This window comes from Vibrio sp. V01_P9A10T6 (genome assembly GCF_963877065.1).
Classification (GTDB): Bacteria; Pseudomonadota; Gammaproteobacteria; order Enterobacterales; family Vibrionaceae; genus Vibrio; species Vibrio anguillarum.
Genome location: NZ_CAWNTB010000055.1, coordinates 1 through 43,801, shown reverse-complemented (window position 1 = coordinate 43,801; position 43,801 = coordinate 1). Strand labels below are relative to the sequence as shown.

23 protein-coding genes are annotated in these 43,801 nt (G+C 46.3%); 16 read left to right on the top strand and 7 right to left on the bottom strand.

The window, feature by feature from the left end; genetic code table 11:
* Positions 1–113: 113 nt before the first annotated feature.
* The 5 genes from AACQ21_RS03360 to AACQ21_RS03340 are packed head-to-tail and all read left to right on the top strand — an operon-like array spanning position 114 to position 8,571.
* Positions 114–2,126 (top strand): prolyl oligopeptidase family serine peptidase, encoded by a 2,013-nt coding sequence (locus tag AACQ21_RS03360; protein ID WP_105976938.1) that lies wholly within the window; start codon positions 114–116, stop codon positions 2,124–2,126.
* Complete coding sequence (locus AACQ21_RS03355; protein WP_105976937.1) at positions 2,127–4,268, top strand: TonB-dependent hemoglobin/transferrin/lactoferrin family receptor; 2,142 nt, start codon at positions 2,127–2,129, stop codon at positions 4,266–4,268. It begins immediately after the preceding gene.
* A gap of 9 nt (positions 4,269–4,277) precedes the next feature.
* Entirely contained in the window at positions 4,278–6,554 is a 2,277-nt protein-coding gene (locus AACQ21_RS03350) for a proprotein convertase P-domain-containing protein (RefSeq protein ID WP_105976936.1), read from the top strand.
* A 2-nt stretch (positions 6,555–6,556) separates the two neighbouring features.
* Complete coding sequence (locus tag AACQ21_RS03345; protein ID WP_105976935.1) at positions 6,557–8,017, top strand: Lcl domain-containing protein; 1,461 nt, start codon at positions 6,557–6,559, stop codon at positions 8,015–8,017.
* Positions 8,014–8,571, top strand: coding sequence for an Lcl C-terminal domain-containing protein (locus AACQ21_RS03340; RefSeq protein WP_105976934.1), 558 nt, complete (start codon positions 8,014–8,016; stop codon positions 8,569–8,571). Before AACQ21_RS03345 ends, AACQ21_RS03340 begins: the two co-directional genes overlap by 4 nt.
* 190 nt (positions 8,572–8,761) lie before the next feature.
* On the opposite strand, the gene AACQ21_RS03335 is transcribed toward AACQ21_RS03340, so the two are convergent.
* The 3 genes from AACQ21_RS03335 to AACQ21_RS03325 form a co-directional block, all read right to left on the bottom strand.
* Positions 8,762–11,098, bottom strand: coding sequence for a VolA/Pla-1 family phospholipase (locus AACQ21_RS03335; RefSeq protein ID WP_105976933.1), 2,337 nt, complete (start codon positions 11,096–11,098; stop codon positions 8,762–8,764).
* 15 nt (positions 11,099–11,113) lie between these two features.
* Complete coding sequence (locus AACQ21_RS03330; RefSeq protein ID WP_105976932.1) at positions 11,114–12,349, bottom strand: outer membrane protein transport protein; 1,236 nt, start codon at positions 12,347–12,349, stop codon at positions 11,114–11,116.
* A gap of 345 nt (positions 12,350–12,694) precedes the next feature.
* The gene (locus AACQ21_RS03325; protein WP_105976931.1) at positions 12,695–14,743 is read right to left on the bottom strand and encodes an alpha-amylase; all 2,049 of its coding nucleotides are present in this window, start codon (positions 14,741–14,743) and stop codon (positions 12,695–12,697) included.
* Between the two features lie 321 nt (positions 14,744–15,064).
* Here AACQ21_RS03325 and AACQ21_RS03320 point away from each other — a divergent pair, with 321 nt between their 5' ends.
* The 8 genes from AACQ21_RS03320 to AACQ21_RS03285 all read left to right on the top strand — a co-directional run bounded on the left by AACQ21_RS03320 (position 15,065) and on the right by AACQ21_RS03285 (position 22,851).
* Positions 15,065–15,973 carry an aldo/keto reductase gene (locus AACQ21_RS03320; RefSeq protein ID WP_047688732.1) on the top strand — a complete coding sequence of 303 codons (909 nt, stop codon included), beginning with the start codon at positions 15,065–15,067 and terminating at the stop codon, positions 15,971–15,973.
* Between the two features lie 220 nt (positions 15,974–16,193).
* Positions 16,194–17,012 carry a hypothetical protein gene (locus tag AACQ21_RS03315; protein ID WP_105976930.1) on the top strand — a complete coding sequence of 273 codons (819 nt, stop codon included), beginning with the start codon at positions 16,194–16,196 and terminating at the stop codon, positions 17,010–17,012.
* Between the two features lie 14 nt (positions 17,013–17,026).
* Positions 17,027–17,710 carry an ABC transporter ATP-binding protein gene (locus AACQ21_RS03310; protein WP_020477135.1) on the top strand — a complete coding sequence of 228 codons (684 nt, stop codon included), beginning with the start codon at positions 17,027–17,029 and terminating at the stop codon, positions 17,708–17,710.
* A complete protein-coding gene (locus AACQ21_RS03305; protein ID WP_017045060.1) occupies positions 17,698–18,957 on the top strand; it encodes an ABC transporter permease in 1,260 nt (419 codons plus the stop codon). The genes AACQ21_RS03310 and AACQ21_RS03305 overlap by 13 nt, the downstream gene beginning before the upstream one ends.
* Positions 18,950–19,711, top strand: a complete 762-nt coding sequence (locus AACQ21_RS03300) for an outer membrane lipoprotein-sorting protein (RefSeq protein ID WP_017042180.1) — start codon at positions 18,950–18,952, stop codon at positions 19,709–19,711. Before AACQ21_RS03305 ends, AACQ21_RS03300 begins: the two co-directional genes overlap by 8 nt.
* Before the next feature lies 1 nt (position 19,712).
* Positions 19,713–21,014, top strand: a complete 1,302-nt coding sequence (locus tag AACQ21_RS03295) for a hypothetical protein (protein ID WP_105976929.1) — start codon at positions 19,713–19,715, stop codon at positions 21,012–21,014.
* Positions 21,014–22,066: a sensor histidine kinase gene (locus AACQ21_RS03290; protein ID WP_017042182.1), complete on the top strand. Its 1,053-nt coding sequence runs from the start codon at positions 21,014–21,016 to the stop codon at positions 22,064–22,066. Before AACQ21_RS03295 ends, AACQ21_RS03290 begins: the two co-directional genes overlap by 1 nt.
* A complete protein-coding gene (locus tag AACQ21_RS03285) occupies positions 22,063–22,851 on the top strand; it encodes a LytR/AlgR family response regulator transcription factor (protein WP_017048167.1) in 789 nt (262 codons plus the stop codon). Before AACQ21_RS03290 ends, AACQ21_RS03285 begins: the two co-directional genes overlap by 4 nt.
* 34 nt (positions 22,852–22,885) lie before the next feature.
* On the opposite strand, the gene AACQ21_RS03280 is transcribed toward AACQ21_RS03285, so the two are convergent.
* Complete coding sequence (locus AACQ21_RS03280) at positions 22,886–24,367, bottom strand: EAL domain-containing protein (RefSeq protein WP_258174212.1); 1,482 nt, start codon at positions 24,365–24,367, stop codon at positions 22,886–22,888.
* A gap of 477 nt (positions 24,368–24,844) precedes the next feature.
* Here AACQ21_RS03280 and AACQ21_RS03275 point away from each other — a divergent pair, with 477 nt between their 5' ends.
* Complete coding sequence (locus AACQ21_RS03275; RefSeq protein WP_105976927.1) at positions 24,845–34,282, top strand: retention module-containing protein; 9,438 nt, start codon at positions 24,845–24,847, stop codon at positions 34,280–34,282.
* Between the two features lie 126 nt (positions 34,283–34,408).
* On the opposite strand, the gene AACQ21_RS03270 is transcribed toward AACQ21_RS03275, so the two are convergent.
* The 3 genes from AACQ21_RS03270 to AACQ21_RS03260 all read right to left on the bottom strand — a co-directional run bounded on the left by AACQ21_RS03270 (position 34,409) and on the right by AACQ21_RS03260 (position 37,604).
* Positions 34,409–35,737: an anaerobic C4-dicarboxylate transporter gene (locus AACQ21_RS03270; protein WP_013868401.1), complete on the bottom strand. Its 1,329-nt coding sequence runs from the start codon at positions 35,735–35,737 to the stop codon at positions 34,409–34,411.
* Between the two features lie 280 nt (positions 35,738–36,017).
* Entirely contained in the window at positions 36,018–36,467 is a 450-nt protein-coding gene (locus tag AACQ21_RS03265; protein WP_047688721.1) for a GNAT family N-acetyltransferase, read from the bottom strand.
* A gap of 42 nt (positions 36,468–36,509) precedes the next feature.
* Positions 36,510–37,604 (bottom strand): response regulator, encoded by a 1,095-nt coding sequence (locus AACQ21_RS03260; RefSeq protein ID WP_013868403.1) that lies wholly within the window; start codon positions 37,602–37,604, stop codon positions 36,510–36,512.
* Between the two features lie 123 nt (positions 37,605–37,727).
* Here AACQ21_RS03260 and AACQ21_RS03255 point away from each other — a divergent pair, with 123 nt between their 5' ends.
* Both AACQ21_RS03255 and AACQ21_RS03250 read left to right on the top strand, forming a co-directional pair.
* Complete coding sequence (locus AACQ21_RS03255) at positions 37,728–41,690, top strand: hybrid sensor histidine kinase/response regulator (protein ID WP_105976926.1); 3,963 nt, start codon at positions 37,728–37,730, stop codon at positions 41,688–41,690.
* Between the two features lie 144 nt (positions 41,691–41,834).
* Complete coding sequence (locus tag AACQ21_RS03250; protein ID WP_105976925.1) at positions 41,835–43,571, top strand: methyl-accepting chemotaxis protein; 1,737 nt, start codon at positions 41,835–41,837, stop codon at positions 43,569–43,571.
* Positions 43,572–43,801 lie beyond the last annotated feature (230 nt).

Genomic DNA, 43,801 nt, shown 5'->3' with positions numbered 1-43,801 from the left:
CTTATAAATTTCATAATTTCTCTATTTTATATAAAAATGATAATTGATCTCATTATCGTTTGGTGGCAAGCTGCGCCTCATTATAATAATTGGCTATGTTTTCACTGATCATAATGAAATTACTTAATATCATTGCTTTTATTGTTGGTTTGTCTTGTTTTCATTCATCTTATGGTGAGTCACTGCAGTGGCTGGAAGATGGCTCGCGTAGCCAGCCTAAGGTTCGAGCACACCTTGAAGATCACAATAAAAAAACACAACAGTGGTTTAGTCAAGCCACACCACTTTCTAATGCACTAGTCAAAACATGGTCAGAGAGTAAGAGCGTAAAAGCACCGACACCTTGGCTCATCCAGTACCAAAATTACTATCATGATCAAGTAATTAAGGGTGAACGTTTTGTTGTTAAAAAGACCGCAGAAAACAGCCCAATTGAGCGCTTGGTCAATATCAGTGTAAGACAGCAGCAATCAGATTATTACCAGTTAGCCAATTGGGCGGTGGCAAAAGGGGACCGCTTTATTGCATTAAGCGAAGATTTGACTGGCGAAGAGCACTACACGCTGACGCTGGTGGATCGTGTATCGAAGCAGGAAATCGTGCTTAGCCAATCTGCAACGACTCAAGCTATTTGGTCTGAAAATGGCCAATACCTCTATTTTTTGGCGGCAGAAGAAAGCCGTTCTTCTCGCTTATTACAGCGCTATGATGTGCTGAGCAAGCAGACAAAAAACCTATGGGAGTGGGCTGATCCGCAGTGGATCGTGTCTCTCTATGTGGCAGCGGATCCGCATTTTGCCCTCGTGCAAGTCAACAACGAAAACAGCAGTGAACAACGTATTTTAGAGACCAACAGCTCTCACTTAAGCCTTCCGCTTCGTGCCGCACAACCGGGTATTGAATACTACGCAGACGTTGCTAATGGTTGGCTTTACATCAATAGTAACCTCAACGGCAAGTTTGCACTCTACCGTCGATTACTGAGCATGAATGAAAACCCTTGGCAGCTTTTTTATGCGCCAGATGATCATTCCACGCTGGATAATTTTTATTTATATCAAGCTGGCGTTGTGGTTAAAACCAACCAAGCACAGCATTCTCAACTGGCCATTATAGATCAGCATGGAAAGTTGAGAGCATCACAGCCTTTGGCAACAGAAAGTGAGGTCGCTTGGGTCTCTCGTAACGGTGATTGGCAAAGCAATAAACTGCGCGTGCGTTCAATGTCGATGGTTTCTGCAGGAGTTTGGCGCGAGCTTGACGTGGCAAGCTTGCAATGGAAGCGACTGGGTCAAGACAGCTATCCCACTTATTTACCGGAACAGTATGAGTCACAACAGATTGTGGTGGATGTTGATGGCGTGGCTATTCCTGTCACTTTGGCGTACCGAAAAGACACCTTGAGCGCACAGTCCAGCGTCTTTCTTTATGGCTACGGCGCGTATGGCGTCACGATGCGTCCGTACTTTATGCCACAAGTGATCAGTTTATTGGATCAAGGCGTAATTTATGCGATTGCTCATGTGCGCGGTGGTGGTTATCACGGTGAATCATGGCACCGCGCTGGGTCTGGCATTCTGAAAAAAATAGGCATCTCGGATTTCCTGAACGTCGCCTCTTCATTGCAGCATTTTAATAACGGCCAACGCGCTATTTATGCGATTGGCGGCAGCGCTGGTGGAACCTTAGTTGCGGCCGCGGTTAATCAAAACCCAGCACTTTTTTCTGGAGTGGTGCTGCAAGTGCCTTTTGTGGATGTGCTTAGAAGCATGTCCACAGAAGACTCCTCTTCACTCTCGGTGCAGCAGCGAGAAGAGTGGGGAGATCCTAGCCAGCCATTGCAACGCTCAGCAATTGAAGCTTATGACCCACTACTCAATATTCAAGCCAAACCTTATCCGCCAACCCTCGTCCGTGTCGGGTGGTTTGATAACCGTGTCCCTTATTGGGAAGGCGCGAAATACATAGAAAAAATGTCGCTGATGAGCACGGGTAGCGGGCCTTACTTGTTATGGACGGACTTCAATAGCGGGCACAGTAGCGATTCACGTAAGGCACTACAGCAACAGGCCGTGGAATACGCCTTTCTTCTTACCATAGATAAAAACAAAAAAGCGGAGCAGTAAATGAAGCTTTCTCCAATCACCGCAGCGGTGCTTAGCGTGCTTGCGGTAGGGTCAGTGCATGCCGAATTCAGCCTAACCAAGCTTGAAGAAGTGGTGGTGAGTGCCAATAAAGTAGAACAGCCGCTGTCAAAAGTCGCCGGCTCAATATCAGCGATTGACGGTGAAACCATTGAAAAACAAGGCGCGACAGAACTGTATGATGTATTGAGTCATGAACCCGGAATCAGTGTTACGGGTGGCGCTGGTCGGCCACAAAACATCACGATTCGAGGGATGACGGGCAACCGCATTGCGATCATTCAAGATGGCGTCGCCGCATCGGACGGCTATGGTGCCAATGACATTAACGATAAGGTAGGCCGCAATACTTTCGCCTTAGACAACATAAAAAGCATTGAGGTTGTGAAAGGGGCAGGGTCTACCATTCATGGTTCGGGCGCGATCGGCGGCGTTGTGGTTGTCACCACAAAATCGCCGGCGGATTATTTGCAAGGACGTGATTTCTATATTGATGCTTCTGGCTCCTACACAGGGATCAGCAATCAATATAAGAGCAGTAGCACGCTAGCGGTGCGCAATGGAAATGGTGAAAGCTTGGTGACCATTTCATATTGGCAAGGCGAAGAGACTCGCAACTTTAACCAAGATCTCTATAACCGAGATATTGAAGGATTCAGTGCATCGTTAGCTCACGATCACATGGTCAATGATTCGTTATTACTCAGTGCAAAATTTAACGCCTATAAAGATGAAAACATCCGCAAAGAAGGCATTGCTTCCATTCAGCGCGATGACAAATGGGAAAGCAAAGAATTTTTTGAACAGGAACAGCACCAAACCTTATCGGCATCATTGGGGGTGCAATTAGATACCCTTTCTTTCTGGGCAGACCATGTGGACGCCAAGCTTTACTGGCGTGATAGTCAAAGTGATACTCAAACCAATCGCTTATTGACCAAAGAACATGCCTTTTTCGACACCCTTGAATTTCGTCGTGAGCGACGCGATGAAAGTTTTTCTGATCAGTTGATAGGGCTATCGGTTGATTTAGAAAAAGCAGCACGAGTCCACAATATCGAACACCAATTTATTTACGGTGCAGTGCTTAATACCAATCGTTATGAACGCCCTCGTCACGTGGATACCAAGGATTCCAATGGGGTAACCTACGAAAATATTATTCCGTTTGCACCGGCGAAGGCCTATGGTTTTGGCGTCTATTTGCAAGATAGATTCAGCCTTAACCAGTGGACATTTAGCGCTGGCTTACGTTTTGATTTGAATAACCTTACTCCTCAGTCAGAGCAACCTATTGCTGGTTTTGCTGTTAGTGAAATTCAAACCAGTGAATGGTCACCGAGCGCATCCGTGGCTTACCAGTGGACGCCATCATTCAACAGTTACCTCAGTTACAACCACGGCTACCGCGCTCCGACCTATGACAAAGCCTACGGTGCGGCAGACCACAGCTTTGTCCCACTGACGCCGTTTTTTATCGCGCCGAACATGAATTTACAGGCTGAAACCAGTGATAGTTTTGAGTTGGGTTCAAAATACGATAATGGCCAATCTCAAGCTTATGTCGCGGTTTTTTACTCTCTCTTTGACAATTTCATGGACACCAAAGACGTGGGATTTGATAGCGATAGAGGCGCTTGGATCAAGCAGTACCAAAATATTAATGGCGTTGAAACGTATGGCGTGGAGTTCACCTTCGCCCATCAACTGAATCAACAATGGTCAACCACGTTCAAAGCGGGTTATGTGGATGGCAAAGATGATCAAGATGAATACGTTCGTACCATCACGCCGTGGGAAGGAAATGGACAACTAAATTACCAGCAGCAAGATTGGGATGCCTACGCACGTTGGAACTGGGCGAGCTCAATGGATCGAGCACCAGCATGCTCTGATGATATCGGCCGTAAAGCGCAATGCGCGCAAACGTCGGCATGGTCTACGGTCGATCTTGGCGTGAGTTATCAAGTGATGCGTGACCTTGATGTGAGTCTCAACATCATGAACCTATTCGACCGTGAATACGTTCGTTATCAAGACGTCGCAGGTGTAAGTCAAAGTCAAACGCTCTATTCCACTGAGCCCGGGCGTTACTTTACCGCTACGGCTAAATACGTGTTTTAGGAGCTAGAGATGAAAAAAATTATCGTTCTGAGCACCTTGCTATGCTTGAGCCATTCCGCCTTTGCGGGGGAGTGGGACTATCCACTGGCGAAAACGACCATTGCAACGAAAGAGTCGGCTGAGCTGTATTTGAGCTCGCTTTATCCTGATGTTGGGACGCTGAAGTTTCGTTATCAAACCGAGAGTTTACTGGGGAATCATTACAACTTTGATGTATGGCAGAACGGCCAATACCAACCGCAAAAAGTGTTAGTGCTCTCGACCGATCAGTCCGGCGTAGTGACGCGTGTGTTCAAAAGTTTGCACAATACGGTCGAGCGAGATGGCGTTGCATTAGTAGCGGCAGAGCTCGAATCGCCCCGCCGATTGGTGGCGAATGGACCGCCTTCGCTCTCATCGGGAGATGTGCAGAGCATCAATGTGCAACTTTTTGACCCCGATTTAAGAACCATGGATCAATTGCCTGCGCCAGATTCGGCGTGGAATGACCTTGCTGATTACCCAAACCAGCCGCACTACCAAAGTGTGAATGTCGAGATGTTGCAAAGTGCAGGTAAATATTACTTAGCCAATGAACGAGTACGACAAGTTGATGCCACCGCCATACAGCAACAAGATGATGCTAAGCAGTGGGTTGATAGCGGTGTTGGCTTACTTAGCGCTGAAGACGTGGCGCAATGGAACTCAGATGCTGAAATTCTCTCCATGGAGATGCTTGATGATCGCTTTGTACAGCTGATGGCTTTTTACCATCTTGATCAATCGATTGATTATACCAAACAGCTCGGTTTTTCCCTGTTTAGTGAGCCCGTGAGGTTTGATGCGAGAGGTTTATCTAGCAACAACTCTTCTTATTATGTTGGCCCGAAAGCGGTGTTGTTTGGTGTTGGGGGCTCGCCCGATGCATTAGATGCCGACGTGGTTACCCATGAGCTTGGTCATGGAATTCATTATCAAATCGTTCCCGATTGGGCTTATGGACATTCGGGCGCGATTGGTGAAGGCTTTGGTGACTATTGGGCGGGTTCGCACAGTTTTCGCCGCCAGTATACACAAGGAAAAGCATTCGAAATTGACACCGTGTTTAATTGGGATGGCTATTTTGGTACTCGTATTTCAACGCGCAGTTTGTGGAATCAGCGGGCAAAATATTTTGCATCCGCAGAGTATCGAGCGCATGAAAGTGTAGCAGGTGAGTTGGGTGATGAATTGTGGTCTACCCCTTTATTTCAAGCGCTGAAACAGGCCGTGAATGAGTACGGTCAAGAAGCGTTTGCTGAATTTGACCGTATTGTTCTTGAATCAATGTACGGCTTAGGTCGTGGTCTAAAAATGCATGATTTGAGTGAAAGCATGCTGTATACCGCCAAACAGCTGTACCCGCATCGCGCTTATGATGCGATGCTATTACAGCAATTTAAGCAACATAACTTAGTCCAAGAACCCTTCAAATTCCTGTTGGAACGTCGATTTGTGGTGCCAACGGATCCGCTGAACGTGCACATTCAGGCCACGGATCGCCAAGCAAGTTTACAAACGGTAGCCACTTTGCAAGGTGAAACCGTTACTTTCGCTAGCGAAAAATTCCAGCAGCAGCAATGGAGCATCACGCTGCCAACCACCTACACCTGCGGAGTCAAACAGACTCTACAGCTTGAATCGAGTTATCAATATCAACCGTACCTTGCGATGCAATCTGACAAGCAAACTTTGTCGTTTATCGTGGGTAAGCCACAGCTCGCAACGCCGCCAGTAGCGATAAATTCAGTATTGAAAGACGCCAGTATCGACAGTGCAGATACGGTTACCTCCGGATTTAAGAGCTATGGCTTGACGCTCGATGTTGGCAACGCATTGATTGATGAAGATTTTGTGGTTCGCTTGCAGTTATCGCACCCAGAGCTACAAGAGCTGCGCGTTACCTTGATTTCGCCCGCAGGAACGCGCGTTGAATTACTTAACCAAGCACCATCGGCCATCAATGGTTTTGATGACTATTGGGTGCTGGCTCACGATGCCATATTGGGCTCTTTACAAGGCGAAGCCCTAAGCGGCTACTGGCGTTTGGAAGTGGTTGACTACAACCCGGGAAATTCCGGCACCTTGATTGAATGGGGGGTAAGCCGCCTAGCGGGGTATCAATGCCCTCAACCTACGACCAACGCGCTTTCACCTGAAACGGGCGGCGGTTCGACTTCACTGCCCTTATTACTTCCGCTTGCGGTATTCGCCATGAGACGACGTAATTTGTTGGCTATTTTTTCACTTAAACTGAAGAACACATAACTATGTACTTAAGACTTTCAACACTTTCGCTGGCACTTTTACTGGCTGGTTGTGGTGGCGGTGAAAGTGGAGATGTAGCCAATACATCTTTACCCAGCCATAAAATTAGCGGGCAAATTCAAGCGCAAAACGTCGCACTTGATGCCACTGTCTGCATTGATTCTAACCAAAACTTTGCCTGCGATGTGGGCGAAATCAGCACGCAAGCCGATAGCCAAGGGCGCTACACCCTCACGAGTGACAGCACTCAAATCTATCGTTTTCCTATTGTGGCTGACGTTTCTACTGGCATTAGTGTCATGACGAGAAGTCGCCAAACCAGCCAATCATCGGTCTTGGTTGCGCCCGCATTGGGCAAAAGCAGTGGCAACATCCTCAACGGTGTGAGTTCTATTTTTGCCGGCATTATGCTGGATGGAAATACGGAGAAAGAAGCGAATCGCTTGCTGGCCGAGCAGCTTTTGCAATTAGGCGTTGAAGTGAATGGTGATATTTCACAAAACTTTAGCCACACAGCATTGGCAATATTGGATGCCAATGCTGTCGTGTTGCTCCAAAAAGCGAAAGCAAGTGAACGAATTGATTTGCTGGCAACGCTTGGGCAAACCATGGCAAAAAATACACCACTGATTGCCTCTGAGATCGTTTCTGGCGAAAAGATGACCGAATATGCTAATACATTGATGGCGCAAGTATCGGAAGAGCGACCTTTGCAAGACACGGGCATTATTCAGTTCTATTCCGATCAAGGCGCACAAGCGCAGGCTGATGCTGATTATCCCGGTCAAGATGCTGAATATGGCCTAGATATTACCGCCAAAAATGGCGTGACGGGTAAGAGCTTTGCGTTCATCAAATTAGATGCGGCTGGCAATGAACTTGAGGCAGAAGCGAGCGATTGGTCATGCGTTAAAGATGTTTACAGTGGACTTATTTGGGAAGTGAAGTCAGAAGATGCGGCGTCTTTGAACTATAAAGAACGGTTGTTTGCATTAGAAATTGCCGACAAGTTTATCCCTTTTGCAAAAGATGTGACGGCTGCTTCCTGTCAGGCGGCAGGTGATGCTATTTGCACTACGCAAGATTACGTCAATCGTATCAATCAAGATAAATTGTGTGGGTTACAAACGTGGCGTTTACCGACCAGCAGCGAGCAATACATGATGCTCGATTTAGGCGAAGTGGGTGACGATGCGGTTGGTTTCAACCGGGACTATTTCCCGCATCAGCCGCAGAACACCGAATTTTTTGATGGGTATACGTGGACTTCTGGCATTGCTTATCTCAATACCTCTCAATTTCAAAGCGATGGTTCGATGCAATATCTTTACACGGCGCTGTCTGGTGCAACCAAAGGGGAACGTAGCCCAATTGAACTCTACTCCAGCAGCACGGCGGCGGACAATGACCCGTCTTATGTCTTGCCGATTCGAGTTGTTGCAACCAAGGAGAACAACCAATGAAATCTCATTTAATCGCGGCTTCTTGCTTGATCTTTTCTGCTGTCGGCGTCGCCCAAGAGTGTTCTCCTGATATGACGAAAAGCGCAGCCAACACGCGCTATGTCTACAGCGAGCAGGGAACGATCAAAGATAAGCTCACTGGCTTAACGTGGATGCGTTGCCAAGTTGGTAAAACATGGAACGCCGCTACGGAGCAGTGTGATGGCGAAGCGACCGGGTTTCGTTGGCAAAGTGCTTTGCAAGAAGTGGCGGCAATCAACCATCCTCAAAGCCGACATGCATTGCACCAATTTGCCAGCCAAGCCGAATGGCGATTGCCGAATATTAAAGAGTTAGTGTCATTGACTGAAATGGCGTGTTTTGGCCCAGCGATGAATAGTAGAGCATTTGCCCAAGGCTTTAAGTATGAGACAGGCAATATCTTGTCGTATTTATGGAGCCAATCACCCCATTTAGCGAGTGGTCATGTATGGTCTTTTGATTCCGTCAATGGCGAAATTTACCACTACGCACCGAATTTTGAATTTGGTGTTTTGCTGGTGGCTGAAGAATAAGTGTTATGAAATGACGCCACTTACGCTGTAAGGGAAACGATCAGTCATATCATGTCGGCATGACGATCTCGGTTTCACTTCAGTAGCACCTAAGATTTGATCCATAGTTGTTGAGATAGGGCAGATAGAGAATTCAAACAGCTTCCAAATAAGGAAGCTGTTTGAATAAGTAAACAGCCTGTTTACTCGGTTAGTTCAAGAAAATAGCCAGTTGTGATAGCGCTCCAGCGCGAAGCACGCCATCGGCCATGTCTTGTGGTGCGAGAAAGGTTGTGTGTGTACCACTGTCCATTTTTACGAAGACTTTAGACGTATTAGTGATTACATCAGAGGGTACTGCGTTGGCTAATTCCAATAGTGTTGCTAGGGGTTCGGTGCCTGCACGTGTATTTGTGACATTGTTAGGCACACTCTCGTCTCCCGCCACTTGCAGCAAATAAGTAGGGATTGTCGCGGTTCCACCACTGATTAGGTAACTTGCGTTTGTGTATGGATCCATAGTATCGAGCAAGGTTTGAGTCGCGTAGGTAAATTGATCCAACTGACTTTGCAGTGCCGCTTTGTCTGAGGCAGAGGCTGTGTTTTCAAACGTGGTGTAGCAAACTTTCTCTGTTAACCCTGGACAGTATTGGTCGGCGAATGCTTTGTATTTGGGGCTCGCACTTAAGGCGAGATTATGTTTAATGAGTGGGCCATAGTTTGCTGAACCCATTAACAAGTTACCGATTTGACCACCTGAGTTTGCAATGGCCATTCCAGAGAATTTATACAGCGCATCACCACTAGCATCACCGATAGTGCGGTTCGCGTTCGCGACAGCGCTTAAGCCGACGATTCCTCCCAATGAGTGGCCAAGGAATTTTGGTGGTGTCGTCGCGGTATTGTCTGCGTTTGCTAATTGGGAACCAACAAACAACCCTGCACTTTGTGAGTAAGTAATGGCCGCACGCAGCCCCATGATATCTAAGATACTCTGACGCGTGTTGTCACGAGCGACGGCCAAGTTGTTCAAATTGAGGTACGCTAGAATATCGGCATTAGCTGAGCGCTGTGCATCTAAACTGCGAGCACCATGCAGCGGTTGATCAATGGCAATCACGGCGATACCGGCATTGGCTAAATGTGCTGCTGTGAAGTACGCATCTTCTTTAACAGAAGTTATACCGTGTTGGTAAATCACGATCGGCCCGTTTGCTCCCGCGTTAGGAGTAAACAGTAAGAAATCAACGTCTTCTAACGATTTCACCTTAGGTACAGGGCTATAGCGTGTAATGATGCGCTGAGGATCGAGTAGGCTGCCATCAGACTTTGTGAGGGTCAATCCCACTAGCTTAAGCTGTTCACTTGGGCTGGTTGCTAGTTGAGTCACGTCGATATTGTTAGCAATGAGCTGATTGGCGATGGTGGCTTTTTCATTGTCATCTGCCAAAGCATTTTTAATCAAGGCTAAACTTGGCATTGCTGATTCAAACGGCTGTGAGTTCCAGTTGCTTCCTTTCTCTAAATAATAAGGGAGCTTAACCGTTCCAGTCGTGACATTAACGTGATAACTGCTGGTTGTGTATTCATTTTCAATAAACGCTTTAGCGGTTGTTTTTTCTGCGCCAATGTAAGTTTGGAAATTTGCATCGTTATTAAGTGCGGTTACAAAATCGGTTGTAGCACCAAAGCTCATGGTGTAAGCGGCGCTCAAATTAAGGTTGTTTGGGTTCGCACCTTGCTTCCAAATGTTGCCAATATCTGTCGTTGCAAGGCCTGCGGCGGTGGCGCCTTTCACACTGTAAAGTGTTTGACCAACAGATTGAGTACTAAACCACGTTGAATAAATAATCTTGGTTTGATCCACCCCTGCCAAAGCGAAAATGCTTTCCACGCCTTGGGTCACTTTTTGTAATGCCCCTAGCTTATCATCGGTATAGATTTTCACTTTGGACTTCAACGCGGCGTAGCTGCTGGATGTGCCTGCAATATTGCCATTTACATCGGTAATCTCATCTGTCACGGCTAAAATATATTCACTGGCAGGGTTGAGCGCTTTGTTTGGCACGATCGCAATTTTATCGCTGCTGGCACTGGCGATGGCAGCAAAGTCGGTGTTCAATGTCAGCACATTTTTAACCGCTGGGCTGCCAATCATACTGTCGGTCAGCTCAATTAAATAAATACCGTTAGAGATAAGACCGTCAGCCAATCCTACGCCTTCAAAGTCTAGAAACAGTGGCATTGATGTTGACCAACCATCCATGGTGCCCATAGCGGCGACTGGATTGGTTAAGGTGTCATCACCCTTGGTTGGAATTTCTAACGTGCCGTCTTTGGCATTCATGAGTGCAAAAGAGGGCAGTGGTACGTTTGCGTTTGCGCCACTGAGTGTGAATTTTATGCTGGTGTCGCGTTTTAACGCGTCTTGAATGTAGGCTTCGTAAGTGGGTGTTGTGTTTGCTCCCGAACTGCTCGTTTCATCACCACAACCGACTAACCATAACGCAGAGCAGAGCAGCGATATTTTGAATGTTGTTTTAAGCATGACTTATCCCTGAGTTTAGTTGAATGTGTAGTTAAGTTGAATAGCGCTAAGGTAAGCAGTCCCTTGTGATTCAAACGTCAATGTTTCATTGAGTTTGTTGGTTTCGGTAAACGTGCCGCTTTTACTTTTCACCAGTGCAAAACCCGCATCAATGGATAGCGAGTCGCTGATCACGTAGCTCACGCCCGCTGAATACCAATAACGGTCGCTATCTGGAATACTCAATGTGGCTTCGCCAGCTTGTTCATCAAAAGCAAAACCGGCGCGTAATGTCCAAGTCGAGTTTAATTGATAAGTTGAACCCAATGACCAACGGCCACTGTCTTCATACTTTTCAGACTTATAAAAACACTCTCCGTTGGTACATTGTGATGATGTTGCCTTTAACTCTTTGAATGAACTCCAGTCGGTACGTTGGTACCCGTAATGCAACGCCACGCTATCAGTGAGTTGGTGAAATGCGGAAACTTCCCACATCGCAGGTAGCGTGATTTTTAAACGTCCTTCAACAACAGCGTTTGTTGCAACACCTGAGCTATAGCTTGAAAACTCACCATCATCAAAATCCAGATCAACAGCAGAGCGGTAAGCAAAACCGACACGGTGGTTTTGGTTGAACTCATATAAGCTACCTATGTTCCAGCCCAAAGCTATGGTTTCGCCAGTCATTCCGACTAGGTTGTCAGAGGCAGAGCCGCCAGTAAATACGGCTAAAGCACCTTTATGCCGTGTCAGTTTTGCTTCGGCATAGACGAGGTTAACACCCGCAGCGAGACTAAGCTGTTCGTTAACACGGTAGGCAATGTTCGGGTTTAAATTGACAGAAAGAAGAGAAGTATCACCTGCAAGATCGCCTGCATAAATATCATTAGGGTAGTCTGTAGCTACGCCGTAAGTGGTGAATATTCCCATCCCCCAAGCCCATTTTTCATTGATTGGACTGACGTAGTAAGCCGCGGGAACGACTTGCAGTGGCGCAACATCGTTCATTTTCTGTTGGTTTTTCACATCATATACATCAACCTCTGGGTCAACGATGGACAGTGCACCAGAAAACTGCGTCGTATCAAACCGTGTCATGGCTGCGGGGTTGTGTGCAACCACACTCGCGTTATCGGCCACCGCTCCTTCACCAGAGAAAGCACGTCCTAGCCCTGAGGCTGAATGCTCTGCCACTTGGAAGCCTGCAGAGTGAACATTAAACGCTGTCAATATTGATAGCGCGAGTAGCGTGCGGGGTTTGATGATCATTCTCGACCTCCTAAGGCCTTGTTATGGTAGTGGCATTGCAATGCGAGATGTTAATTTTGTGTTGCTGATATGTCAAAGGAAATGATGTCTTTATTTCAATTGGCGGCGAATGATAGTGTGTAAGTATTTGTAAATCAAATGAAAAGTTGACAGTTTTGGTATGACCAGTAGAGTTGTGCTTATTTGGCAGGGTAATTGGTTTAGCTTGTGCTAAAGTTAATTTTTATGCTTCAACACGTTCATAATATTGATGTTTTGGTGGGTGAGTTTAAATTATTTGACCAAAAAAATGGTGAAGAAACAGAGGCAGTCACTATGGTGTTGGTAACTACCTCTGTGGTGGGTTTAACGGCCAACAAAAGCAATAACGACACGGTCATTATTTAACGTTCTAGAGAACAGATAGGCATTTTGCTGTTCAATCTCATGATGAATACCTGCGCCAATGGCAGGGTGCGATTGACGAAATTGGCCTAGCGTTTGCCAATGCTTCAGCAGCGCTTGTCGCTCTTCATCCAGTGACCACACCATGTCAGAACGCGTGCCTTGGTGAAAATCATCGGCGTAAGGGCCAACTTGACGTGCGACTTCATCACCGTAGTAAATTTGCACCGCACCCGGTGCGAGAAGCAATGCATTGGCGGCATTACGCTGCATTTCAAAGGAGTTAAAACGGCTAAAAAACAGCTCGGTATCGTGAGAAGAGAGGTAGCTCACGGGGGTAAAATCTGGGTATTTCGCTAGCGTTTGCGCGTAGTCGCGGTACACCATCGCCATTTGGCTTAAGCAGGCTGCGCCTTTATCGACTCTTTTTTGCATATCAAAGTTGATCAGTGCATCAAAGCCATCATCAAAATAGGGGCTGCGGTAAGCTGAATGGCCCCATACTTCGCCCATCATCCAAAAGGGTTGCCCTTGCTGCCCGTTTTGCTCGCGCCAAGCTTCTAAACTGCGTGATGCCTCGCTTTTTAAGCGTCGCCATACCTCGCCTTCCACATGTTTTACGGTGTCGACGCGGTAACCATCAATACCAAAGCGTTTAACCCAATCGGTTTGCCACTCAATTAAGTAATCGGCAACGCTATACTGTTCGCGCGCTACCACGCTAGTGCCGGGGTTATTAAGTAGCCACTGCGGCGGCGTCACCGCTTGTGTTGATTCAGTGCGGAAATCCGGTAAGCCGGCCAGCGTCATCGTGATATCGCTAGATCCGGGTTTCTGGTAGCCGGGCAACCCAGCGCGAACCCAATCCTTGCCCCACCACTGCGACCAGTTGGCGCTTTGATAATCAATGGATTGATTGTAGCTGTGCCAGTTTTCTTCAGCTTTCGGCATCCAATCAACCCATTTTTGCGGTAAATTTTGGGGATTAACCACCTCAATCTGATCAAATTGCAGGTCAGCCAAGGTGGCGTAGCCGGAATGGTTGAGCACCGCATCGAGCAAGATTTTTATGCCTCGTTTATGCGCTTCCGTGACCAGCGTTTTGAGATCCTCCTCATCACCAAAATTTTGATCGATCTTGGTAAAATCACGCGTCCAGTAACCGTGATAGGCATAAAAAGGGAACGAGCCACTGTCACCACCGCCGACAAAACCGTGCACCTGTTCCACAATCGGCGAAAGCCAAATCGCGTCGGTGCCTAAGCTTTTGATGTAATCGAGTTTGGCAATCACACCTTTTAGGTCGCCACCGTGGAAAGTGCCCACTTCTTCTTTGCCATCTTTTTTACGGCCATAGCTATTGTCGTTACTTGGGTCACCATTGTTGAATCTGTCCACCATCACAAAGTAAATCGTGGCATTGCGGTAGGTAAAGGGTTCGCTGGCGGCATCCGTTGCGGGGGCAAGCAGCACCAATCCACCACTGGTTGGTGACGGCATTAAGGTGACTTGGCTATTTTTCACGCTGAGGATTTGGCCGGTAAATGTCTCTTTTAGTCGTGTGCCATCGGGGAACGTATTGCCCAGTTGTAAGGTCACTTCGCCGCCTTGGTACTGCTCGCACGAAACACTCGGTATCGGCCGTTTAAATTTGCTAGTAGTGGATTTTTTGGCTTGGCGGACAAAGGTTAAGGTCTGCTGCTTGTCATCATAAGCGAAGGCGTAATCGCCAGTGAAACGTATCGTCAGCGGCAGTTCGGTTTCTTGTCCACAATTGAGGGCGATGGGCGCGTTGAATTTGATGCTCTGCTGAGCTGGCGCGCTGCACTGGCCCTCAATCCCTGACACTTTTATTGTGTAGCTTTCTTTGGTCAAGGGAATGACTAAAGGCGTTTTCGCATCCAGCGGAAAGTCGCGGCTAGTCGTGGTGGTCGAAATGGTCAGATTGGGCGCGGCAAACACAACAGGCGCGGCAGCGCAAAGTGCGAGTGTTAACGTGGAGAATTTCATGCTCTATCCTTGGCCTTCATGGGTTAGGGTGATTCGTTTTTGCGTTATCGTCAGTCGCTGTAGGGCGAGGTGCTTCATCGCTAACAATAAAAGCAGAGAGAGAAGTTGACATCATTCTTGTGCCTAAGCCTTAAGAATTTGGCGTTGATCACAAAGCATGGCTTGGGGGCGTAGAAGCGATGAATTTTCCAGCGATATAAATTGTCAACGTGTAGTGAATCTCACAACTTCGGCGCGTAATCTTAACTTATTCGGTAGATTCATTGAGCCGTCATCGAAACCTGCTTAGGATGACGGCAATTAAGTCAAAGGAGACAACCAATGGTTGCTAAAGTAACAATCGCGCCGCAAGGGCCAGATTTTTCAGAGCTAGTACAAGGTTACTGGCGTTTGGCAGATTGGGGCATGACGCCACAACAGCGTTTAACGTTTTTAAAACAGCACATTGAATTGGGCATTAGCACGGTTGACCATGCGGATATTTACGGTAACTACCAGTGCGAGAAACTGTTTGGTGAAGCCTTAGCGCTGGAGCCCGCGCTGCGCGAGCAGATCCAAATCGTCACTAAGTGCGACATCAATTTGTGTGGCGAAAAAACGCCGCAGCGTAAGATAAACCACTACGATACCAGTTCTGCGCATATCTATCAGTCGGTCAATAATTCGCTGGAACGACTTGGTGTGAGCGAAATCGATCTGCTGTTGATCCACCGCCCAGATGCCTTGATGGATGCCGATGAAGTCGCCGAAGCGTTTTCTGAACTGCGCAAAGTGGGCAAAGTGAAGCATTTTGGTGTGTCGAACTTCAGCCCGCGCCAGTTTGAACTGCTGCAATCTCGCCTAGGTAAACCGTTAGTGACCAACCAAGTGGAGATGAACCCGCTCAACTTCGATGTGGTGCACGATGGCACTTTGGATCATTTGCAAACGCAGCGCATTCGCCCAATGGCTTGGTCTTGTTTAGCTGGTGGCGAGATTTTTAACGGCCAGACTGAACAAGCTCAACGTGTGCGCAGTGAGCTAGAAGCGATCGCCCAAGAGATCGGCGCAGACAGTATTGATCAGGTTATTTACGCTTGGGTACTACGTCTGCCTTCTAAGCCGCTGCCGATTATTGGCTCTGGTAAAATTGACCGCGTCAAAGCGGCAATTGCTGCGCTTGATTTAGAACTGACCCGCGAGCAGTGGTATCGGGTTTGGGTCGCCGCCAAAGGGCATGGCGTGCCATAGAGCGGATGTTTTTTGGAACAGGTGCTTTTTAGAACAGATGCTTTTGAAAACAGATGTTTTTGCCCCGCGATACGCTTTTCGTATTGCTATTATTTCAGTATTACGATTAGGTTTTAATCTCACTCTCCCAACCAGCCCTCAGTGGCTGGTTTTTTTGTCTACTTCCCATTCACGTCATCCAGCCAGCCATTAACGCTGCATAATCCCCCTTTATCGCAAAGTGGCGCATCTGGCCTATTTGCTGCGTAATCTGTCGTCATCAAGCAAATTTCATCACCAACGAATGAAAGGGACCATCATGATGACGACATTTTCTTATTCACGCTCACTTCGCAACCTGCTACTCAGTGTCGGGTTGCTGCTAAGCATCACGGCTGTTCAAGCTAATCCAAGCGACGCTTTAATTATGCAGTACAACCAAGCGGCCGAAGGCGACAGTGACAAAGTGGAGCTTGTGCTTCACCAACTAGAGCAGTTGATTAAACAGCAAGGGGCCAAACCGCTCAGCTTAGCTTATCTGGGCAGTGCACAAACCCTGCAAGGGCGTGATGCATTCATGCCTTGGAATAAGATGAGATACGTCGAAGAGGGCTTGGCCACCATAGACAAAGGCCTGACTTTACTCAGCAATCACCCGCAGCCGCTTGCTGAACAAGAGCGCGTCATGGGGCTGCCGGATAGCTATTTAACGCGCGCGGTTTCGGCCGCGACTTACACCTCACTGCCCGATATGTTCAACCATTTTGAGCGTGGTTATGATTTGTATCTCGACCTTCTTGTTGAACCCGAATTTACTGCACAACCTTTTGCCGCCACTGCTTGGGTTTATCGATACGCCATTCAAGCCGCCCTTCGTGCCAACGACACTCCTCAAGCAGAGCAATGGCTTGCCCAGATGCAAAACCATCAGAAGCAAGGTAAGCAAGTTGACAACCAGCCAGCGGAGCATCCGCAAATCATCCAAGCCAAGGCTTTGATTACAAATGCGTTGATTGAAAACGGATTGACTGAAAAAACGCATGAATTGAAAAGCGAATGAGGGAGGGCAACAAAATGCTACGATTTGAACAGATCAGTAAAACCTATCAATTAGGCATGCAGCCGCTGCTGGCGTTGAGCGCGGTGAATGGCGAAGTCAAACAAGGTGAAATGCTAGCGCTGTGCGGCCCGTCAGGTTCGGGAAAAAGCACTTTGCTCAATATCTTGGGGCTGCTTGATCAAGATTACCAAGGTGACATTGAACTGGCTGGTTACCCTTACCCAACCGATCCAAGAGAAGCGGCGGCGCTGCGGCGCAAAAAATTAGGCTTCGTTTTCCAAAAATTCAACTTAGTTCCGGTGATGACAGCGGCGGAAAATATTGCTTACCCATTGATGCTAAATGGATACAGCCTGCGCGATCAGCGTACTTTAACGCGCACTATGCTGGCCAAAGTGGGGTTAGAAACGCTGGCTCACCACCGGCCGGATCACCTTTCAGGCGGTCAGCAACAGCGCGTAGCCATTGCGCGCGCGCTGATCCATAACCCAGAAATGGTGATTGCCGACGAACCGACCGCCAGTTTAGACAGCCATACCGCCAATGTGGTGATCGACATCATGAAAAGCCTTGGACACGAAATGGGCACCACTTTTATTGTGGCTACGCACGACGCGCGCATGGCCAACCGCTGCGACCGAACCTTGCAGCTTGTGGATGGCAAAGTGATTCAGGAGGCGATGAAATGGGCAAGCTGATTTCTATGGAATGGCGTATGGCGGCGCTGAACTTATTGCGCAATCGCCGCCGCAGCCTGCTTTCGGTATTGATCATTGCCATTGCTGTTTTCGCATTGACCAGCGCCGGAGGATTTGGCCTTTACACTTACCAAGCACTACGCGAATCCACTGCGCGCGACACCGGGCATTTAACGCTCAGCCAACCGGGCTTTTTTGAGCAAGATGAAGAGTCGCCACTGGCTAATGGGATTGCCGACAGTGCGTTGATTGTTGAGCGATTAATCGACGATAAGCGGATACGAGGCATTCAGCCACGCATTGAGTTTAGCGGGTTGGTCTCTAACGGTAGCAAATCGACCATTTTTGTCGGTTCCGGCGTTAACCATAAAGAGTTTGATATGAAAGGGCCATTTTTGGACGTTCGCCAAGGCAAAACCTTGTCCAATATTGACTCCCCTCGATTTGATGCGAGTGAGCCGGAAGTGATGCTGGCGGTGGATCTCGCCAAAAACTTAAACGTGTCGATTGGAGACTGGGTTACTTTACTGACCAGTACCGCTGATGGCGCGCTCAACGCGGTTGATTTCAAAGTGCACGGCATCTATTCCACGGGTGTGCCTGAATTGGATAAACGCCAATTATATCTGCACATTCAATCGGCCTCTGAGCTGTTAGCTTCGAATAAAGTGAGCACCTTATCGCTGTTTTTGTTCAGCACCGAACAGACAGAAAGCATGCGGCATTGGGTTGAAAACAAACTGTCATTAATGAGCCTTCGCCAAGCGATTCAAGTGACGCCTTGGCAGCAGCGCGCGTTTTTTTATCAAAAAGTAAAAGATCTTTACGATCGCATCTTCGGCATCATGGGGTTGGTGATGGGGTTGGTGGTCTTCGTCGCACTATTTAACACCTTAACCATGTCGGTCACGGAGAGAACCCGTGAAATCGGAACGCTGTCGGCGCTTGGAACTTACCCAAATGAAATCGTCGCCAGCTTCATACGCGAAGCCGTACTGCTAGCCATTTTAGGCACGCTGGTGGGTGCGGCGTTCAATGCCCTAACAAGCGTGTTATTGATGGTAGTCGATGTGCAAATGCCACCGCCACCGGGACGCACGGAAGGGTATCCTTTGCATATTTATTTTTCATGGGAATTGGTTCTGCTGAGTGCGTTTGGCGTACTGAGCATTTGTATTGCAGCAGCTTGGTTGTCGGCACGCAAAGGAGTCAACAAGCCAATCACGGAGGCACTGGCTTATGTATAAATGGATGATGTTATTACTGATCACGCTTAGCGGTGGCTACTCGGCCGCTGGCTGGGCGGCGCTGGATGCTGGGCAAATGACCAAAAACGCCGACCAATATCGCCTTGGTTACAGCGCGGCCAAAGTCGTCTCTTTGGTGTCGCTTTATGAACGTGGTGAGCTCGATAAAACGCGTCAATATCACGTGTATACCAAAGCCAATCGCGACTCGTTAGTGGTGTTCAAATCCTCCGTTGAAGCGGGGCAAAAAATGCTGATGCTCGATGAAAACTACTGGTTGTTGATGCCAAAAAGCCGCCGCCCTATTCGTATTACGCCAATGCAAAAACTGCTTGGTGAGGCTTCGGTGGGCGATATTTCAACACTGACGTGGAGCGAGGATTACCAAAGTCAATTGATGGGTGAAGAACAGATAGAAACACCCAATGGTCAACCTTACCTGACGCATAAGTTGTCATTACTGGCTGTCACAGAAGGGGCGAACTACCAGCAAATTATCTTATGGTTGGATAAAGAGAACGATTTCCCAATCAAAGCTTCTTTGTATTTACGCTCTGGAAAACTGGCCAAGCAGGCTTGGTTTCGCGCTGGTGAAAAAGAGGGACGAATGCGCGTAACCAGTATGACGCTGCTTGATCAAATTCAACCGACCAAAAAAACGGTGGTTGAGTATCAACACATCGAGCCCATGGAGCTAGATGAAAAATATTACAACCCCGCCTATCTGACTCGTAACAGTTTATCGGAGTTATGAGATGAAGCGTGTTGCGTTCGCTTTTTTAACTAGCGTATTGAGCTTAGCGGCGCGGGCAGAAGCCCCCAGTTTTGATTGGGATTGGGTAATGAGCGCATCCACCACGGCGCATCGCGACAGCCTTTTTTTTCCTAGTAATCAAGCGCGCGATACGCAGCAGATTGAGGTGTTATTGGATGTAGAAATGAGGTGGCATGGCTGGTTGGGTCTAGTGGCTATCAAACAAAACGCCCTGTGGAGTAGCGATGCACAGCAGCACGCCGACAGCGAGTTCATTCTACAAGAACTGTTTTGGCAAGGCAGCCTAGTGCTGGCTGATGTGCCGTTTGAGCTGACACTAGGAAAAGTGCGCTTGGATTGGGGAGTGGGCTACGGTTATCGTCCGCTTGATCTCTTTCAGCCTTATCGCCGCAATCCGGTCGGTATTCAGGTAGAAGAGGGGGCCGGAACGCTCTCTGCTTCTTATTATGGTCAGCAAGGTGAATGGACGCTTTTTTATACAGATTCTTCTTGGACAGAGCAGCAAGGCAGCGAATTACAACAAATGACCGAACAACAAGGGGCGGGCGTAAGGCGTTATCAGTTGATAGGCAATGCCGAATGGCAGGCGATTGCTTATTATGATGACGTTCGACGCGGCGTGCTGGGTAGCTCGTTTGTTACTGTGCTCACTGACGCATGGGAAGTGCATGCATCAGCGCTCTATCAGCGTCACTATTTGGCGTACCAACGGCCCAGCGCGTTGGCTCAAGCAGTTTACTCTCAACAACAAGAGATTGAATCGCGCATGGATCTTGAATCACGAACGCAAGGCTATCAGGCACTGGTAGGATTCAACTGGTCGGGAAGTGATGGGCAAAGCGTCATTGCAGAATATTGGTTCGACAGTCGCAGTTGGGGAAAAGAGCAGTGGCAACAAGCGCAGACCAACGCGGATTCGGTTCGTTATCAGCATAATCAAGCGTTAGGTTGGTCTTACGCACAAGGCTATAACCACGTGAATCTCGTGCAGCATAATGTGATGTTGCATGCTTCGTTAGATAGCCAAGCTTGGCGTCATTGGCTGTGGAGCCAGAGTATTGAATGGTTGCAAGGCTTAGTGCCGACACTTGATGTGCTGATTGCACCGCAAGATGGCGGCGTGATCGCTACCCAATGGCTCAATTACTCAGTGTACGATTCGGGTACAGCCTCTATCGAAATCGAACTGGCCGCACGTTTTATGACTGGGCCTGCTGACTCTACATATGCAAACTTACCAGATAAGCATATGATTCTATTAAATATGAAAGGGAAATTCTAATGTGCGAGAAAGTTGAGATTCGAAATCTTGCCAAAAGCTTGTTATTTACTTCGCTGTTTTGTGTGGTGATCGCCTTTACCACTCAGGCTATTTGGCCCAGTGACATCACGTTGCACTTAGCAATAAGCTTTGGCTACGGTTACAGCGCAGTGGCCATTGCTCACTTACTGAGTCGCTTCGCACCGCAGTTGTCCGCACGCTTAGTGAACGTTTTTTCGCTCACGGGGTCGATGATTTTCGGTACGTTACACGCTTATTTGTGGCTTAGTAAATACGCGCACTTTAGTCATTTTTCAGCAATGAAACCGGTGATTTTTCTCGGTTTCGTTTTTACTGGCGTTTGCTTTTTCTACTTCTACGCGCATGAACAAAAGCTGATTGCTGAAAAAGCGCTAGAAGCCTCCAAACGGCGTCAATCTGAACAAGAGAAAGCCTTGATTTTGAGCCAGTTGCAGCAGTTACAAAGTCAAATTGAACCACACTTCTTATTTAATACGCTTGCCAATATCAGCGTGTTGATTGGCTCTGAGCCTTATAAAGCGCAAATGATGCTCGAAAAACTAACCGACTTATTGCGTGGTTCGCTGCGTAGTAACCGCAATCGCACCACAACGCTACGTGAAGAGTTACATTTAGTCGATGCGTATTTGGGTATTCAAAAAATTCGTTTAGGTGATCGACTGGATTATGAGATTGCAATGCCTGGCGCAGCGGATGACATTCCTTTGCCGCCGATGCTGTTACAACCTTTGGTTGAGAATGCTGTTAGCCATGGTATTGAGCCTAAAGCCGCGGGGGGGAAAGTGACCATCAAAAGTGAAATTTATGACGAGTGGTTTGAAGTCAGTGTCTGTGACAGTGGCATTGGATTGCAGCCGAGTGCTCTTTCAGCAGGACATGGTATTGCGTTGGATAATATTCGCCAACGCTTAAGCGGCCTATTCGCTGATGATGCGTGTCTCACTATCGCCCAAAATCATGATGCTGGCGTGACGGCAACGATTAGAATAAAGCGGCTATTATTGGACCAACTACAAGGAAGTGCCACATGAGTACTGTCTCTGCGACCGCTATTATTGCTGATGATGAACCGTTATTGCGGCATCATTTAAACCGTGCATTAGGAGAAGTGTGGCCAGAGCTCGATATTGTCGCGCAAGCCGAAAATGGACGCGTGGCATTGTCCATGATCGAGCAGCATCAGCCTGAGGTGGCCTTTATTGATATTCGAATGCCAGAAATGGATGGTATGTCGCTCGCTAGGCAATTGGCTGGTTTGGCAAAGCCACCACTGATTGTATTTATCACCGCCTATGATGAGTATGCCATTCAAGCTTTTGAAGCCAATGCGGCGGATTATTTATTGAAACCGCTTTCTGAAGCGCGTTTAGTGCAGTGCTGTACTAAGTTGCAGCTAAGATTAGCCGAGCATTCTTCTGAGCGACAATTACCTGATTTGCAAACCCTTTTACAGCAGATACAGCATATAAGCCAACAGGCATCGCCGTCGTTTTTAAGCTGGTTAAAAGTTCAAAAAGGTGAAGATATTCACCTGATTTCGGTGGCGGATATGTTGTACGCCAAAGCCGAAGACAAATATTTATCCATATACGTAAAGAGTGATTCTGGAGTGCAGGAGTTCTTACTGCGCAGTTCATTGAAAGAGTTGCTGCAACAGCTTGACCCGAATCAGTTTTGGCAAATCCACCGTTCAACGGCAGTGAATGTTGCCAAGATAGATAAAGTGAAAAAAGAGTTCACGGGTAAAATGTACGTCTTGATTGGTCATGATAAGTTACCCGTCAGCCGTGCGCTGCAAGCTCAATTTAAGTCGTAACTGAATTTAAACCGCCGTTCGATTGATCGCGTGATTAGCGGTGTGCGATCTGCTTGGCGGACAGGGTGAATCGGAAGAAAGCATCCACAGACATAGGTTCAGAATAATAAAAACCTTGGATGTAACGTACACCCAACAGCTCTAATTCTCTCACCTGATCTTGGTTCTCAACGCCCTCAGCAATCAGCCGCATGTTCAATTGCTTTGCTAGTTTAATCATCGACACTAACACCGAAGTAATGGCTGAATTTTGATGCAAGCTTTTAATAAACACTTGATCAATTTTGAGAGTATGGAAGTCATGTTGGTGGATAAAATTTAAGCCTGAGTAGCCGGTACCAAAATCGTCAATGGCGATTTTAAAGCCTAGCTGTTTCAGTCGCTGTAAGTTTTCCATGGCTAACTTCAACTCGTCCACGTTGAAATGGTTGTCCTCGGTGATCTCCAACAGAAGTCGTGGAACAATGGCTGGGTGTTTTGCCGCGTAGCGTTTCATGTAATCCATAAAGTAATTATCAATGATCAATAACCGGCTGACGTTGATGCTGATGTATTGATCGTGCAACGCATGTTTGTGCTGCTCCACACATTCCGTCACCAATTTCAATACACGATATGTGATTTGATGAATGACGCCAATACGTTCTGACAACGGGATAAAAATAGTGGGTGAAATATAACCTTGAGACGGTTCATTCCAGCGCAGAAGCGCTTCACTCCCGACAATTTTATTTTCGGTAATATCGACGATCGGTTGTAAATAGAGTTCCAACTGATGGTTTGATATTGCCTCTCTCAAAGAGACTTCTAAGGTATTTCGGCTGAGATGATAGTTGTGATAAGCAAGATAAATCAAAGAGATAATACTTGCTGTAAGCAAGGCAAGCCATAAGTTATCGAGAAAATGGTAAGCATAAGATCCGTTATTTAAGTAGATCTGAATTGAGAGTGGGTAATGCTCGGATTTAAAGAGAAAGCTAGTATGAGCAGAATCGATCTCTTCCTGATCACTGCGAATACTTTGGCTTAACACATTGACCTGATAGCCGTAGTGCCATTTGGCAAGTTTAGGAGCGACTAGGTTCATAAACTGTTCTGGAGGCATCAGTGCATTGAGGCCGCTCATATCTGGCTGTGAAGAATAGACAAAAAATGTTTGCTCTTTACTGCGAGATTTGGTTAATGAAATGGTCGTATTCGTTGGAGATTGTTTAAGCCTGTCAAGAATATGTTTGTACAAATGAATGGTGGTATGGCCTTCATTACTGGTGCAAAAAATAGTCCCGTGAGCGTTGTACATGCCCACTTCTTTGACCATTTTCGAGCGAAATACATAGCTCCTCAGAGCAATGATGTCTTCTCTTTGGCAGTGCTTTGAAATGTTTTTACTTAACTGGTTCAGTTCATCCGACGTTTGATTGATGTGATGTTCCAGTTGTGTAATGGCTTGTTCACCGAAACGGGTTGCCAGCCGATTAGTGTCGTAAAAGTTTTTAATTATCGCCAAAGCGAACACAAAAAAGAAAATACCCAAAATAGGTGCGAATGTGCTTACCTTTGTCGACAGTATTCCTTTTGCTATGCTAAATGTGCTCGGTGAACTGTCATTATTGTGCATTACAGACAGTGCTCATAGGTTATTACCAGTAAAAATCAGTATTGCTTTGATGTTGATTACTATAAGTAATTAATCCCTAAACGTAACCTAAGTAACTGTCTCAAAAATGAGATGATGTGCAGTAATCTGCTTGTCAATCTCTTTGCTAAACGTCTCTAATTTCATATTTTTCTTAATATACAAGCCGATAGGTTTTCTTATGTGGCGTTTCGCTAGCCAGACTCTGTTTTGACGCTAGTGATGCTTTAACGCACAATTATGCTCAGTGATGTAATTTACATAAATATAAATTTGCATAATCAATTGCGACTAAAATAACAGTTGTCTATTGCTCGTTTTCTGAATCGATTTGCTAAAGAAGTATCTGGGGGCTCTATGGATTTACATGTGGTTGTTCAACCTGCGTTAGTACAAGAAGTGGTTGGTGATGTTATCGCAGCAGATGCCAAAGGTAATGCGCGTAAAGTAAGCGCGGGTGATCAATTAAATAAAGATGAAATCTTAATCACAGTGAATCATTCGTCGGTGACGATACTGTTTAATGGCCAAGCTACCGTAGTCGATCAGAATTGTATTACTTGTTTTAGCAATGCGTCACCAGATTCTGAGAGCTCAGTTGACTTAGTTCAATTTCCGATTGAAGGCGAGATCAACGCTGATCTGAACTTATTAGACGAGGTGAGTTTTGACGCAGATAATATTGCTGCCATCCAACAAGCCATTTTAGATGGCCAAGACCCGACCCAAATACTTGAAGCAACCGCCGCCGGAGCCGGTGGTGAAGGCTCTGCAAATGCTGGCTTCATCACCATTGATTACAACTTTGCAGAAGTATTGGCGAGTACGTTTTTCGAAACTACAGGGCGTGATGCTCAGCAATCATTGACTGAAACGAATTTGAGTCCGTTGCGTTTTACCGCTGGGGGTGAATCATTATCAGCGGCATTAGCTGAAGGTTCGCTCTCACTAAATTCGTACCCACAATCAGTGACGGCAAATGTTTTAATCGCGGCGGGAGATCTGCCACTGGATGCCGCCTCTTTTGTCCCTGAATCCCTTTCATTAGCTGCGCTATTGTCAGAGCTGAAGAGCGATATTACTTCGGCTGGGCGATCAGTAAGCTTTCGTTACGATGCTACGGCTAACCATATTGTCGGTGAACTTGACGGCAGTGAAGTGCTACGGATTGATTTAGTGGCGACGTCTGTCGGTAAAGACATCAACTTAGAGATAGTGACGACCATTAGTCAACCGATTGACCATGTTCCCTCCGTGGGAGGTGGCTTAGTTTCTTTTGCTAATGATCAAATTGCGATTCAATTCGATGTAACCGGTTCTGATGCGGGTGGAAATCCTATTCGCTCGCCGATTTCTATCGCAATCAGTATTGGTGATGGTAATAACCCTGTTATATCCGATGAACCGTCGACGTCCGTTTATGAGGATAATTTGGCAAATATCGGTTCGGATGCCAGTGCTTCACAGACGATTACCGTTTCAGGACAGTTTGATACTCAATTGGGTTCTGATCAAATTGAAAGCTATCAGTTGGATTTAAGTGCTAATCCGTTGGCGGGGTTAACCTCGGCTGGTGTCGCGGTACAATTGGCCTCTTCCTCGTCATTGAACGGGGTTTATACCTATCAGGCGAGCGCCAATGGCCAGCCTATTTTTGAGTTGATATTAAACCCAGACGGTCGTTACCAGTTTACGTTACAAGGCGCGCTGGATCATCCAGTCAATAGTGATGAGTTATTACTCAACCTTTCGGTATTGGCAACCGATTATGATGGTGATAGCTCTGAAAGTGTGCGTTTACCAATCAACATTATTGACGATAAACCTGAAATCATTGGTGTGGATGCGCTCAGCGTTGACGAAGACGATTTAGCGTCAGGCTCAGACAGTAGCAAAGAGCCGTTGTTCGCCGAAGGCTATTTCACCACCACCCAAGGGGCCGATACGGTAGTGAGTTATCAGCTTGATACCAGCATCAACCCCATCGTTGGGTTAACCTCGCAAGGTGAAAGTGTGGTATTGGGCGCGGCGACAGTTGACGCTAACGGTAACTACCTCTATCAAGCAAGTACTACCCCAAGCGGTCAGACGGTATTTAGCTTAGTGCTTAACGCAGATGGCAGTTATCGTTTTACCCTACAAGGGCCAATTGACCATGCGCAGGGGAGCGATGAGCTACTGGTGAATTTCAAGGTGGTTGCAACCGACTATGATGGCGACAGCGCCAACATTCTGCTGCCTGTCACCATTCATGATGATCAGCCAATCATCGCGGGTGTGCAAGCGCTCAGCGTTGACGAAGACGATTTAGCGTCAGGCTCAGACAGCAGCAAAGAGCCGTTGTTTGCCGAGGGAGTGTTTACTACTCAAAGCGCGGATAAGGTGGTGAGCTATCAGTTGGATACCAGCAGTAACCCGCTTGCAGGCCTAACTTCGCAAGGTGAAGCGGTGAGTTTGGGCGCGGCGACAATCGATGCCGACGGCAACTACCACTATCAAGCTAGCGCTGCACCGAGCGGCAATGCAGTGTTTAGTTTGGTGCTCAATGCGGATGGTAGCTATCGTTTTACCCTGCAAGGTCCGATTGACCATGCGCAGGGGAGCGATGAGCTGCTGGTAAATTTCAAGGTAGTGACAACCGATTATGATGGCGACAGCGCCAACATTTTGCTGCCAGTCACTATCCATGATGATCAGCCAACCATCACCGGCGTGCAAGCGCTCAGCGTTGACGAAGACGATTTAATGTCAGGCTCAGACAGTAGCAAAGAGCCGCTGTTCGCTGAGGGAATGTTTACCACTCAAAGCGCCGATAAGGTAGTGAGCTATCAGTTGGATACCAGCAGTAACCCGCTTGCGGGCTTAACCTCGCAAGGCGAAGCGGTGATCTTGGGCGCGGCGACAATCGATGCCAATGGTAACTACCACTACCAAGCCAGCACCACACCTAGTGGCAATGCGGTGTTTAGCTTAGTGCTCAATGCGGATGGCAGTTACCGTTTTACTTTGCAAGGTCCGATTGATCACGCCGCAGGCAGCGATGAGCGACTGGTGAATTTCAAAGTGGTGGCGACGGACTATGATGGCGACGCCTCTGACATTCTACTGCCTGTCACTATTGTGGATGACAAGCCAACGATTGTCGGCATTCGCACCGGTAGCGAACAGAGCGTGGATGAAGATGACTTAGCCACGATCGGTTCTGATGGTTCAGACAGCACCGTTATTGCTGGGCACTTTGATGTGATTGACGGGGCCGATGGTATTGTCAGTTATCAAGTGTCTGATCTCACCACGCCTGTCGAGAATTTAACGTCTGGTGGTCAAGAGATAGAGATCATCCAAATTTCAAGCAGTAATGGTGTCACTGTTTATGAGGCGGTGATTAAGAATACGACGGACGTGGTTTTTCGTCTCACGCTAAATGGCTCGGCCGATAGTTACCAATTTGAACTGCTTAAAGCCATCGACCACCCGGCGGGTAATGGTGAAAATAGTTATATTTTAGATCTTCCGATTACCGCAACTGATAGAGATGGCGATGTTTCAGCGTCAGCGAGTTTGCCAATATCGATTGTTGATGATATTCCAACTTTGCATGATAAAAGCATCACTAGTGTTGAAAATACGGCGATAAAAACAGTCAATTTATTTAGCCAAGACAACAATACCTCGCCGGATACTCAAGGTGCAGATCATGGTGCGATCACTAAATTTGTGGCCGTTGATGAAGCGGGTCGGGATATTCAATTTAGAGAGGCTAACAGCGTAAGTTTAGCTAATGAAGTTCAACTTAACGGAGTAACCAAAACAGTCACGGTTGTCGAAATAAAAAATGGTGTTGAGCGCGATTTAGGCACACTGACTATTACGCCTAACGGTAACGCGACATTTAAACCAGTTGCTAGCCTTGAACATGGTGATGATCCGACCATTTCATTTACTGTCGATGTCACTGCGCAAGACTTTGATGGCGATGCCTCAACCGAACAGTTGAACATCAATATTCTTGATAGAAATGCCACTATCACAGTTGCCAATGTTATTGGGGCTGAAGACGCTGGACGCGATGGTGTCACTATTCTGTTTAACGACCCCAATCAAATCACTAATAGCCAAGATAACCAATCCGGCTTAAATACTTCACCGCTTAAAGTGGATTTGCAGATCAATCTTTATGATTTGGATCGCAATGAATCGATTGGTGATGTAAAAATCACGGCCAGCAACGCGCATGGCGATTTTTACTATCTCAATAGTTCGGATGTTTATGTCAAATTAGAGCTAGTCAGTGGACGATTTGTTTTGCCCGCAGATGCGGTGGAGCAAAGCTTAACAGGCAGTGTTGCTAAGATTGAAAACTTGTATTTTGTGCCTGACCGTCACTATGCCAGCGCTAACGGTGGCTTCCAACTCAATATTACTGTGCAGGTTTTGAATAATGGCCTGCACGATCATAATGTGAACGGGAAATTGCGCATTGAGGTGGAAAGTGTGGCCGATATTGCGACTTGGAACTCAAGCAGCCAATTTCATTATGATGCAGTAGAAGATAGTGACAATATTACTCTCGATGTTTTAGCGCAGACACAAGATAACAGTACCCCCGAAACAATCCTGTATGAGATCCGCTTTACTCAAGGTGAAGGTGAGGCGCAGCTAGTTTATGCCGATGGTACGCCGGTTGTAATGAGCTCGGATGCTTCAGGTCACTATTATTATCTTGTTAGCGCGAGTAACATTAACCAAGTACAAGTTGACCCCAATGATAATTTCAGTGGTCAGATCAAACTTGATATTACAGCGATCACGACAGAGCAAACTAACGCTCACGTTGGTAAAGAGAGCGCCCGATCAGAAACGAAAGAAATCGTGATAGATGTTAGCCCTGTTGCCGATATGGGTAGCTTCTCTGTCAATCGAATCAATGTTTTTGAAGATAATGCCGCTACGCAAAATACCGTTGACCCCACCACAGATCACGATCCCTTGTTATTAAGTGAAGTCATTACGATGGCGGGATCCGTTGATTCTGATGGTTCAGAAACACTCTATGTGCGTCTTTCTGATTTTTCAGAAACAGGTGTTACACTGATTTGGTTGGGAGCCGGAGCCAGCGAAATATCACAAATAACCGATGCCAATGGTCATACTTATTATGAAGTTCCTGAACAATATCTTGACCAAGTTGAAGTGCTACCCCCATTGCATAGCAACGCTGATTTTACCTTCTCTGTTGAAGGGATTATTAAAGATATGGTCAATCTTTCTACGGGTGCGGTGACAGATGAAATCTCGTTAGGTGCTAAGACGGTTAATGTTTCAGTTAAGGGCGTAGCAGATATTCCAACCATTGATTTTCACTCAAACAGTACTAACACTTGGAATGAATTTAGTGAAAATGGTCTGCAAGTGATTGAAACGACGATTGATGAAAATCAATCCGTTGGCTTTGGCTTTAGTGTGTTATCCGGTGAGCTTGCGGATAATCCAACTGACAGCTCTGAGTCGATCACCGTTTTGCTGTCGAACATTCCAGATGGTGTCAAATTGTATGACAGTGTTGGTAGCGTGATTAACTTGGTATTTGTTGGTTACGATACTGCGCAACAACCTATTTATCAGGCGAATCTAACTTCAGCGCAGGTTGATTCAGGTATTCGAGTTGAGCCATCTCATTCATCGACCGAAAACATCAACATCAAAATGACCACCATCGTTACTGAAAATGATGGACATACGCGTCAAATTGAGTCGGAAATTCGCATTAAAGTGGCACCGGTGATTGATGTTGTTGACAACTATCAATCACACTCGCTTGGTAACGAGGACAGCCGCATTAATATTCATTGGCAGCCAGAAGAGGAACAACATCTTGATGCTGATGAATATTTTGCCTCTGTTACACTTTCTGGCTTCCCAGCAGGTAGTACTATTTACGTCGATGGTGTTGTCACGACCTTAGACAGTGACGGCAAGCTCATTTTGACCCCCGCACTGGGACAGAGCGATCAAGATTTCTCAGCGCAAGTGCTGACAACTGGTTACGTTCAAGTTCGGCCACCAGAGCACTCCAGTACTGATTTTACCTTGAGCACTGAGATTGTGGTTAAAGAGCAAGACAACGAATACGTCGATGCAATCAATTCTGGCGAAGGTATTGCTTCGAAAGTCATTCATGGCTCTGTTGATATCACGGTAAGGCCGATAGTTGAAGCTGATGGACAACTGCGTGTTGAAGACAACGGCGTAGTCACAAACAAAGCTGTCGCAGATGCCTCTGGTGCTATCTACTTTACTATTAATGATGCGGCCGGTGGCGAGCCTGATGCGAACGTTATACGCTTTGATAATGCAGACACTCAATCGACAGAAGGTTACCAATCATTAGAAGTGGTCGACCAACTGGTGGTGCGTTTTAGCAATATTACGCCACAGGTACTTGATCAACTACTGATTACTGGTGCAATTAATAATGGGGATGGCTCATGGACCATTGTTGATGAGCAGAATTTCAGTGTAAAAGCACCGAATGGCCTGACATTGAGTAGTGGTAACGATCCTGATGGTGATGGTTATAACGACATCACTGTGACCATTTTTGCCCAAGTGTATGACCAAGGGGAAGATAGCTCTGAAGCCAAAGTGGTTCGACAAGTGCAATCAGAGATCACTTTACAATTTCCGCTCATCGTGACTGGTAACAACACGGTAGCAGCTGACATTACTTTAGTTGGCAATGCGGATGATATTGTATTAGGCATCGAAGATAACGCTATTAATTTAGGTCAGCAAATCCAAGATAAATTGATGGTGAGCGCTTCAGGTTTTGATGGTGTAGAAGATGAGATCAGTATTGTCATCGCGCAAAGTGTGCTGCCAGCGGGCGCAAGTTTATCTGGTGGTCATTTTGATTTCGTTGATGGCTTATATGTGTACAAAGGCACCGTGAATACCGATGGCTCGATTTCAGGGTTAGAAAATCTGCATCTGCATCTGCCTGAAGATTACGCGGGCGACTTTAATTTGCCGATTACTTTTGTGACGACAGACACGGCTTCTGGTGATGAAAAAACCTTCAGTACGCAAATCCCAGTGGCAGTTTCTCCGGTGGCCGATGTTCCCGGAACGCATCAACCGCAAGATGATGACATTACCCCTAAAGCGACATTGACTGTAGAAGGTTCGCTTGGGTTAGATGCAAATCATCAGCCGACTTCAAGCTCGTCCGACGTTCCGACCAATGACGGCATAGGTTATGAAGATGGTATTATTCATCTTTCGCTCGATATTGATCTTGCTGATATTCGCAATAGCGCTACGGAAGGACGAGAGGTGCTGAGCGAAGTCACCTTAACCCTACAAGGAACCAATATCGGAACCTTTGTTGATGCGCAAGGCAATGATCTCGGTACCAGTATCACTTTTAGTCAGCCTCAGCTACCTGCGGCATTAGACAATGTTTATTTCAAACCCGCACCCAATTATCCGACTGGCGATGATGATAATACCGTCAACATTACCGTGGCGGGGAAAGTGACTGATATCACGCAATTTGATGATACCAATGCCAATGCGTTGGGTGTGGCTAATACTGATGCTGATAAACCATTTACCACACAAGTAAGTTTTGATGTGACGCCAGTGGTAGACGACGTCATTATTTCCAGTGGTAGTAGCAGTGATATTGAAGTGCATGGATTGGAAGATGAGTGGATTGTCCTTTCTAAACCGGGTTCTGAATTTACCGTTGATCTGACCGATACAGATGGCTCTGAGGTATTTGTGTCGATCAAGCTTACTGGGGTGCCAACGGATTTTGTCGTGAGTTCTCTCTCTTCTGACTATACCGTGAAAAATAATGGTGGTGGTGAGTGGAGCATTCAGATTAACAACCTAGCACAAACCTCGATCAATTTATCCGATATTGCGATGAAACCTGCGAAGAACTTCAGTGGCGAAGTGGAAATCGGCATCAAGGTCTTCACCGAAGAATCCTTGCTTGGTGTGCCTGTAGAGCATAACGGCAGCTTTAGATTGGATATTACGCCCGTTGGGGATGTGGTGGACGTTGAACCAGTGACTAACGGCGCTGGTGATGAAGGCGTTGACATTGAAATTGATATCAACGCGCAAATTATCGATAAAGCCGATTCCATTGCAGCCGGTGCGAACCATAGTGAAAACTCACCAGAAACGTTGAGAATTGAAGTTTCCGGGGTGCCAGATGGAGCAAGTATTGCATTGCCTGATGGCACGCTGGGGACTTACATCGGTGGTGGAGTATGGCTGTTGAATGCCGATGCGCAAAGCTTAGATAAACTGATTTTTAATTCTGGTGATTGGCATAAGGACACTTGGGCGGGAGATCTGACGATTAAAGTGCAGTCGATCGATACAGGGCTGGACGGTACTGAACATTTGGGGCCTGCGCGTGAGTTTACTGTTTCAGTTGATGTTCAGGCGGTCAATGATGCGCCCACCATTGATAGTGCTACGGTCACCACAACGATTGATGAAGAGGCGGGGCAAAAAGTTACCGGCTTGAGTGTGAGTGATGTCGATTATGCAGGCTCACATGCCAACGACCCCATGACGGTGATTTTGAGCGTGAGCGAAGGTTTGCTCAGTGCTGTGATCCCCGCGTTAAGTTCTGTCACGCAGAGCACCAATTTGGCTGGAGAACTCGTCCTACAAGGCACGTTATCGGATATTAATGCGCTACTCAATAGCAGCGATCCCGCCAGTGGTGTTTTTGTTGATGCCACCGCGATTGGTAGTGACCATATTGATCTGACAATTAAGGCCAATGATGGTGGTGTTTATGCCGACAATGTTTCTGGTATGGCGTTAGAAGAGACAGAAACCGTCAGTATTGCGGTGACGCCCAAAGCCAATACGCCGATATTAACCCTTGATCCGAGCTTTAATTATATGAAGCAGACGTATGTTAGCCAAAGTATCAGCGCTCAAGGTATTGCATTGCTGGGGTTAATCGCGGCATTAACGGATAGCCATGAAGTGTTGTCATTGGAGATCGACAGTCTGCCAAGTGGCGCAACGCTTTCCAGTAGATCGGGCAGCGTGACTGAGCAAAACGGAGTGTGGATTGTTTCCGCTGATGCTATCGACGGATTACAGGTTAGCGGGCTCGATTTAGGGCAACACACTCTGTCGGTAGCGGCTATCTCAACAGAAACGGATGGTAGCCGTGCAGCTTCTGCATCAATTGATATTGCGATTGAAGTATTGCCTGACGGTAGCACGATTGATCAATCAACGAACGGGGATGATGCGCAATTGCTCGCCGGTAATGTTGGAGCGCAGTTGCTAGGTGGCAGTGGTCATGATCACCTTGAAGGTGGCGATGGTGATGACTCCTTAGTGGGTGGTGGCGGAAATGATACCTTGATTGGCGGGCTTGGTGCCGACATCTTAACCGGGGGAAGTGGCGCTGACATATTTAAATGGACGCTCGATACTGTTGATGAGCAAATCGACACTATCACTGATTTCAACGCTGGTGAAGGTGATGTGATCGATCTCACTGATGTTGTGGCCGATTTACATTTGCCCATGGATCAACTGCTCGTTTCGCTACACACTTCTCATCAGATAGAAGCGAAAGTGATGACCAACACGACGGATGTGGAATTGGAAATTCTGACGGACAATAACGTACATCAAACCATTGTGGTGCAAGATCTTGCCAGCCAATTCAATTTTGATGGCATGGCGTCGATTGACATTGTTGGCTTCTTATTGGACAACAACATTATCAAGCATGACGTTTAAATAAAGAAAAGAGCAGTTAAATAAAGAAAAAGTGCACCCAACGGCTTCAGGCTCAGTTGGGTGCACTTTTTTATTTAGCAGTAAACACACCCCAGCGCTGTATCAGTCTGGGGCATTTACAGTGGGTTAACCAATGATGATTTGGCTCAGCACATAACCTAAACAGCACGCACTCACGACGCCAATTAAACCGACGGACATGAACGAGTGGTTGAAGTAGTACTTACCGATTTTGGTGGTTCCTGTGGTATCAAAGTTGACCGTTGCAATATCTGACGGATAGTTTGGAATGAAGAAGTATCCGTACAGTGCGGGCATTAATCCCACCAGTAGCGCAGGTTCTAAACCTAGCCCGAGGCCTACAGGTAACATCATCACCGCTACTGCGGCTTGTGAGTTCACCACAACAGAAACAATGAATAGTGCAAGCGCGAAGGTCCAGTGATGGTCGGTAACCATCTCAACAATGCCTGATTTAAACTGCGGCATCGCGTATTGGAAATAGGTATCCGACATCCAAGCTATACCGAAGATGGCAATTGCCGCTACCATACCTGATTTGAATACCACACCGTTTGGTACATCTCGTGGGTCGGTTTTGGTTGCCAGTAAAATGATACCGCCAAAGCAGAGCATCATCATCTGAATAACCACCGCCATACTGATCGGTTTACTGCCTTCAACAATAGTGCGTGTTTCTGGCACCATCGCTAGCACGACTATGGTTAATATCGCACCAATGAAAATCAACACAGAATTACGCGCTGCCGCGGGTAACGTTTCATTCAGCGTTGTCGCGGTTGTGTTTAGGATTTTCTCTTTCCACACTGGATCTTGCAGACGTTCTTGATACTCAGGATCATCATCTAGTTCTTTCCCGCGGCGCAAGCTGTACAAAGACATCAACAGCGTACCGAATAAGGTCGCAGGTACAGTGACCAGCAAAATAGAGAGTAAGGTGATCTCGTGTTGAATATTCGACAATTGAGCAAGGTAGTAGACAACGGCCGCTGAGATTGGGGAAGCGGTAATCGCGATTTGCGAAGCAACAGAAGACGCAGCCATTGGACGTTCAGGACGGATCCCATTTTTCAATGCCACATCACCAATGATCGGCATGATGGAATATACCGCATGGCCAGTACCCAGCATAAACGTCATTGCGTAAGTGACGAACGGTGCAATCAAAGTGACATTTTTCGGGTTCTTACGCAGTAAACGTTCTGCCACTTGCAGCATGTATTTCAATCCGCCAGCCGCTTCGAGTATTGAAGCACAGGTGACAACGGCAAGAATGATCAACATGACGGTGATCGGTGGTGATGTGGGTGGCATTTTGAAGACAAAAACTTCAATGACCAAGCCAATACCAGAAACCACACCAAGGCCAATACCACCGTAGCGTGAGCCTATATAGAGCATTAATAGCAGGAATAAAAATTCCAAATACAACATATCTGTTTCCTATCCAAAGGTGTTAATGAAAATATTGTCTAACGTAACGTTAAAAAAAGATGAAACCTTGTTCACACAACCATTTACCCTATAAATGAAACGACATTAATCAGAGATTGCTCACGCATTTTATTCAATAAGTAATGAATATGAATAAACAAATGTAACCATTTTGTTGTGCTACAGGTGGGCTGGCGTTAATGATGAAGCTTATTTTCTCGCCGCGTAGGCTGTTTGCCGATCGCTAACCTTAATTTAAGGTAGCACAAAGGGTACTGAGCTATTGGCCTTTGGGCGTTGGAATGAAATGCATATGAGAAAACTCATCGTCCATTTGGTAGTGCGTAAACCCAAATCGCTGATACAAAGCACCGACCGGGCTACCTTGCAAATAACAGAGCTTACATGGGTATTGAGTCAGATTGGCTTGGTTGACGACCAGTTGTAACACTTGGCTACCCACCCCTCTATTTTGAAAATCTGGCAGAATAAAAAATCGTGAGAAGTAGAGCGTTTCATGCTTGCTCTGCAGTAAATAAGTGCCAATCGGTTGGCCATCAGCGCAGATGATCGTTGGTAGACCAGAATGCCATTCTTGGCGATGCAGCACTTGCTGCAACTCTTCATCCCAGCCAAATATCGCCGTAATAGCATCCATTTCTGCGACTTTTTTTAGATCAAAAGCAAATTGATAATCGCTGTCACTTGCGGGGCGAAAGGTTACCTTCATACGTTTATCTTTTTGTTTAATAATACGTTGCTTACCAAGATATCAATCGTCGGCGTATTCATGGGCAATCGAAATAAAGCGCTCTTCTATTGCCAAGAAGGCATCAATGACTTCTGGGTCAAAATGGCTTCCTCTTCCGTCCAAAATAATCCCTTTCGCATCGGCGTGAGGCATCGGCTCCTTATAGATGCGTCGGCAAATCAGAGCGTCATAAACATCAGCGACAGCCATTAACCGTGCGCTGAGCGGTATAGCGTCACCTTGTAAACCGTTAGGATAGCCAGAGCCATCCCATTTTTCATGGTGCCCATGGGCGATCTCTTTCGCCATATCGATAAGGTCATTTTTCGCGCCTGACATCTTTTCCGCTTTTTCTAGCGCACGTAGCCCTAAGCTGGCATGGCCTTTCATGATCTCAAATTCATCACTGTCCAGTTTTCCTGGTTTTAATAGTATGTTGTCGGCGATGCCCACTTTACCAATATCGTGTAAAGGGGCGGCTTTAAAGTAGGTATTAATAACATTCGGCGTTAGCTTTTGTTGATATTTTGGCAGCTTAGCCAGTTGCTCGGCTAACGCTTTGACGTAATGCTGTGTTCGCAGGATATGGTTACCAGTATCTGGGTCTCTGGTTTCAGCGAGACTGGCGAGAGCATACACGACCGCGTCTTGCATTTTATCCAATTCATTTGAACGTTTGATCACCTCTTTTTCCAAGTAGCCATTTTGGTTCTTCAGTATGTCTTTTGAAATTTTGTTTTGCAGGTGAGTATCTACTCTGGCTCTTAGCAACGGTACGCTTACGGGTTTGTATACATAGTCAACCGCACCTAACTCAAAGCCTAGTTTTTGATCTTCAGGGTTATCTTTTGCGGTCAGAAAAATCACAGGGATGTCTTGGGTGTTAGGGTTTGCCATGATCTTTTGTATGACTTCAAAACCTGACATTTCCGGCATAACAATATCGAGCAACACTAGGTCAATAGAAAACTTGTCTAAGATACTGAGCGCCATCGGGCCTGATTTAGCGGCCTTGACATGATATCGGTTAGCCAACCCCTGTGACATAAATGCAAGGTTATCTGGCGAATCATCGACGATTAACACGGTACAATTGTCCAAGTTTTCGATGGGCATGAGTCTTTCCTAATAAAAAATAGCAATTGAGCGGCGAAGGTTGGGTTTAAGTCTAAACTTATCAATAACTATAGCTAATCTCAGCGTTAGTAGAGTGAGAAAATTATTAAGAAGGCGCTTCACATGCGATCCATCCGAACTTTATTCACCGTCTTATTTATTGCTATGGGATTATGTTCCATTGCGATGTTTAGTATCACCGACAAAGTAGCCGCTCTGAGAACTGAGAGCCGACAACTGAACGACGAACTTTACCGTTTCTATCGTCTGTCACAAGAGTTGAAGCAGAGCTCAGATCACTTAACCAAATTTGCCCGAGCCTACGCTTCGACTGGCGATGAAAAGTGGCTCAACCTTTTTAATTATGTGCTGAGCGTCAGAAATGGTTCTGTGCCGTTACCGAAAGGGAATGAGTACGAATTTTGGGATGTCGTTGCACAAAACAAACTGCTTGCCCGCTCACTGGGTGGCGCACCAGACAACCCTTCGTTACTCGATAGAATGCGTCTTTCGGGCATTGAATCGGTGGAGTTTTTAGAGCTCAAAAATGCGCTTACGTTGTCTGATTCACTGGTGTCACTCGAAAGAGAAGCCTTCATGGCCATCAAAGGATGGAAAAAAAGTAGCCAAGGTGAATTTGTCGACACAGGTGAGCCGGATCTGGAATTGGCTCGGGCTATTCTCTATGGTGACCAATACTTCGCGGAAAAGGCGAAAATTATGCAGGCGATTGGTTCTGCGCATCAATCGATCATGCAACGCATGGAGCAAAACATTCAACGTGCCGATAGCGAAGCGCTGCGTTATGAATGGATAAACTTGGTGTTAGTATTAACCTTACTCAGCGTGATCATCGCCTCCTTTGTTCTGCTGTGGCGTCTTTACATCAATCCGTTAAGTCAGCTACTCAAAACGGTTGTGACTCAAGTCAAACGGGAAGATTACGCTTTTACGATCACTCAAACCGCCTATGCAGAGCTGCAACATTTTATCGACAGTTTGAATGTGGTGTTTCATCATATCGCTGAGCAGCTTAGCCAAAATACTTTACTTAAAGATTTCAATATCATCCTACGCAAAAACGATTCTACGGACCGTTTGTGTAATGAAGTTACGCAATTCTTACTGCATCAATTTCCTTTGGAAATGGTTGGCATGTACATCTATCAAGAGGGCGTATTAAAACGAGTGGCTGGGGTGGGTTATGGTGAGCATTCGGCCAGAGAATACACCGATCCATCATCGACGCAGCTCAGCGTGTTGCTCAGCGGTCAGCCCTATGCGATGAAAGCACTCGATGGCAACTGTCACATTGAATTTAACGGTGGCAAGTTAGTCATTAACGAAGTGTATTATTTGCCGCTGCACGTCAATCAGCATCCTGTCGCTTTACTAGAGCTGGGTACTATCGGGTCGTTGTCGAGTTTGCAATTTCAGTGGTTATCGCAAATGTTGGATGACTTATCGGTCAGTATTCAATTGAGCCAAAACATTGAAATTCAGCGACGAGCCGAGCAGAAAGTACTCGAACAATCTCAACTGAATCAAGAGATCCTCGATGCGACGCCGAACCCCATGTATTGCTTGTCGGCCTCGGGTACATATCTCACCATTAACGCTAAGTTTATGGATTTAGTTGGCCTGTCGGCCGAGCAAATTATCGGTAAATCGCCGCAAGATATCTTTCAAAATGAAACGGCGACCATTTTTGCCCAAGTACATAAAAGGCTTGGAGAGGAGCAGTCTTCGCAAGATTACGAATTGTCTCTCTATGACGCTTCGCACCACAAAAGAGAGATGTTGGTATACGAAGCTTCTTTCCAAAATAATCGTGGTGAAGTCTCTGGAATTGTCGGAATTTTGCTTGATTTAACGGATCGCAAGCAGATGGAAGAGCAATTAAGAGAAGCTAAAGAGACCGCGGATGCCATGAGCCAAGCCAAAGGTGATTTCCTCGCGAACATGAGCCACGAGATCCGTACACCAATGAATGCCATTTTGGGTATGGCCCATCTAGCACTCAATACCGAGCTCAATCCTACGCAACAAAAATACATTTCACGGATTAATGAATCGGCGAAAAACTTGCTTGGCATCATTAACGACATTTTGGATTTTTCCAAAATAGAGGCGGGCAAGCTGAATGTTGAGCACATTGATTTTAGCCTTGATGAGGTATTGGATAACCTCACCACCTTAATTTCGCTAAAAGCCCAAGAGAAAAATATCGAGTTTTTATTAGATATCGACCCACACATTCCAGTGGGCTTGGTGGGCGACCCGCTGCGTTTGGGGCAAGTTCTCGTTAACTTATGTGGCAATGCGGTGAAATTTACCGAACAAGGGGAGATCATCGTTTCGGCGCGAGTCGTGGGGCAAAACGACGCCAACGTGACCTTGAAGTTTACCGTTTCTGATACAGGTATTGGCATTGCTGAATCTAACGTAGCCACTCTATTCTCTGCATTTTCTCAAGCTGATAATAGCATTACTCGCCAATATGGAGGTACGGGCTTGGGGCTTAGCATCAGTAAACAGCTAGTCGGATTGATGGGTGGCGACATTCAAGTTCACAGTGAAGAAGGGTCAGGATCCACCTTTGAATTCACGGTTGAGTGTGGGCTGCAAGAAGCCAAAATGCGCGATATTGCTAAGCCACTCAGCGCTCTAGCAGGCAAACGTGCGTTGGTAGTCGATGATAATGACTCGGCACGCAATATTTTAATGACGTTGCTCAATGCGATGCATTTTGAAGCGAAGTCAGTCAGTAACGGTTTTGAGGCGCTCGATGAAATTCGCAATACGCATTTTGATATGCTGTTTATTGATTGGAATATGCCGGGTATGAATGGCATAGAGTTGCTGCAGAGAATGAAACCATTGGGTGTTTTTGATAACACTAAACGATTCCTCGTCACGGCTTACGGCCGAGAAATTTCCTTGGTGGGAGAAAACAGTAAATTAGTCGATGCCTTGATTGTGAAACCTGTGAACCCATCAAATCTCCTTGATGCCATTATGGACAGCTACGGCATCGAGCAATTAAGGCAGAGCCATGAGTATCTTGATCATGATACAAGGCCAACATTTATTGGGCAAAAAGTGCTTTTGGTAGAAGATAACGAAGTGAACCAAGAGGTGGCTTTCGGCCTGTTAGAAAGTACTCAATTGAGCATTGTTCTTGCTAATAATGGACAAGAAGCTTTGACGAAATTGCAGCAAGAAGCTTTTGATTTAGTGCTGATGGATATGCAGATGCCCATTATGGATGGTATCAGTGCGACGAAAGAGATCCGCCAGCATGAGGAGTGGAAAACGCTACCGATTGTTGCAATGACCGCCAATGCGATGTCTTCAGATGTCGAGCACTGCTTAAATGCAGGTATGAATGATCATGTGGCGAAACCAATTGATGTACAGCGCTTGTACCACGTACTACGCAAATATTTAAAGGCGGATGAAACCACTCCAGTACCCTCTACGGTATTACCGAATCAAGTGAAACCGAGCACTGGCTATCCAGAATTGACCGGTATTGATGTGGAGCAAGCGATTTTCCGAATTGGTGGCAATGCGCAGCGATACTTTGAAATATTGGATCACTTCCTTGCCAGCCAGCAGCAAGAAATAGCCGCATTCCCTAAATTGATTGATAAGGGGCAGTGGGAAGAGGCAGAGCGAGTGATGCACACCCTAAAAGGTTCAGCGGCTAATCTAGGGATTGAGCCTATTGCGCAGCTAGCCAACGAGATGGAAGGGGTAGTGCAGCGACATACGAAACCCGCCATTCAAGATCTCAACACGGTCTCAAAGTTGATGTCTACTTTGTTGGATGAGTTAAGGGATTGGGAGCAGACACAATTATATCCGCAGCAAGAGCACCGTGATATTGCGTTGCTCTACCAACAATTAGTGCAATGTGTTGAAAACTACGATGCTGATGCGATTCATATGATCCACCAAATTAAACAATGCAATTTATGGTCTGACGAGCAAAAGAAAAGTTTGATGCATGCGATTGAAGATTTTGATTTTGAAGCGGCTAAAGAGGTATTGGCTCAGTTGCCAGTACCGACTGAAAAATAAGTTGAAGTATGATAGTGCTTAAAATTGATGCAATAATTGTGGCGTAAAATTCGACATTTTGGCCATTCTCATCCTATGCTAAGAGCAATAATAACAATGAATAAACAGAAATAATTTCGTTGATAAATGAAGAAGGATACTTTTATGAATATCAACAACACCATGAAGCTCGTGTTTGCTGTCATCGGTATCGGTATTGTCATTAGTGTTGTGACGGTATTACAGCTCAATGGGCTAATGCAACAAGTTGATAATATGGCTCAAGTTCGTTATCAATCTTACCAAGCGGCCGATGAGCTTCGTCAAAGCTCTGATGATTTAACTCGGTTGGGCCGAACTTATGTGGTCAGTGGCGATGAAAAGTATGAAAAAATGTACATGGATATTCTTGATATTCGTAATGGTAAGAAACCTCGCCCGCAGAACTATCACACGATATATTGGGACCTTGTGCTGCAATATGGACAAAAACCTAAAGCAGACGGTAAAAATATCTCTCTCAACCAAATGATGACGGATCTTGGTTTTACTCCGCAAGAGTTTAGTTTGCTCAAAGAAGCTCAAGCTAATTCAGATGGCTTAGTGAACATGGAAGTCAAAGCGATGAATGCTGTTAAGGGGCTTTACCCTGATAGCAATGGCAACTACACCGTTAGAAAAGAGCCAGACCGTAATATGGCGATTTCTCTCTTACACAGTAATGAATACCATCAAGAGAAAGCCAAAATCATGGCTCCGATCGATAAGTTCTTTATTGAATTAGAAAATCGAACCAATAAACAATTCATGGATGCGGCGCAGAAAGTAAAAAGTACGGTATTGATTGGTAATATCTCCTTAATTAGTGTTTTTATTATTGCCATTATTGGGTATGCCATCGTGAACCGGAAAGTAGTGAAACCGATCGATACCATGGCCAAATTGCTACAACAAGTGGACAAAAATTCTGATTTGACGTTGCGAGTTGATGATAACAGCCACAATGAACTGGGTATTATCGGCGGAACCATTAATAAAGTGCTTGGCAGTTATGCCACCACCATCAGCAAAATAAACCAAGTAAACCACACCATTTCGGCCATCTCTGAAACGATAAGCGATGTCACCAAACAAAACGTCAAAGTGGCGAATCAGCAAAATCAACAGCTTGAAATGGCCGCAACAGCAATGGAAGAGATGACATCGGCACTCTCTAGTGTGGCGGAAAGCACAACGATGGCAGAAGAGTATGCGGGTAGTGCGGAGAAAGAGGCCAGTACCAGTAAACAGGTCTTTGATAAAACGACGCACGAATTTGGTGAGTTAGAGGGTGAATTTACCAAAACATCCGAGATCATCCAGCAACTTGCGAATGAGTCTAATAACGTTGGTAATGTGCTTGATGTGATTAAAGCGATTGCCGAGCAAACCAACCTATTGGCATTGAACGCGGCAATAGAAGCCGCTCGCGCGGGTGAGCAAGGTCGGGGTTTTGCGGTAGTAGCGGATGAAGTACGCTCACTTGCCCAACGAACTCAACAATCGACGGGCGAGATCGAAAGCATGATTTCGATGCTGCAAGAGAAAGCAGAACAATCGACTAAAACGATCCGGGTGAGTGCTGATAAAATGCAGTCAACGCGCTCTAACATGTCGGTGGCGAACGAAGCGCTTGGTACCATTCAAGGTTCGGCAATTGAAATTCACAAATTGAATACGTCGATATCGGCCGCGACAGAAGAGCAACTGGCCGTGAGCGACGAGATCTCCAGCAACCTCAGTAATATAAAAACCCTTTCAGGTGATATGAACATTGCCATCAATCAACTCGGGCCAGTTGTCGTCGATTTACAACGTAATGTCGATGAGTTAAATAGCGCGATTAAGCACATTCGCACTTAAAAATATGACATCCTTTCTCTTCTTTTGAGGCTCTCTTGACTGAGAGCCTTTTATTTTGCGAAAACTTTTTATTTTCAAAACCTTGTTCGCTGAGGCGGTGACGCCAATACAGCAAAGAGTCATGTTTTTACCCTCCACTTTTCAGTCGTGAAAGGTAATTGTGATAAGTTAAATCTCTTGCTTTGGCTGGCTTTTTCTTGCCAAACGTTGCCAAGGTAAAGAGAGCAAAA

Bases quoted from the DNA above. Each gene is read 5' to 3' on its own strand.
- AACQ21_RS03360 (WP_105976938.1), top strand. From the start codon at position 114: ATGAAATTACTTAATATCATTGCTTTTATTGTTGGTTTGTCTTGTTTT.
- AACQ21_RS03355 (WP_105976937.1), top strand. From the start codon at position 2,127: ATGAAGCTTTCTCCAATCACCGCAGCGGTGCTTAGCGTGCTTGCGGTA.
- AACQ21_RS03350 (WP_105976936.1), top strand. From the start codon at position 4,278: ATGAAAAAAATTATCGTTCTGAGCACCTTGCTATGCTTGAGCCATTCC.
- AACQ21_RS03345 (WP_105976935.1), top strand. From the start codon at position 6,557: ATGTACTTAAGACTTTCAACACTTTCGCTGGCACTTTTACTGGCTGGT.
- AACQ21_RS03340 (WP_105976934.1), top strand. From the start codon at position 8,014: ATGAAATCTCATTTAATCGCGGCTTCTTGCTTGATCTTTTCTGCTGTC.
- AACQ21_RS03335 (WP_105976933.1), bottom strand. From the start codon at position 11,098: ATGCTTAAAACAACATTCAAAATATCGCTGCTCTGCTCTGCGTTATGG.
- AACQ21_RS03330 (WP_105976932.1), bottom strand. From the start codon at position 12,349: ATGATCATCAAACCCCGCACGCTACTCGCGCTATCAATATTGACAGCG.
- AACQ21_RS03325 (WP_105976931.1), bottom strand. From the start codon at position 14,743: ATGAAATTCTCCACGTTAACACTCGCACTTTGCGCTGCCGCGCCTGTT.
- AACQ21_RS03320 (WP_047688732.1), top strand. From the start codon at position 15,065: ATGGTTGCTAAAGTAACAATCGCGCCGCAAGGGCCAGATTTTTCAGAG.
- AACQ21_RS03310 (WP_020477135.1), top strand. From the start codon at position 17,027: ATGCTACGATTTGAACAGATCAGTAAAACCTATCAATTAGGCATGCAG.
- AACQ21_RS03305 (WP_017045060.1), top strand. From the start codon at position 17,698: ATGGGCAAGCTGATTTCTATGGAATGGCGTATGGCGGCGCTGAACTTA.
- AACQ21_RS03300 (WP_017042180.1), top strand. From the start codon at position 18,950: ATGTATAAATGGATGATGTTATTACTGATCACGCTTAGCGGTGGCTAC.
- AACQ21_RS03295 (WP_105976929.1), top strand. From the start codon at position 19,713: ATGAAGCGTGTTGCGTTCGCTTTTTTAACTAGCGTATTGAGCTTAGCG.
- AACQ21_RS03290 (WP_017042182.1), top strand. From the start codon at position 21,014: ATGTGCGAGAAAGTTGAGATTCGAAATCTTGCCAAAAGCTTGTTATTT.
- AACQ21_RS03285 (WP_017048167.1), top strand. From the start codon at position 22,063: ATGAGTACTGTCTCTGCGACCGCTATTATTGCTGATGATGAACCGTTA.
- AACQ21_RS03275 (WP_105976927.1), top strand. From the start codon at position 24,845: ATGGATTTACATGTGGTTGTTCAACCTGCGTTAGTACAAGAAGTGGTT.
- AACQ21_RS03270 (WP_013868401.1), bottom strand. From the start codon at position 35,737: ATGTTGTATTTGGAATTTTTATTCCTGCTATTAATGCTCTATATAGGC.
- AACQ21_RS03265 (WP_047688721.1), bottom strand. From the start codon at position 36,467: ATGAAGGTAACCTTTCGCCCCGCAAGTGACAGCGATTATCAATTTGCT.
- AACQ21_RS03260 (WP_013868403.1), bottom strand. From the start codon at position 37,604: ATGCCCATCGAAAACTTGGACAATTGTACCGTGTTAATCGTCGATGAT.
- AACQ21_RS03255 (WP_105976926.1), top strand. From the start codon at position 37,728: ATGCGATCCATCCGAACTTTATTCACCGTCTTATTTATTGCTATGGGA.
- AACQ21_RS03250 (WP_105976925.1), top strand. From the start codon at position 41,835: ATGAATATCAACAACACCATGAAGCTCGTGTTTGCTGTCATCGGTATC.